This is a genomic window from Paenibacillus sp. 598K (genome assembly GCF_003851045.1).
Taxonomy (GTDB): Bacteria; Bacillota; Bacilli; order Paenibacillales; family Paenibacillaceae; genus Paenibacillus_D.
Genome location: NZ_BFBX01000076.1, coordinates 335 through 42773, shown reverse-complemented (window position 1 = coordinate 42773; position 42439 = coordinate 335). Strand labels below are relative to the sequence as shown.

At 55.0% G+C, this 42439-nt stretch carries 38 protein-coding genes; 3 read left to right on the top strand and 35 right to left on the bottom strand.

Annotated elements, in window-relative coordinates; all coding sequences use genetic code 11:
- Nucleotides 1-162 precede the first annotated feature (162 nt).
- From PA598K_RS21745 to PA598K_RS21720, 6 genes are all read right to left on the bottom strand, one after another.
- Nucleotides 163-1023, bottom strand: coding sequence for a YitT family protein (locus PA598K_RS21745; protein ID WP_128658985.1), 861 nt, complete (start codon nt 1021-1023; stop codon nt 163-165).
- A 390-nt stretch (nt 1024-1413) separates the two neighbouring features.
- Nucleotides 1414-1980: an FAD-dependent oxidoreductase gene (locus PA598K_RS21740; RefSeq protein ID WP_128658979.1), complete on the bottom strand. Its 567-nt coding sequence runs from the start codon at nt 1978-1980 to the stop codon at nt 1414-1416.
- Nucleotides 1981-2035: 55 nt separating this feature from the next.
- Nucleotides 2036-4387 carry a YcdB/YcdC domain-containing protein gene (locus PA598K_RS21735; protein WP_185602152.1) on the bottom strand — a complete coding sequence of 784 codons (2352 nt, stop codon included), beginning with the start codon at nt 4385-4387 and terminating at the stop codon, nt 2036-2038.
- Between the two features lie 218 nt (nt 4388-4605).
- Nucleotides 4606-5418 carry a polysaccharide deacetylase family protein gene (locus tag PA598K_RS21730; RefSeq protein WP_128658977.1) on the bottom strand — a complete coding sequence of 271 codons (813 nt, stop codon included), beginning with the start codon at nt 5416-5418 and terminating at the stop codon, nt 4606-4608.
- 2 nt (nt 5419-5420) lie between these two features.
- Nucleotides 5421-5603 carry an H-type small acid-soluble spore protein gene (locus tag PA598K_RS21725; protein WP_128658984.1) on the bottom strand — a complete coding sequence of 61 codons (183 nt, stop codon included), beginning with the start codon at nt 5601-5603 and terminating at the stop codon, nt 5421-5423.
- Between the two features lie 18 nt (nt 5604-5621).
- A complete protein-coding gene (locus PA598K_RS21720) occupies nt 5622-5828 on the bottom strand; it encodes a hypothetical protein (RefSeq protein WP_128658976.1) in 207 nt (68 codons plus the stop codon).
- Between the two features lie 113 nt (nt 5829-5941).
- Between PA598K_RS21720 and ku the strand changes: the two genes are divergently transcribed.
- On the top strand, nt 5942-6787 hold the full coding sequence (gene ku, locus PA598K_RS21715) for a non-homologous end joining protein Ku (protein ID WP_128658975.1): 846 nt from the start codon (nt 5942-5944) through the stop codon (nt 6785-6787).
- Between the two features lie 16 nt (nt 6788-6803).
- Nucleotides 6804-7718, top strand: coding sequence for a non-homologous end-joining DNA ligase (gene ligD, locus PA598K_RS21710; RefSeq protein ID WP_128658974.1), 915 nt, complete (start codon nt 6804-6806; stop codon nt 7716-7718).
- Between the two features lie 16 nt (nt 7719-7734).
- Here the strand turns inward: ligD and cls are convergent, their stop codons facing one another.
- A complete protein-coding gene (gene cls / locus PA598K_RS21705) occupies nt 7735-9162 on the bottom strand; it encodes a cardiolipin synthase (RefSeq protein WP_128658973.1) in 1428 nt (475 codons plus the stop codon).
- A gap of 209 nt (nt 9163-9371) precedes the next feature.
- On the opposite strand from cls, the gene PA598K_RS21700 reads away from it, so the two are divergent.
- The gene (locus PA598K_RS21700; protein ID WP_128658972.1) at nt 9372-9824 is read left to right on the top strand and encodes a bactofilin family protein; all 453 of its coding nucleotides are present in this window, start codon (nt 9372-9374) and stop codon (nt 9822-9824) included.
- 111 nt (nt 9825-9935) lie between these two features.
- On the opposite strand, the gene PA598K_RS21695 is transcribed toward PA598K_RS21700, so the two are convergent.
- The 28 genes from PA598K_RS21695 to PA598K_RS21565 form a co-directional block, all read right to left on the bottom strand.
- Nucleotides 9936-10715 carry an ABC transporter permease gene (locus PA598K_RS21695; RefSeq protein ID WP_128658971.1) on the bottom strand — a complete coding sequence of 260 codons (780 nt, stop codon included), beginning with the start codon at nt 10713-10715 and terminating at the stop codon, nt 9936-9938.
- Nucleotides 10708-11664 (bottom strand): ABC transporter ATP-binding protein, encoded by a 957-nt coding sequence (locus PA598K_RS21690; RefSeq protein WP_128658970.1) that lies wholly within the window; start codon nt 11662-11664, stop codon nt 10708-10710. Before PA598K_RS21690 ends, PA598K_RS21695 begins: the two co-directional genes overlap by 8 nt.
- A 215-nt stretch (nt 11665-11879) precedes the next feature.
- A complete protein-coding gene (locus PA598K_RS21685; RefSeq protein WP_128658969.1) occupies nt 11880-12089 on the bottom strand; it encodes a hypothetical protein in 210 nt (69 codons plus the stop codon).
- A 244-nt stretch (nt 12090-12333) separates the two neighbouring features.
- The gene (locus PA598K_RS21680; protein ID WP_128658968.1) at nt 12334-12849 is read right to left on the bottom strand and encodes a DUF1854 domain-containing protein; all 516 of its coding nucleotides are present in this window, start codon (nt 12847-12849) and stop codon (nt 12334-12336) included.
- Between the two features lie 78 nt (nt 12850-12927).
- Complete coding sequence (locus PA598K_RS21675) at nt 12928-13431, bottom strand: hypothetical protein (RefSeq protein ID WP_128658967.1); 504 nt, start codon at nt 13429-13431, stop codon at nt 12928-12930.
- Between the two features lie 62 nt (nt 13432-13493).
- Nucleotides 13494-14564 carry an acyltransferase family protein gene (locus PA598K_RS21670; protein WP_128658966.1) on the bottom strand — a complete coding sequence of 357 codons (1071 nt, stop codon included), beginning with the start codon at nt 14562-14564 and terminating at the stop codon, nt 13494-13496.
- A gap of 76 nt (nt 14565-14640) precedes the next feature.
- Nucleotides 14641-15552: a glycosyltransferase gene (locus PA598K_RS21665; protein WP_185602151.1), complete on the bottom strand. Its 912-nt coding sequence runs from the start codon at nt 15550-15552 to the stop codon at nt 14641-14643.
- A 20-nt stretch (nt 15553-15572) separates the two neighbouring features.
- On the bottom strand, nt 15573-17894 hold the full coding sequence (locus PA598K_RS21660) for a glycosyltransferase family 4 protein (protein WP_128658964.1): 2322 nt from the start codon (nt 17892-17894) through the stop codon (nt 15573-15575).
- Entirely contained in the window at nt 17891-19075 is a 1185-nt protein-coding gene (locus PA598K_RS21655; protein ID WP_128658963.1) for a glycosyltransferase family 4 protein, read from the bottom strand. The genes PA598K_RS21660 and PA598K_RS21655 overlap by 4 nt, the downstream gene beginning before the upstream one ends.
- Nucleotides 19072-20187, bottom strand: a complete 1116-nt coding sequence (locus tag PA598K_RS21650) for a glycosyltransferase (RefSeq protein WP_128658962.1) — start codon at nt 20185-20187, stop codon at nt 19072-19074. Before PA598K_RS21650 ends, PA598K_RS21655 begins: the two co-directional genes overlap by 4 nt.
- Nucleotides 20188-20215: 28 nt before the next feature.
- Nucleotides 20216-21589 (bottom strand): oligosaccharide flippase family protein, encoded by a 1374-nt coding sequence (locus PA598K_RS21645; protein ID WP_128658961.1) that lies wholly within the window; start codon nt 21587-21589, stop codon nt 20216-20218.
- 11 nt (nt 21590-21600) lie between these two features.
- Complete coding sequence (locus tag PA598K_RS21640; RefSeq protein WP_128658960.1) at nt 21601-22506, bottom strand: glycosyltransferase family 2 protein; 906 nt, start codon at nt 22504-22506, stop codon at nt 21601-21603.
- Nucleotides 22472-23395 carry a glycosyltransferase family 2 protein gene (locus PA598K_RS21635; protein WP_221414166.1) on the bottom strand — a complete coding sequence of 308 codons (924 nt, stop codon included), beginning with the start codon at nt 23393-23395 and terminating at the stop codon, nt 22472-22474. Before PA598K_RS21635 ends, PA598K_RS21640 begins: the two co-directional genes overlap by 35 nt.
- Nucleotides 23392-24837, bottom strand: coding sequence for an O-antigen ligase family protein (locus PA598K_RS21630; RefSeq protein WP_128658959.1), 1446 nt, complete (start codon nt 24835-24837; stop codon nt 23392-23394). The genes PA598K_RS21635 and PA598K_RS21630 overlap by 4 nt, the downstream gene beginning before the upstream one ends.
- Entirely contained in the window at nt 24812-26008 is a 1197-nt protein-coding gene (locus PA598K_RS21625) for a glycosyltransferase family 4 protein (RefSeq protein WP_128658958.1), read from the bottom strand. Before PA598K_RS21625 ends, PA598K_RS21630 begins: the two co-directional genes overlap by 26 nt.
- 30 nt (nt 26009-26038) lie before the next feature.
- The gene (locus tag PA598K_RS21620) at nt 26039-27163 is read right to left on the bottom strand and encodes a glycosyltransferase family 4 protein (RefSeq protein WP_260405536.1); all 1125 of its coding nucleotides are present in this window, start codon (nt 27161-27163) and stop codon (nt 26039-26041) included.
- 255 nt (nt 27164-27418) lie between these two features.
- A complete protein-coding gene (locus PA598K_RS21615; protein ID WP_128658956.1) occupies nt 27419-28087 on the bottom strand; it encodes a CpsD/CapB family tyrosine-protein kinase in 669 nt (222 codons plus the stop codon).
- Nucleotides 28068-28823, bottom strand: a complete 756-nt coding sequence (locus tag PA598K_RS21610; protein ID WP_128658955.1) for a YveK family protein — start codon at nt 28821-28823, stop codon at nt 28068-28070. Before PA598K_RS21610 ends, PA598K_RS21615 begins: the two co-directional genes overlap by 20 nt.
- A 166-nt stretch (nt 28824-28989) precedes the next feature.
- Entirely contained in the window at nt 28990-30750 is a 1761-nt protein-coding gene (locus PA598K_RS37395) for an ABC transporter ATP-binding protein (protein ID WP_221414165.1), read from the bottom strand.
- 73 nt (nt 30751-30823) lie between these two features.
- Nucleotides 30824-31276 (bottom strand): signal peptidase I, encoded by a 453-nt coding sequence (locus PA598K_RS21600; RefSeq protein WP_128658953.1) that lies wholly within the window; start codon nt 31274-31276, stop codon nt 30824-30826.
- The gene (locus PA598K_RS36385) at nt 31266-31535 is read right to left on the bottom strand and encodes a PqqD family protein (protein WP_185602149.1); all 270 of its coding nucleotides are present in this window, start codon (nt 31533-31535) and stop codon (nt 31266-31268) included. The genes PA598K_RS21600 and PA598K_RS36385 overlap by 11 nt, the downstream gene beginning before the upstream one ends.
- On the bottom strand, nt 31532-32317 hold the full coding sequence (locus PA598K_RS36380) for a hypothetical protein (protein WP_185602148.1): 786 nt from the start codon (nt 32315-32317) through the stop codon (nt 31532-31534). The genes PA598K_RS36385 and PA598K_RS36380 overlap by 4 nt, the downstream gene beginning before the upstream one ends.
- Nucleotides 32310-33332, bottom strand: a complete 1023-nt coding sequence (locus PA598K_RS21590) for a nucleotidyltransferase family protein (RefSeq protein WP_128658952.1) — start codon at nt 33330-33332, stop codon at nt 32310-32312. Before PA598K_RS21590 ends, PA598K_RS36380 begins: the two co-directional genes overlap by 8 nt.
- A 487-nt stretch (nt 33333-33819) precedes the next feature.
- Nucleotides 33820-36633 carry a PA14 domain-containing protein gene (locus PA598K_RS21585; protein ID WP_128658951.1) on the bottom strand — a complete coding sequence of 938 codons (2814 nt, stop codon included), beginning with the start codon at nt 36631-36633 and terminating at the stop codon, nt 33820-33822.
- A 73-nt stretch (nt 36634-36706) separates the two neighbouring features.
- Nucleotides 36707-39499, bottom strand: a complete 2793-nt coding sequence (locus PA598K_RS21580; protein ID WP_128658950.1) for a PA14 domain-containing protein — start codon at nt 39497-39499, stop codon at nt 36707-36709.
- 278 nt (nt 39500-39777) lie between these two features.
- The gene (locus tag PA598K_RS21575; RefSeq protein ID WP_128658949.1) at nt 39778-40719 is read right to left on the bottom strand and encodes an LCP family glycopolymer transferase; all 942 of its coding nucleotides are present in this window, start codon (nt 40717-40719) and stop codon (nt 39778-39780) included.
- Complete coding sequence (locus tag PA598K_RS21570; protein WP_128658948.1) at nt 40716-42062, bottom strand: UDP-glucose dehydrogenase family protein; 1347 nt, start codon at nt 42060-42062, stop codon at nt 40716-40718. Before PA598K_RS21570 ends, PA598K_RS21575 begins: the two co-directional genes overlap by 4 nt.
- An 11-nt stretch (nt 42063-42073) precedes the next feature.
- Nucleotides 42074-42439: phosphomannose isomerase type II C-terminal cupin domain (locus PA598K_RS21565; RefSeq protein WP_128658947.1), on the bottom strand; the 366-nt coding region annotated here is incomplete at its 5' end.

Below are 42439 nucleotides of genomic sequence, written 5' to 3'. Positions count from 1 at the left end.
GCTCGACGACTGCCGCATCGTCGCCGATGCCGACGATTACGCCGCGAGCAGCTTGCCACGCCGCTGCTTGTCTCTCGCCGGTCCAGTAGCGGATCCGGCCGAACTCTCCGAGCGTCATACGCCACCCTCGCTTCCTGCCCGCCGGAGCTTGTCCGAAGCGGGCTAGTGAATATCCCGTTTTTTGAACTGACCGCCCCGCACATCATGGATGCTGCCGATCGCCAGGAACGCCGAGGTATCGAGCTCTTGGACGATCGACTTCAGCTTGGCCTCCTCCAGCCGGTTGATGATGCAGAAGATGACCTGCTTGCTGTCTCCGGTGAATGCGCCCTCGCCATGCAGGTACGTGACGCCGCGACCCAGTCGGTCGATGATCGCTGCGCCGATCTCGCGCGCATCCTCGCTGATGATCCAGACCGATTTCGACTCGTCAAAGCCGGCCATGATGATGTCGATCGTCTTGAAGGCGATGAAGTACGCGATCAGCGAGTACATCGCGCGATCCCACCCGAAGACGAAGCCGGCGGTCGTCATGATGAACAGGTTGAAGAACATGACGATCTCGCCGACGGAGAAGGGCGATTTTTTGTTGATCAGGATCGCTACGATCTCCGTACCGTCGAGCGACCCGCCAAAGCGGATGACCAGGCCGACGCCGATGCCGAGGATAACGCCGCCGAACACCGCCGCCAGGAACGTGTCGATCGTGAGCGGATTCACATGATGGAGCACCAGTGTACCGACCGACATCAATGTGACGCCGAATAGCGTCGAGATGGCAAACGTCTTGCCGATCTGCTTGTAGCCGAGGAAGAGGAAGGGCACGTTCAGCGCGAACAGGAAAAGGCCCAGCGGCAAGGATAAGACATGCGCCAGCATAATCGAGATGCCGACAATCCCGCCGTCGATAATCTGATTGGGTACGAGGAAAATCTCCAGCGCCACTGAGACGAGCGTTGACCCGAGTACGATGAAGAAGATCCGCCGTGCCAGCTCCGCTTTGGTCAGACGATGATGTTTCATTGCAACCACGAAAGTTGCTCCCTTCTGCTTGTCTACGATTATTCAGACAGACCTCAAAAAGCCGAAGAGGCACGGAATCGAATCCGCAGAAGCGAAGCGTTCGCCTTTGTCCCCGGATTTCAACCGCTACCGCGGTTAAAACAAAGAAATCAGGGGACAACAGCGATCGGAGGATCGATACCGTGACCGCAGGCTTTGTTTTGAGGGCAGTCTGAATCAATGTTCTTATTTTAACTGAAACCCGCGCAGATTCAAAGCAGTTCCCCAGATGCGTCCTTCCATGCCAAAAAGCCCCTCGGGGTAAACGCGAGTCCGACGGTCCCGAAAAGCCGTGGATTGCAGGCTTCCGGGACTGCCGACTCGCCCCGAGAGGCCGTCGCAGCAGACGTTTTATTTTTTCAATACATCATGATCAACGTACCGCTCGCCGTTCAACTCGCTGATGACATTGATCGCGACCTTGGCGCCGTCGCCGGCGGTGATGATCGTATGGACGCTCATGCCGGCAGCCGTGCCAGCGGCCCAGACGCGCTCCATCGAGGTGCGTCCCTGCGGGTCGCAATCGATGACGGTCTTGATGCGCGGCTCGGTGCCCGGACGCGTCATGATGCCGCTCGTCTCCAGCACATCTTGGGCGATCCCGGTGGCGATGATGACCTGCTTCGCTTCGTAGTTCTCGCCGGTATCGGTGTGGATCAGGATGCCGTCTTCGATCAGCTCCAACCGGGTGACATGCTCCTCCATGATCTCTGCGCCGAATTTTGCAGCTTGCTTCTTGCCGATCTCTACCAGATCGGGTCCAGACGTTTCCATAACGCCATAGTGATTCTCGACCCAGGCTCGTTTGGTCATGCTCTGATTATTATCGAGCACCAAGGTCGATTTGCCGGCCTTGGCAGTGAACAATGCTGCGCTTGCTCCGGCAGGTCCGGCTCCGATGATTGCGATTTCGTACATGTCAGTCGCTCCTCTCATTCCATGACAGGTTGTGATACGTCCCTATTGTAGCATATCAGCGGAACAAAGGAGAATCGGTCTTGCCCTGCAGCTCGACCAGCCGCATGATGACGGTCGCTGCCTGCGCTTTGGTCACCGCCCGCTCGGGGTGGAAGCGTCCATCTGTCGTCTGCAGCAAGCCGAGGCTGGTGACGATCGCCACCGCTCCCTTGTTGCGGATCGCCGCGCTGTCTGCAAGCCCGTTCACAGTCACGTCCCGCTGCATGAAGCCGGCGAGCTTGTCGTAGTTGAGCAGATGGGCCAGCAACTCGGCGAGATGATCTCGCGTCAGCGCCTGATCCGGCTGCAGCTCCCCGGTCGGGTTGCGTTCGAGCCAGCCGTTGCCGACGAACAGGCTGACAGGAACCGCATATGGACTATCGGCGTCGATATCAGCGAACAGACCGCCCCTTTCATTATACATGCCCGCGTACATCTCATAGTCGCCGTAGATGGCTTTGGCGATCATCTGCAGCCATTCGCCGCGGGTCAGCTCGGCGTTCGGATGCACCAGGCCGTCCGCATCAGGCGTCAGCGCCCCTGCACCGATCAGCGTCTCGAGCTGCGCCTGCGCCCAGTGTCCTTCGATATCCTGTGCCTCGCCTGACGTCTCCGTCCCGTTCAGGTCGGGGTAGATCGCTTTCAGTTCGCCAGTTATCGCATCGACATAACTGCCGTAGCCTCTGTCACCAGCCGTCGGCACGTAAGCCAGCACCGCCTCTGGCTGCGACACAGGACCCTGGAGAGACATCCCGCCCTTGCTCACATAACGCAGCTCGACGGACAGCGCCTCCGCATACGTCGCTCGCGCTTCCTCGGCAGACACCTTCGGCTTCAGCGCCTCCAGCTTGGCAGCCAGCTCCGCATTGCTCTCGCCCGTATTGCTATAGCTGACGATCCGCCCATCGGCTCCGAGATTCAGCTGGATCGTGTGGTACTGGATCGGATGATCGCCATAGTAGCGAGGGAAGGCGTAGATGAACTGCCCATCCTGCTCGGCAGCCTCGCCATCCGTCGGAGCTGTCAGCCGGAGCTCGGACGCCGCATTCGGGTACAGCTGATGGATCAGACGGATCGCCTCGACGCGGGCCTCGGCTTCAGTAATCGAGGCAAGCTTGCGACCCTCCGCGCTCTGCCTGTTGAAGAGCTCGCCGTAGTTGCGTATCCCGAGGATCTTGCCCGTAGACGCATCGACGGTTGCCGAGATCTCATCGTAGTACAGGCTCGGACCCGAGTCTCCCCGAGACCAGGTGAGCTCCCACACCTTAAGCTTCGAGTCGCCCGACTGTTGATAGCCTTGGTCCGGCTCGTATCCCTCTGGTATGACGTTCAGTTGCGTCACTCTAGCCCGTGCCTGCTGCTCCGTGAGCGGAGCCCCTCGATGAGGCTGATACACTTGCGTGCTGGCAGGCAGCGGCTCCGGCGCGCCGAATGGCGCTTCCAGTTCGACGACCGCTTCGCCGGTCTTGGCATCCAGGGCCATCAAGCCCGTGACAGGGACATAACCGAGATTCCATTTGTCGGAGGGCCGTTCCATATAGTAGGAGAAGAGATTCTCATTTTGATAGGCCAGCTCGAGCTCCAGCATCGCTCTGGTTTTGGCCAGCGCTTCATCTGCCTTGAGCGCAGCGGTAGCCTTCGGATACTCGCCTTGATATCGGGTGTAGTGGAAGTTGCGCACCACGCCTTCGCCGTCGACCTCGATATTGAGCGCTTCCAGATTGCTCTGTACGCCGTTGATACGGATCTGATAGCCCAAGTTGTAGCTCACTGCGCCGAACAACCCCCTGCCAGGCTGTCGGAAGCTGCGGTCATCCAAGGGGACGAGCTCGACCCGCTCCAGCGACGGAGCTGCCTTCTTGACGAACGCCAGACCGATCTGCTCCGCCTCCGCGCGGTCCACAGACGGCGGGTACTCTACGCTCCCATTTGCCTCGAACCTTGGTAGCGAGTAAGACAGGACATCGCCCGATAGCGCATCGACCCAGATGCTATACCCCCAGGAGCTGCTCTCCTGCGCCATCTCCCAGTCCAGCGTCCAGATCGGCTCGTGTGAGGGCGGGTACTGGTTGGAGCTGCCTAGCTGGATGCCTCGCAGCGTAGCGTCCGCAAGCTCGGGGAACAAAGCCCTCACCCGGCGCTCCGCCTCCTCCTTCGTGATCTTCACCTGGCTCTCATCGAGCTGCGTCGCCGCGCTTTGCGCTGATGTCGAACTAGCCGTGCCGCTGGCCTGATGCTCGCTGGTCGAGACCGCAGTAGCCGGTGCTGCCGATGCCGGGAGGATCGACCCTTGCAGCAGTGCCAGACCAAGCGTGCCTGCCATCACCATTTTGTAAGCCTGAGTCGGTTTCTTATGTAGGTTGCTCATTTCATCCATCCTCTCTCTAGGACGTGTCTGCACACCCTAGTCCATTATGTATCGAATCGATAAGTACAGTTGTTATATACGAACAATAATGTAAATGGTTTCATTTGGAATTTCGCCACACGGAAAAAACGGCTCTCGATCAAAAGAGCCGTTTCCATGATCGTATTTATGTTCTGTGTCCATCCTATTCCTAGTCTATGTCCATTCGCTTAGCACGACTAGTGCTGCCCCAGCAAGCGCGGGATCGTCGCCATGCGGTAGCCTTGCTCGCGCAGCTTGGCGATGACGACGGGCAGCGCCTCCACCGTGCCTGTCAGCTCGGCTCCAACTCCGCCGCCGGAGTGCTGCAGGATGATCGCGCCAGGCTTGATATGGTCGAGGATATTGGCCGCCACCTCGTCCTTGCTCAGCCCCTTCCAGTCCAGCGAGTCAACGTTCCAATTGACGACCTTGCGCTGCTGCCCCGCAAACCATTTTAATTGCTCTTCATTAATATTGCCGTAGGGTGGACGAACATAACTGGGCACATATCCGGTATATTGGCGGATCAACTCGTCCGTCCTCGTAATCTGCGAGCGGAAGTCGGCATCGCTCAGCTTCGGCAGATTGGCGTGGCTGTACGAATGATTGCCGACAATATGTCCTTCCTGGACGATCCGGCGCATCACCTCCGGATACTTCTCGACCCGCTGACCGACGACAAAAAACGTCGCCTGCACGCCCGCCTCCTTGAGCGCATCGAGCACCAGCGGCGTAAAGGTATTGTCTGGCGCATCGTCAAAAGTGAGTGCAACCACCTTGGCATCCGTCGGTCCATTAAAAATAAAGGTCTCTGGAAACTTACGCCGCAGTTCGGCCAATGAGGGCGTCTCCGGCTCCTTCTCTGTCTCCGGCTGCTTGGTTTGCGGGCTGAACGCGACCGGAGCGGGCGACTGCTCTCCGATTGGCTCGCCCGCCTGCTGTCCCGTCGAAGCGCCGCAGCCGAGCACCAAGCTGAGCAGCAGCAAAACCGTCAACTTGCTTCGTCTCATGACTAGTCTCCTTCGGACAAAGCGTCCACTGCCACCGTCTGCACATCGGTCGGTCTGGAGCCGACCTGTACCGTCGCCATGCCATTCGCCTCATCCACGTGCTCGATCCATACCGGCTCGCCGTTCCACTGCACGCCGATCTGCTCCTTGCTATGGTAGATTTCCAATGCCCGCTTTGTATTCATCCTCATCGTCCTTTCGCCTTAGTCCAGATTTTCGCGCTCCAGCTCATCCTTCATCCGCTGCTCGCCGTCCATCGTAGTGACCGTTGTATCGTCGATCAGGCCATTGTCTTTCGTCACCTGTCCGCCGCCTAGTCCTTCATTGACCATCCGATCGATATCCATCTCATAGGCCTGGCGTCCTTCATGGTCGGCATCGACCGACTGCTTCGGGCGTTCGTGTGTCATCGGCTACCTCCTCCTCTCGCATACCGTCTCTTATGAAAATATGCCCTCTCTGGTTGATAATCATGCATTCGGGGAAACCTGAGCACTAGACTACCAAGCAGGAGGAGATGACGATGCATACGGTCTGGAAGGGTGCGATCAGCTTCGGTCTTGTGCATGTGCCGGTCAAGATGTTCTCTGCGACAGAGGATAAGGACATCTCGATGCGCCTCATCCACAAGCGATGCGGCTCGCCGATCGCTTATGTGCGCCAATGCAAAACATGTGAAGTCGACGTCGAATGGGAGGATATCGCCAAAGGCTATGAATACGAAAAAGGCCGGTTCGTGCTCTTCGAGAAGGAAGAGCTCGACCAACTTGGCAGCGATGGCAACAAGACGATCAAGATCGTCGATTTCGTCGACCTGCACGAGATCGACCCAATCTACTTTCAGAAAACTTACTATCTCTCGCCCGATCAAGCGGGCGGCAATGCGTACAATCTGCTGCTCGAAGCGATGAAGCAGTCGGGGCGCATCGGCATCGCCCATATCTCGATCCGCTCCAAAAGCTCGCTGGCGGCGATCCGTGTCATGGACAACTGTCTAGCGATGGAGACGATCTTCTACCCGGACGAGATCCGGCCGATCTCCCAGGTGCCCGGACTGCCGGACAAGGTCGAGGTCAATGACAAGGAGCTGTCGATGGCGGCGATGCTGATCGATCAGCTGACAACGCCGTTCGAGCCTGAGCAGTACAAGGACGATTATCGCGCCCGGCTGATGGACCTGATCGGCAAAAAAATCGCCGGCGAAGAGGTCCACGTCGCGCCTGAGCAGCAGCGGACCAATGTCGTCGATCTGATGGCTGCGCTGCAAGCGTCGCTCGAGGCGGTCAAGCCTGCCGGCGGCGATGAGGACAAGTCCGGCAAGGCCAAGCCAGCGGCAAAAAAGAAGACGGCTCGCAAAAAAGCCGAATGAAGCGAGGCGCTGAAGCATGACCCCATCGGTAAAAGGGACATTGATGATCGAAGGCTGCGAGCTCGAGATCTCCAACCCGGACAAGCTGCTCTGGCCGGAGCAGGGTATCACCAAGCTAATCTACCTGCAGCAGCTTGGCGAGCTGTCGCCCTATCTGATCAAGCATTGCAACGGCCGCTACCTGACGACCATTCGCTATCCGAACGGTATCCACGGCAAATCGTTTTACCAAAAAAACTGTCCGCAGCCCCAGCCGTCCTTCGTCCATCTGGCCGAGCAAAACGGCATCCAATATGTCCACCTCGACAGTCTGCCGACCCTGCTGTGGCTCGGCAACCTGGCGGCGCTGGAGTTCCACGCCTCCTTCGACCGGATCGGCGAGCCGCTCACGCCAACCGAGTGGGTGCTCGATCTCGACCCCTCCTTGGAGGAGGAGCCGCGGATCATGGAGGCCGCCAGCCTGGTCGGCCAGCTGCTGGACTCGCTCGGGATCGCCAGCGTGCCCAAAACCTCCGGCGCGACTGGCGTCCAGATTACGGTGCCGCTCGTCCCCGACCTCAGCTTCGACGAGCTGCGGCAGCTCGGTCAGTTCATCGGCGATTACCTGTCCTCGTCGCGGTCCGATCTGTTCACGATCGAACGGCTGAAGAAGAATCGCGGCACGCTCATCTACGTCGATTATCTCCAGCACTATCAAGGCAAGACGCTGTCTGCCCCGTATACGCCGCGAGCCCGGCCCGGCGCGCCGGTCTCCACCCCGCTCACCTGGGACGAGGTCGCGCGCGGACCGCAGGCGCGCGATTATCATCTGCTCAATATCGGCGAGCGGCTAGCGCAGGTCGGTGATCTGCTCACGCAGACGCCGCCGCAGCAGCTGCGGCCGATCCTCTCCTTTATCAAGGGCAAGAGCCCCTCGCCCGCCGGCCGCTAGGGTTTGCAAACATACCCTAGAGGAGCGGCGATAGCATGCGCGCCACGATCTCGCTGGCGCGCTGCATCCGCGGCCGCGCATGGAACTCCGCCAGATGCAGCTCCTTGCTGTCCTCCAGATCGCGCATGAAATCTTCGGTCAGCTGCCGGATCGGCGCTTCGTCGAACAGCATCGCATTGATCTCGAAGTTGCTGAAAAAGCTCCGCATATCCATATTCGCCGTGCCCACCGAAGCGACCAGATCGTCGATAATCGTCAGCTTGGAGTGGATGAACCCCTTCTGATACCGATAGAACCGGACGCCGGCCGTCATCAGATCCTCCACATAAGAGAGCGATGCGTACATGACGAGCCGCGAGTCCGCTCGCTGCGGGATCAGGATACGCACATCGACGCCTGCCAGCGCAGCTGTCCGCAGTCCCATCAGGATGCTCTGATCCGGGATAAAATAAGGCGTAGCCACGTAGATGCTGCGCTTGGCGACGCCGATCGCGCCCGACAGACATTCGAGGATCGTGTCGGCCGTACTGTCCGGTCCGCTGGAGATGATCTGCACATGCTGATCCGTCTCGCAGCCGTGCTCGGGCATATAGGCTTCGTCCTCCAGCTTCTCGCGCGTCGTGAACCACCAGTCTCGCATGAAGACGTCCTGCAGGAAATAGACGGCGTCGCCGCTAATCTGGAGATGCAGGTCGCGCCAGAAGCCCAGCTTCGGATTGCCGCCGACATATTCATCGCCGATGTTGATACCGCCGAGGAAGCCGACAGTGCCGTCAATGACAACGATCTTGCGATGGTTGCGATAGTTCATCCGCTTGTCGAAGAAAGCAAGACGCGGCGTCAAAAAGCAGTTCGTCCGCACGCCCGCCTCAGACAACTCGCGCAGGTAAGCGAGGCCCAGCTCATAGCTGCCGACGCCGTCATAGATCAGTCTGATCTCCACGCCTTCTCTCGCCTTGCGGAGCATCATCTCCTTGAAGCGCTGTCCGATCTCATCATCCCGCACCGTGTAATATTCGAGATGGATATGATGCTTAGCCTGGGCCATCGCTTGCAGGATGGCGTCAAAGGTCGCTTGACCGTCATTAAGGATCCGGACGGTATTGCAGCCGGTGATCGGCGATTGCGCCAGATTGTGAAGCAGACTGAACAAGCGCTCCTGATGGTCGAAGCGGCCCTCTCCGAGATCCGAGATGCGGTTGACGAGCTTGCAGCGGCGCAGCGCTTTGAGCCGATGCTCGCCGGCGATGACGCCTCGCTTGCGCACGGTCCGCCGACGCTGGAAGTCCTTGGCCATAAAGTAGTACATGACGAAGCCGATCAGGGGGAAGACGAATAGGATGAGCAGCCAGGCAACCGCTTTGGAGGGCCGGCGGAATTCGGCAATGAGAATAGTAGCCATCTGAAAAATAAAAATCACAAGCGCCAAGACAAGCCAGATCATGGATGACTCCTTTCGGGGGCGGCTCCGCTCGCCATAAACCGTTCCGGTTAGTGTTCGCTCGCGCTCCTTGCGTTATACCCTCCTATACCCCGCTACAGGGCGTGTTGCATCAGTTGCTGTACAAGATGTTGTCATGAATGAGCGACAAGTCGAATAAATAGCTAGAGAGGGATGGGACATCACCTTAACTTAGGAGGAGGTCTGCTCCAATGTTCAAGGAATCGAAGCGTTACTCATCGGCCGACACAAAAATCGGGCAAGGAACATCAAGCGAGGGCAAGCTCGTGTGCGAGGCCGATCTGCGGATTGAAGGGGAGTTTCGCGGGGACATCGAGTGCAAGGGCGAGATCATCGTCGGCGAATGCGGCATCGCCCACTCCACAGTCGTCACCCGCGACCTGACGGTGGCCGGCATCGTCTATGGCGAGGTCAGCACCTCAGGCAGACTCATCATCACAGCGTCCGGGCAGATCCACGGCACCGTGACGACGCCGCTGCTGCACATCCAGGAGGGCGGCCAGTTGAACGGCCATGTCGTCATGGTGCAGGCGCCTTCATCAGCATCTGGGAAGCTGGGCGCCGCCTCCCGCAAGGAGGAGAGTGCGTCCAAGGAGAGCAAGGATTCGAAGGAAGCCAAAGAGAAGTCTCGGGCTGCTGGATAAACTCGGATCTTGCAGCGATAACATGAAAAGAGCTGTCCTCCCTCTCGTCGCAATGACGGAGGGGAGAACAGCTCATTCTTTGTATAGCTCGCCGTATAGCTCGTCGGTAGATTAGGCGATATCCCGTTTGTTAAACACCCACCAGGTAATCGCAAGGAAGGCCACATAATACCCGCCCAACACAGCCAAGGTGAAGCCAATAGGCTTGCCGGTGATCGTCGAGACGTCGCTGTTCAGATAATCGGTCAGCGCCATATTGGCGAACAGCAGATAGTCTACCCACGCGTAGTCGAGCATCCGGATAATGCCCGTGACGATGCCACCTCCCAACAGGAGGAACAACGACAGGCCAATCGCCAGACCGCCGCTGCGGAATACCGTCGAGATCAGAAACGCCAGCGTCACCGTAATCGCAAGCGTCACGAACTCATAAAGGTAATACTGTATCCAGTAGCTGAGGGGGTTCATGCCGCTAGTCCCTAGCGCTTCATTGCTATAACCGAAGAACAGCATCGAGGTCAAGACGCTCCAGGCAAAGGTCACTGCGATGAAGAACAGACCAAACAGCAGGAGCGCTACATACTTCGACAGCAAAATCTTGGAGCGGCTCCATGGCCGGATCATCAGCAGCTTGATCGTGCCTGTGCTGAACTCGCCCGCTACCGTCTCGGCGGCGATGACCACTGCGAACACGGTAGCCAGCATAATGCCGATCGCACTCTGAACGATGAGAATGTCCCACATCGAGACGCTCGTACCGCCTCCGTACACATAGGTCATAAGCGGGATGACCAGCGACAGCAGCAGCAGGATCGCCAGCATAATCCAGGTCCGAAGGCGTCGGTATATTTTCATATTCTCGTTGTTGACGAGCTGCAGGAAATCAAACAATTCGTTCGCCCCCCGTCACTTCTAGGAACTGGTCTTCCAGCGTTTTGGTATGCTTGCGGATGCCGTATACCTTAAGCCCCGCCTGCACCAGTGTGCTATTGACGGCGGCGATTTGCTCGCGTTCGCCTTCGAAGGTGAGCATGCCGCCTTCGAGCACCGCTCCGAGCCCGGTCAGCAGCTCCAGCGCCGCTTGCGGCTGATCGACCTCAAAAAACACCTTGGTCAGCGCCAGCTCGCCCTGATGCTGGCCAATCTGCCGGACATCGATCAGCCTGCCATTCTGGATAATGGCAACACGGTCGCACATCAGCTCCATCTCCGAGAGCAGATGGCTCGAGACGAACACCGTGATACCCTCCTCGCGCGCCAGCTGGCGCAGGTAATCGCGCAGCTCGCGGATGCCCGCAGGGTCGAGGCCGTTGGTAGGCTCGTCCAGGATGAGCAGCGCCGGCTTGTGCATGATCGCTTGCGCAACGCCGAGACGCTGCCTCATGCCAAGCGAGTACGTCTTCACTTTATCGTGGATGCGAGCGCCCAGACCGACGAGCTGCACGACCTCGTCGATGCGTTGCTTCGTGATCCCCGGGATCATCCGGGCGAAATGCAGCAGGTTCTGATACCCGGTCAGATATTTGTACATTTCGGGATTTTCCACGATCGCGCCAACATAACGGATCGCCTGCTCATAGGCGCCGGTAATGCTATGCTCGCGGATGAAGATCTCGCCCTGGCTGAGCTTCATTAGGCCGACCATCATACGGATGGTCGTTGTTTTGCCCGAGCCGTTGGGGCCCAGGAAACCAAATACTTCGCCAGAGGGCACCTCTAGCGTCAGATTGTCGATAATGGTTCGTTTGCCGATACGTTTGGTCACGCCTTGCATCCGAACGACCGGCTGACGGTCGGACGGAGGGACTTGCGCTCCCGCAGGAGCCGAGCTGGGGGTCATGCCATCTCTCCTCTCATCAAGCTTCCATTATTATATCCGATCCGTGAGAGTCAAGGGTAGTTATTTAGCAAAAACTTAGCAAACCTTTACAGCTCGCGGCATGCTTGGCGTCACGCCAGTCACAAGCTCAAGAGGCAACCGTGTCCGAAGAGATGCAAAAAGCCGCCTGCGGCTCATCGCAGTGCGGCTTGATCTGTGCTTATCCTCGGGGAGGGTCAAAAAGCCCAAGCTAGTTCTTTGCGCTCTTTATATGGGTAAATAGGCGGGTGTTGACGGTCCTGCAGCGGGGCGCTATCGGCGAGCGGATTGGACAGATCCTGCATGCCGTTTTCCTGTTCGCCGCAAACGGCGCAACAGCCGAGTGGATGTATGATTTTGAAGAAGCCTGTGCGAAACAGCACCTGAGCCTCCTCCAGCTTCTCCATCCGTCCACAGCCGACACAGTAATAGTGGTCCGATCTTAACATCAACAATCTCTCCTCGGCTTCGAATATACATAACGTATCTAAAATGCATTTATGTTACAAAACGTATCTTCCCTCCTCTAAATTTATGACAAATATCGAACCTTGTCAAGCCAAAGATGTAAAACTTGTTGGCTTTTGTCATGAATGCGCTTTCTTTAGTGGGTACCAAAACATGCCTCCGCCCTGGCATAGGCTAATCGGATCATCCGTATTGGCGCAGCCATCCCTCCGCCTGGCGGCGACTGGCCACATCGAGCGCGCTCAAATCTTGCAGCTCGCAGCGATGATCATTGAAGTTTACGATAATCCAGCGGGATGGCGAGAGCTGATGCAGTTGCTCGTCTGCGGCGTGCAGCACGATCGTCTCATCCCCGCATGTCGTACGGACATGCCACATCCAGCCGTCCTGATCACTGACGATCGACTCGATCCGCTCGATCCTCGGTAGCAGATGGACTCGCTCCAACTCCCGCTGCACTTCCTGGCGGCTCTCCTCATCGAGGAGCTGCAGATGATGGATGAGCGCGATGCGCTCTCCGGTATGGCTCAGCACGGCGATATAGCCCTCGGGGATCGCTCGCGGCAGTCCATACGCGATCCTTATCTTGTCGTAACGGCCCCCCTCCATCTCCAGCACCAGCATGCCTTCGGGACTCCGGTACAGTCTGATCGGAGCCTGACTGCCCTGTTCGGGGCGGTAGTAGACCAGGTTGCTCATTCGGAACCTTCCTCTCTAGTCGAGATCTTTTATCCTTCTGGCATCGAACGTCGGCACCAGGCTTCCCGCCCGCGATATTCAGCCTTCTCCGCCATCGCGCCGATAGTCCCACAGGATTCGCCATTCGTCATTTTCTTGCGCGACATAATTCATTTGCTCCAGTTTGAATTGTCCGAAGATCGGACTGAGGAAGACGCTCTGCACGTTGACAGCATACACGTATTGCAGCTTGGAGGCGTTGGGCTCCATACGCCAATCGCCTACCAGCTCCGGCTTGCCAATCGCATACTGGAAGGTCTGTACGCCAAAATGATTTAGTAACACATGCGCGCGCGTCTCGATATAACTCTCCTTGGAGAAACGCTTGTGCATGTCCGAATGGAACAGCTCCCACGAGCTGCCAAAGTCGCCTTGCTGCTCTGCGGCATAAAAGGCGTCCACAACTCCCGCCACATCGCTCTCGCGGCTGGAGCTAAAGGACGATTGCAGCCATCCGTAGATTTGCCACCCGCCCCAGATCAGCAAAGCACCCAATATAAGGATCGGCACCAGCCGCAACGGACGGCGTCTTCTTCTCAGCATACGCTCCCTCCCCGTATAAACCTAGCTAGTACAGTCTATGATGGGGAGGGTAACACTATGCTCTAAGTTGTAGTTGCAATAGAATCAGACGTAGGCGACTTTTCGGAACGCTTGCTTCCAAGTCTTTTAATAAACTGAATTAATGGACGTTCAACAAATGAGAAAGCCATGCATCCTATAATTATGGCTAACAACATCATAATTATGGATGAAGCCAACGGACCAATATGCAAATGTAATTCCAACTTGTGGAACAGTTTCGACAGGACCGATATTGCAGGCTGGTTTATTAGATACAAGGAATATGAAGCCAGACCCAAATAGTTTAATAGCTTTGGAATCTTGATTTCCCGCTTCATATCAATACTGGAGAGTCCCAAAATGACCAAGCAAGAAAAAAGCGTGTAGCCAAGCGAAACATGTGTGTCTATAAATCCATTTACATGATTTATCCAAGTTAATGGAAATCCGATTATTCCGATTATAACCATCGTTTTTCCATATTGGATTCGGTAGTTTAACACTATAAACGCCAAAAAGCACCCGAGCACAAATTTAATCAGGGTATAGCTGAATAGATAATCTATCCATATGGAATCGTGCGGTATGAGAAACAGGGCATTTGCCACTACAACGATTAGCCAAATACTTACGATTACGCCCGATAGTCGGGGAGAAAAAAAGAGAAACGAGAAAATAAAATAAAAAAGAACGGTGTGACATAATGACCATGCGACCCCCAGCACAGGAGAATGAGGCTGATGAATAAGTAAATAGGATTTTACAATTACTAACGAATCTGTCTCCCACCCTTGACCAAAATCCGGGACAAAAAAATACACCGGCACAATTAGGGTTAGAATAACCCAATAGAAGGGATAGATTCTTATGAATCTTCCTATAAGAAATGATTTCAGTTTACTCCTGTTTCCGATATGCTTGTGAAACAAGTAAAAAATCATGAAGCCGCTGAGCACAAAAAAGAAGTCTACCCCTCCGGAATAAGGCAGACTGTTCATCCCCAAAAAGTTGTAGTCAAAATACTTTGAAGAAAAGTTTGAGGTATGCAGTAAAATGACTAATAGAGGGACTATCGCCCTTGAAACATGGATTAAGGATAAATGCTTTTTCATAGTTTCACTCCTATATGCTGAAAATCATCCATCTTGCGATCATATAGTTTATGTGAAGACAAAGAGGAGTAGACATTCATTTTAGTTTGGTTACCACGTTCCTTGTTAAAGGTACAATAACCAATGGGCAAGAGAAGAGGAGAGCCGGAATGGAAAGGAATTTCTTTTCTTTCACTCTTTGGTTGATTAAATACTCACTTAACTGAATGTCCTTTTTTCGTTGGTATCTTCTTAACGCTTCTCTCATCCCCTGGTCCTCACCATACTTTAACAGGAGCTCCGCAATCGAGTTAAGCTGCGATCTTAAGGCATGTTCCCGATGGTCCGAACTTGTCAGTGAGGCCGGCCTTATACGATAATAATATAGCGCCTCGCTGGTTACTGACATTTCCCCTCCAGCAATAATGCATTCCAGCAAAAATCTAAAATCCTCCCCGTGAAGCAATTTATCTGAATACAGCAATTCTTTTTCTCGGATAAGCGATGTCCTAATCACAGGCTGCAAATAGCCGTAATCCTCTCTTATCATTTGAATGGGGGACACTTGAAACTCAGCATCCTTTTTACCGATTATCGATTCTCGAGATTTCAAATAGTTGGCATGGCTTGTCTTTGCGCCATCATATATCAACAATATATTGTCGCTGACAATGCCAGCTTTACTGCGTGCAGCAAGCTCGATTAGCGTCTCAAGCCGCTTCTCAGCCCACCAATCATCAGCATCAAGGATGGCAACCCAAGCTCCTGCGGCTTTGGCAATTCCACGATTCCTTGAATAGGACGGGCCTTTGTTCTCTTCATTGCGTAAAAGTTTGATTCGCTTATCGCCGTAGGATTCAACAACAAAAGCCGTATCATCACTTGAACCGTCATCAATAATTAACAGTTCTACATTTTTGTAAGTTTGATTTAGAACGGATTCTATTGCTTGACCGATGTATCGCCCAACATTAAATGCAGGGATAATGACTGACACCAGCTCGCTCACAAGAGGGCCTCCTTCATTTTTCATGCCTGCGCCGGTTTGCTTTCTCGCTCATACACAACCGCTCGCTTTGATCCAGTGTGCAACTCACTAATAGCCAATCGCATCTGCTGCACAAAACGGGACTCGTCGAACTGTTCTGCATACTGCCGTACCCTCACAGGATCGAACATCAAGCTGTCAAATTGCGTTATACTACCGACAAGCGACTCCACTGTCTGCTCCATAAAGAACTGACCGTTTACGCCAGGCTTTACTGTATCCAAAGCGCCACCGCCGCGATAAGCGATGACAGGCCGGCCGCAAGCGTTGACCTCCAACGGAGTAATCCCGAAATCTTCGAGTCCAGGAAACAGGAAGGCTCGACAGCCTTGCATCCAACGAAGCACCTCTTCATCAGCGAGACGCCCCATGAATCGTACGCACGGCGCAGCCATTCCCTCCAGACGCGATCTGTCCGGTCCGTCGCCAATCACGACAAGCTGGACCCCCAATAGGGAACATGCCTCAACAGCCAGATCGATGCGCTTGTAGGATACCAATCTCGAGACGACGAGCATATAGTTCCCTGGAGAATTACCGCTTGGCTCATAGCGCGACAGATTAACTGGCGGATAGATAATCGGCGCCTCTCGTTCATAATTTCGCTGGATACGTTCCCTGACAATCGTGGAGTTGGCGATAATCAGATCTACACGTCGAGAGTTTGTCCGGTCCCATAGCCGCAACGGCCTGATGAGCAGTCGCGCTGCCAGTTTGAGTACAGGGGATATGCGCATCCCCGCCATATACGTATCGAAGTCCCAGGCGAATCGCATCGGCGTGTGGCAATAACATACATGTAATGCTCCCTTGCGAACACGAGCTGCCTTGCCGTAGGCGCTGCTAGAGCTAATCACCAAATCATAGTCGCTCAACTTCATCGAACGCATCGCCAGCGGATACAGCCAGAAAAAAAGCTTGAATCGCTTTTGTATCCCCGGAATTCGCTGCATCCAGGTCGTATGAATCTTTGCACCCTGTAGTTCTGGCAGCAACCGCTCCCGATCGGCAATCGTCGTATAGATCGGAGCCTCCGGAAACATCCGATGAAGTGTACCGACCACACGCTCGGCACCGCCCATCTGATTGAGATAGTCATGTACGATAGCTACGCGTTGTCCCGTAGGCGACGACTGACGACCACTCCCCCCGGATGTGCCCCAGGTCACACGATAGATCTCCTCGATGCGTGCAGTTGTGCGCTGGATTGTAAACGAATGACGTACACGCTCGGCCGCTTGCTTGCCCATTAGACGACGTACGTTCTGGTTCTGCATCAGATGGCTGACGCATTCGGCCAGCGCTTCGATATCGCCTGTTTCATACAGCATGCCGTCCTTCCCGGGACGTACGATCTCTGGCACGCCACCGGAGCGAGTCGCTATGACTGGCGTTCCCTGCGCCATCGCTTCAGTGATGACTCTTCCGAACGGCTCGTTATTTGAGCAGAGTACTAGCAGATCCGCAGCGCAGCAGATCTCTGTGACATCGTTGCGGAAGCCCGCAAAGCGGATTCGGTCCTGCAAGCCCGCTTTTATGACACGCTCTCTTAGGTCGCGGTAGTAGTCAATATTCTCCTGACGGAATTTGGGTGCACCGACGATCCATAGATAGATGTCCTGCCCTTCCCAGATCAGTCGCTCTGCAGCAGCGACCGCATCTTCTTGCCGTTTCCAAGGGGCGATTTGGCCTATGATGACCATTACCTTCGCCTCCGGCGGCGTCTGCCACTCCTTACGGATTCGGTGCCGGTACCTAGCTCGCTCTAGTTCACTCAGCTCAGCGACCTCGACGCCGTTATGGGCCAGATGCAGCCTGCTGCGCAGTGCCTGTGCGGGGAAACCCGCCAATACTGGGTTTGATATCCCGACGATTGCCGTTGTCGTCGGGATGGCTAACCATTGGATCATCCTGCCCATCCAGCCACTGGGCGGGATATCCCGAACATGCCATATGACTGGACGACGATGTACCCAGACGAACAAGGACGCCATGATGCCTGCTCGCAACGAATTAGCATGGACCGCCTCTACCTGCTCGCGATGCACGGCCCTAGCAAGGCGCCAGCCCGCCTTGCACATGCCCCACATATCTTTAAGCAACCGAAGCGGGTGCGACGATTTCCTCGCCCGATAGGATTCGATCGAAAAGGTAGCGATGCCCGCTTCTTGTGCCCGCTCGAGCAACTCTCCCGACGGAGCAAAAAGGACCGGCTCGATCTGCTGTAGATGTTTCATCGTCAACAGCAGACTGATCTCGGCCCCACTAATGTCACTTGTATGGTTATAAAATGCAATTTTCATCGAACCTTCAGCCTCCTCCGGTCCGCAATTGCCATTTCGAATAATTGGGTTACCGACTCAGAAACGCCACCCCATGTGTACCGTTCCAGCACATGTTCACGGCAAGCCGCTCTGCTTGGTATCCCGCATTCGCCTGACAACACAGCCGATATTCGCCCACTGATCGCCTCAGGACTATGATCGTGAAACATCAGTTGTGATTCGAATTGATCCAGTATCTCCTTAGTGCCACCATAGGGAGTGCCAAGAACTGGAGTACCGCAGGCTAGCGCCTCGACTGTAACCAGCCCAAAGCCTTCGAGCGTCACCGTCGGCACGATGCTCAGGTCAGCCGCCTGGTACCAGCTCACCAGCTTCTCATTGCTCACCTTACCTAAAAGGAACACCGAGCGCTGTAACTGCAGCTCTTGGATCTGGTCTGCCAATCGCCCGCGCAACGGTCCGTCGCCGACGATATAGAGTACCGTGTCCGGCAACTTGGCAATTACCTGCGGCATCGCGGCGATCAAGCCTTCGATGCCCATTCGCCGGACCAGGCGTCTGGCGCAGAACAGGACGGGCTGTCCCGGCAGCAAGCCCAGCTTGCTGCGCACAGCCTCTCGATCGTCCGCAGGCCGGAACCGATCCACATCGACCGCCCCGGGTACAATGTGAATGCGTGTATCCGGAATGCCGTATTGCTCCGCGAGAATATCACGGAAGTAGCGACTGAGCACGATGAAGTAGTCAGAGCGCCGATACGAGAGCTGCTCGACGTTTTTTTTCAATTGGTATCGCATCTTCTGCATCATCCGCCCACCCCGGTCTTCTACTTGCGACTCTTGGGCCCACGGACCATGAAAATGCGTCACAATCGGAATATCTTCCGGCACCAAATTACGTGTAATCATCGAGGCGTACAGCGCAAAATGCGGGTTGTACACATCTGGCCGCTCCTCTCTTATAACTTGCCGGAAACGGGAGGCAAATGCCTGGCTACGGGAGAGTGGGCTGACCTTGGCTTGCTTAGGCAGCACTTCCTGGATATAGGGCGGCGCGCTGGTCTGCTCGCCGTGGGCAGTCATCAGTCCCGTCACCTGATGCCCGCGGGCCTGCATCGCCGCCGTATAATCGGCAAAGTAGCGATTTAAGCCTCCATGCGTATGATCGATCCAGCCCATGCCGGAAGCGAGTATGTTCATCGTGAAATCCTCCCCTTCGATGCATTGGCACACAATATAATATCCTGCACAAACTCCGTCACCCGGGAGACCTGATCCTGTTTATTGAATTGAGGGATCAAGGAAGGAATGGTACGGGAACGCTCTTCAATTTCAGCTTTGGAGACGCTGTTTATCCAGCTTGCCAAGCCTGCAATATAGGAACCAGACCACGGACAGTCACCATAAATTTTGTAGAACCAGTTGCGCTCCAGATCGTAAGCCATCGGGATCGTGCCAGTAATAATCGGCAATCCAATAGACAGATACTCGCTGACCTTGGTTGTATAACGAAAGCTCCCTACCTGATCGATGCTTTGCGGCAAGCTGGCCGCATCCATCGCAGCCAAATAAGATGGAACCTCTTCTCTGGCGACTCGTCCAGTAAACAATACTTTGCGGCTTTTATTGAGCCTCTCCAGATGGGGCTTACCCGAGCCGTCACCGACGATTACGACAGTTACATCGTCCCGATCCACTGTCTCCATTGCCCGCACCAGCTCGTAACCGTAGCAATACCCAATCCGTTTGTTCCAGTTCAAGGACCCCACGAGGCCGATGACAACATGATCCTCCGGGATGCCCAACCGCGCCCTTTGAACTGATCTCGCCCGGATTCGCTCCTCCGAGCTCAGTTCAAAGGGCGCCCACCCCGGCGCGGTCATCGCATAAGTCGACCCAAACGTTAGGGCTCTTCCCGTCAAGTATGGCGTCCATCCGATAAAACCGATCGAACGTTTATACAGCAGCTTCTCATACGTGTGGAACAAAAGACCCAAGGCCGGATGCTTCTGCGCGATAAAAGGCCCTACCGAGTCCCCGCTGCTTACAATATAGGGCGTGCGGTACAAGGTTCGCCCAAGTATAACCGCCAAGCCGCCGACAATCCCAGTCCCTTCCATCACGACAAGTTGCGGTTGCTCCGTCCGGATGCGGGCAAGGATATTCCAAAGGTTGCGAACTTTATTCTTTTTTTCAAAAGGATAGTAGCTTACGGGAAGATTGCCCAGCAATGCCCTCAGTCGGTGCTCGTCATCACCCTTGCTGCCTTGCGTGGCGAAACCTATTATAGTATTGCCTGACTCCTGTTCCACAGCTGTTCAACCCTCCTAATATCATGTTCTAGCTGCTTTGTTCTCGCCGTTTCTTCAGTTTATCCATCAATTTACGCAGTTCCTGCATGATCAGTCGAATATCTGAGCCATTCAAAATTAACTGGACCTTGCCCGGGTATCGACGTCGCAGCATGATCGATACGAAGGCCAGGCGTACAAGTGCGGTGGCCAGCAAGGCGATGGCGACTCCTGGCAGGCCGTAGGCTGGGAGCAGCCATAGCATAAGCGGAACGTTCAGCGAGATGCCGATTGCCTCCATGATCGAGATGAAGCCCGGCTTACCGTTAGCCATAAAAAACTGGATCATAATGCCTACGCCGCTGGCTACAATCTCGCGTACCAGCAAAATTTGCACTGTAGTAACAGCGTTAAGAAATTCATGCCCATAGAGCCATTCAATAGCAAACGAGCTGAGAAAAATCGCTGCTATACAAAATAGTCCAGTGACGGCAACGCCGATCCGGAAAGAAACCAACGTCATTCTGAGAACGGTTTGCTCGTCATTCCCCGAAGCCTTCGGAAACAATACGGTGACAATGGTCGTTTGAATGATTTTGGGTAACTTGGAGAGAGCCAAGGCAACAGAGTAATACCCCATCTGCGTCGGCGTCAGCATGGCTACGACGAGAATCTGATCTAATTGCATCGAGATCGTGCCCAGCAAGTCTACTGCATAAGCACGAATACCATAACCAAATAACTCTTTGCTGCGTTGCTTAAGACTTCGGAAGGATAGCTTGATCTGCTTGTAAATCACATAGAATACAACAGCAGCAACAGGCAAACCGCTTGCCAAGTAAGCGGTCGCCGTTAACATCGGTGTTACTTGGCCCGTAGCAATCAAGACAATTATAAGAACAAGCGAGATAAAGGGTCCGCTGGTTTTGGATAAATTAAGCAGTCGGTAATTGTCATACGCTTGCAACGCTGAGCTCATGTAGGCCGAGAGTAAAACAATCGGACAAAGGATCATTGACAACTGAACGTATATAATAACGGCGGGGCTATACTCCGAGAGAAATTGTGGTACAAAGAAAACCCCAATTGCGGCTGCAATTAAACCTAACACAGCTGCAAATAGGATCGAAACCGTAAAATAATCAGAAGCAAATGCTTTATTCTTCTTATAGTAGTAAACTAAAGATGACGGAATGCCAAACGTTAAGGTGAAGGCAATAAATTGAGGCCACATAATCATGGCCGCTTGCTCACCTCTCCCCTCAGGCCCCAAAAACCGAGCAACCAAAATACCTGTCCCCATATTCAATGCCATTAAGCATACGGACGAGAACAATACTTTGCTTGCCGCCGAAACAAAGCTCGACGTTTTTTGTCCGCCGAAAGAGAGCAGGCTAGCCCGCCAGTTGGCAACGCTCCTCATTGAATACACTCCTAACTCGCATTCAATGGAACCTGATCCATGTGAACGTTTTTTTCATATGCGCGGATATAGCTAGCAGTGGTTTTCAGTGTAAATCCTGCTTGCTTGAAGCCAGACCAGCCGTTTTTTATAAGGCCATGCAGCACAACATGCAGAACTGCCGTCCCCAGGAAACAACTGCTTTTCCACAGGCTCTGCTCGCTGTACCGGTAGCGCTTATATGTGACATACAGCCTGGAGGCATCAATATAAGGCTTGTAATAATCACGATTAGCCTCGGCTGGGTAATGCTGATTGACCGCCCGTTCGCAAATATGAATCGTATAGCGCGCCCCGCTTGCACGTGTTGTCAGATCGACTTCGTCGTAACCGTAGCGCAATAGCTCATCAAAACGAAAGGTATCGAATAACCTTCTTGGAAATATGGTGCTATTGATAACGACCGTTTTTATCGGCTCGCCACTGCCGTACATTTTGGTTTGAAAGCCTAGAAAGCTTTGGTCATGAGGATGAATCAGATGCTGATTGCGATACTCAAGACCGGTCACAATATGCTCCCCATCAAGCAAGTCATGCTCCAAGAGATACGCGTAGATACTCTCTACAAAGGATTCGCCCAGCAACACATCATCATCAATAAACAACACATGAGTGCCGCTCACCCTTGATAACGCATGATTGCGGTTGGCGCAAAGGCCTTTCTTGGGCCCTTCCATCACGATGACTTCCGGAAAATGAACCTTGACCATCTCCATCGTTCGTAGATCCGTACTGTCATCGGAGACGATCGTCTCATGTATTGGATAAGAGGAGTTTTGGACGGATATCAAAGCCTTCGCCAGTTCATCGGGACGATTTCGTGTACAGATGCAGACCGACAGTTTAAATTCTCCCCTTGGTTGATATGCCGTTTGCATTCCATCGTCCCCTTTGCGTTGCAATAAATTTTTTCAACAGATGATCGTATTTTCCGGTGACAAACAATCTAAACACCTGCAACAGACCGGGAGCCGTTGAAGTGCCGATGAATACCGACCAGAGTAAAAAAACTTTACTTTTGAATGGTCCCAAATACTGTTGGATCGTTAAAGTTTCATTGTAGGCACTGTTGTACTGCGCGATGGAATTAAAACTGTTTCGCTTGTCCTCGTCGAATCGCTGAGCAGGGAAATGATCCACCGCAACCAGTGGGTCATATACCAGCTTCCAACCCGCCCGCTTGACCTCCAAACTAAAGGCCATATCATTGTGCACCTGAGCGCCGTTCCCTTTGAGCCGTTCGTCAAACCAAATTCCGGAGATCGCTTTCCGTCGATAGCTCATATTGGCCCCTTTCAATAAATCGACCTCCTGCACCTTCGTTCCCAAGTGGTGATTGCCTACGACCTTTCCAAACCAATGGATTCTGCCGATTCGTTCCTTCTCTCCATTCAGGACAACGCCTCCGCTATGCACCCAATCCCGGCCGCCGACACCGCCAACTTCGGGATCAGCGTTAAAATTACGCTGGATATGATAGAGCCACTCTTTTCGCGGTACGGTATCATCATCGGTAATTGCTATAATGTCTCCCTTGCTGCTTGCCAGTCCTTTATTCAAAGCAGCAACCGTCCCCGTAACCGTAATAATCGTTACTCTGACTGTCAATGGCGTAAACTTTTGACGCAAAGCGGCAATCGTTTCAAAATCCGTATCTCTAACGACTACAATAACCTCATCAGGCAACACCAATTGACGCTGCAGCCCTTTAAGACAAGCAAGCAAACTATTTGTCCGTTTGTATGTCGGTATAATAACCGTGATCACATCCGTCCCTCCTCTCTCGCCGCACTCGATTCTCTGGCAGACTGTCGGTCCAGGTATCCTATACATAGCCATACAATAGCTACCGTTGTGTAGTTGCCTCCAATCAACCATGTTCCTAGCGTCGCAAGCAAAATACCGAAAACGCACAGGTTCACACTATTGTGGCGGCAATGATGATATGCCAGTCTCATGACATGAAACACAATCATCATATAGAGTATCCCGCCAAACAACCCTGTTGACGTGAACATATTGCTAATATCGACCTCAGAATTGCTACTGCCATCCGAGAATTTCATCCCCGCTAACGTTGTGCTGCCCAATCCGCTTCCGATTGGATTGGTCAATCCGTTCCTCATCCCACTGGAAAAGTATTCCCAATGCAAGCCTAACGTCGAATGCTCTTCATCCATTGGATTGGCCAGACCATTTACCTGTCTGGCAATTAGTTCATTTTCGCCGGCGTCGATATTAATGATGTATTGGTATGCTATGACGACCGCAACAGCAACCAAGCCTGTGAGTAGAATACGGGTCTTGTTCGTTCTTGCATTGACTACTGTAATGATAGCCAGCGCCAAGATGAACATGATAACTGGCGTTCGGCTTCCTGTCATCATCAGAGCGTAGGAAAAAAGCGGCAGCAAAAGTGCCGCCACCACCTTCCACTGTGCTTTGGCCTTGAGCAAGGCTACCCAGCAAATCACACCACCTAGTAAAATATACTGCGCATATTCGGCAGCGCTGGTGAAAAACGAGAATCCTCGGGAGTTCTGACCTACCATTAATGCCGCGTAACCGGATATCTCAATCCACGCTTCTTCGAAGCTGAAGAACCCGAGATGGACTTGCTTCAAGGAGTACAAAAGACTAATAACGCCCATTATGACTATCGTTGCAAGAATCCGCTTGATCCATCGCTCATTGACATATAATCGGCCCATTAGCATCCAGGTGAGCGGCACGATGTAGAAAATCATCCCGCCCAGTCCAACCATAAGAGAGCCCTGGAGCGGATTAAACACTTGCAGGAAAGACAGCAACAATAAAATGCGAATCAGCTTGAAGATCCGAGTATCTGCTTCAATGGGCTCTCGTCCGACGTAGGTTTTGTACACCCAGTAAGAGCCTAGCAGCAAAACAACAGAAGGCGCCAGCACTACAAGCGGGTCAAAACCACTCCATCCCGCGTAGGGGATCAGCAAACGACGAAAAAATCCCATTAGCGGCAAATACAAAAGCAGGCTATATAATACAAAAATCGGGTTGCGCAAGCTAAGGGACATCGCAATAAGAAAGAACACTGTAAACAGCAACAATCGAGTCATACCTGGATTTAATGCAAAGCGACCAAGAATATAACTTGAGCCAATGATGGCGACAATCAACAGGAAGGAGCGCAATAGACCATTGTCTCTAAGTTTCACGGTTAACGTATTCAAATCGGCCCCCCCTGTTTTGTGTCGTCGTCAGCATCCTCTGGTATTGCCCCATCATTTCCCGATACGTATGTTCCCAAGTCAAAGGGCTAACGCGTTCCCTGGCCTGCGTTCCAAGCTGGCGATAGGCTTGGGGTTGTTCCAGTACCTGGGCCAAGGCTTCAGCCAGGCTTCTACTGTCTCGCTCTATATAAATGCCGTCTTGACCATCTCGGATCAAATCCTCAATACCGCCGACCTCAGTCGTAAAAATTGTCAGGCCGGCCGCTGCGGCTTCATGGACGACAAGCGAGAATGTCTCATAGCTGGAAGGGAAGACGAAAATGTCGCTTAAAGCCATCCATTCCTCGGGTCTAGGCTGCTTGCCGACAAATACTGCACGGTTGCGGTGACTCTCGCTTAATCGTTGAAGATAAGGTTGAGGATCGCCTTTGCCTACTACCAACAGTCCGACATCGGGGTATCGGTCCGCCAGAATCACGAAGGCCTCCACCAACAGATCCAAACCCTTCCTGGACCAGTCCCCCCCCATGAACAACAAGTATGTCGATGATTCAGCAAGTCCATACTGGCTGCGGAATGCTATTTTCTCTGCTTGCGTACAAGGCTTAAAGCGCCCAAGATCAACACCATTAGGTATAACAGCGATCTCTTGTTCTTGATAAGGAAAAGCTGCGAGCAGTTCTCTTTTGACACGCTTGGATACAGCAATCAATTGCTTCGTTCTCTCGGGCCGATAGACTAATTTTTCCATGCTGCGAGCAATGCCGCCGGCGATCCGACTATTCCACTTCTTCCAGATCGATTGATTCAGCTCGGATCGCGTATTGCCTACCGCCTGAAGGTAACCGTCGTGACAAAAATGCACGGTCGAAAACTCCGCTCGATTAAATACGATGGCTCCTGTTGTATGTAAAATATCTCGCTTGAGAAAGACGATACGCAACGACGCAAATATGGAAAACAGGATTAATCTTACCGGAACCGGTCTCGTGATGACAGGTATCCGAATGTGGCGAACACCCTCGGCGTTTTTGAGCTTCAGGGAGCTCGAGACAACGATCAACTCGCACTCATTTTTGAGACGTTGTATAACTTCTTCCAGGTGAAGCTCCATGCCGCCTGGTCCACCTACATCATGGGCGACATAGACAATGACAGGTTTCTTTCTCATCTCAAAACCACCTCGCAGATGAAGAATCGATTACGTGGAGACCGGTCGTGGTTCCAGAGTAACGGGCAGCTCATTCATCAAAGTTGCCATATCGAGCGCTAGCCGGATGGAGCTAAACTCCGCTGCGCGCAGCTGTGCATGCTGACCCAAAGTTTGCATTTCCTCGTCGGAATCAATCAGTCGCCCGATGGCTTCAGCGAGCGATACAGCATCGTTCGGCTTCACGAGCAAGCCATTGATGCCATCCTGAAGAATTTCTTCGGGCCCTCCGGATTTCGAGGCAACGACACCTTTGCCAAGCGCCATCCCTTCGATAATAACCATACCAAAGGGCTCAAAACTCGTAGAAGTATGGACAACAATATCAAAAGCCTGCATCCACAGGGTAGGATTGTCTTGATGTCCAGCGAACCTTATCCGACCGCCCAGACCTGCCTGGTTGGCTTGCTCTTGCAGCTCATCAAGGTATTGGGGCTCCGAGAAATGCTCTCCACCGATCACGACAAAATAGGCGTCCGGGTGCTGCGCATGTACATATTCAGCCGCTTGGACAAAGATATGAACCCCTTTCCACCTTTGCAACCGCGCCGCAATACCTACGATCGGACCGCTCGTGGGCAGCCCAAGTTGTCTTCGCGCATCCGTCGGCGTAACAGTCTGTGTGCGCGAGACCAGCTCGGCGTCGATTGCGGGATACACCACTTTCGTCGGCATATCGGGGAGCGCTTTGGATTGCAACCTTTCGACCGATTGCGAGCAGCAAACCACAGCTCTTGCAGGTAGGAGATCAATGATGCGTTGCAGTCCGCTCTTGCCACTTACCCCGTGCTGCCACCAGACCGCTGGCGTTTTTGTCATCCATGCAGCTGGCCCGGCATAGAGATGGGCCTTGGTCATCCAGGACATGACCGCTTCAAGCCCATGTCTTCTGATCCAGCGCTTCAGTTGGATAACCAGCGATACATACTTCAACACATTCCGTACTCTGCCCGCTTCCAATACCTCTGTCTCGTAACCAAGAGAAGCCACTGTTTCGACCATTGGTCCGTGCTCTAGAAACACTATCTTGTATTCGATTTGGCCTTCCTCCCGGTTGGCCTTCAGCAGATGCAGCAGCATCAGTTCAGCGCCTCCACGCTGACTGGCCAGTGGCATGACGACTCCCACCCTCATCTTATTCTCTCCCTCTACTTTATATATAGAAACCTTAACTAAGCCGTTTTGGCAGACTACCATCGCCGCAAAACGACCTACTTAAGGCTTCTATGTCTGTGTCTATAACCGGGCATCAAACCCGCCCTCACGCCATACCCTTGACGACAAGCGTCTAAGGCCGCCAGACCCACAGCATGGCCGAGTGTCTGCAGTGATAAAGGTACAGCAGACGTTACCTTGGCTTCGTATTATTATTTATTGATAGACATGAAGCCCCTTTCGTTTGACCTTGTTGAGGACGACACCAAGTAGCTTCGCATTGACCTGATTTAGATAGAAGCTCACCTTTTTCGCATTGGAACGGTTCACCTTGCCGTATTCGACGACAACGACAACTCCGTCCGACTTGGCCGCGACGATCTGTGCATCGGAGACAGAGAGTGCGGGCGGAGTATCGACGATGATAACGTCGTAGGCCTGCTTCAAATACTCCAGCAACTCATCCATGCGTGGCATCGTTAGCAGCTCGGCAGGATTAGGCGGCGTCAGCCCCGAAGGGATAAATGCGAGATTTTCGATATGCAGCGAGCGCACGACTTCCTGAGGTTCTACGGATAGATTAGCCAGAAAATTGGCGAGTCCGGTGTGATTGATCACGCCGAACATTTGATGCAGCGCCGGTCGCCGCAAATCAGCGTCGATCAGGACGACTCTTTTGCCAGTCTGGGCGATCGAGATAGCGACATTGGCCGCCGTGCTCGATTTGCCCTCGCCTTTTTTGGTGGAAGTAATCATGATGACCTTCAATTCTTTGCCGTCGGCGGGAAATGCGATGCGCGTCCGAATCGCTCGGTAAGCTTCGGCGATCGCTGATTCGGGATTAATATCCATAATCAGTGGTTGGCTACTTGGTGATGGCCGCATAGTTAGAGTCACCTGCTTTCGGATGGGAATACGACTGTCGTTTATGCTTTAGATCGCTCTTGCGGATGCGGACGACGCTCGCCAGCGTCGGCGCCCCGAATACTTGCGAAATGTCCTCCTCGGTCTTCAACGTATCGTCCAGATACTCCAGAAGGAAGCAAAGCGCGATGCCGAACAACAGCGAGATTGCAAAGCTCATGGCGACCGTCTGAGTCCGCTTGTCATTCACCGGGGGCGGGTTGCCATCCAGCGGCGCTTCGTTGAGAATCGTTATGTTGTCCACCTTCATGATGACAGGCACCTGCTCTTGGAAGACGCGAGAGACGGTATTGACGACCGTAGCTGCCCGCTCGTAGCTGGTATTGTATACCCGAAGCGTCATCACCTGCGAGGTATTGGTCGTTAACACCTGGACGCTCTGGATGAGTTGATTGGTTGTAAGCTGCAACTCCGGGTGACGCTCGACTACCTTCCCCATGATTGCTGGCGTATTAATTATTTCCCGATAGGTGTCAAGGAACATCCGTGTAAAGGTGAGTGTGCCGTAATCGATCTGTTCGCTACCGGATTGACCAATCGTATTGTTAATAATCAGTTTGGTTGACGCTTCGTATACTGGCTGAAACGTCGAGTAGGTGTAATAGGCCGTTGTGACTGTTGCAACGATAGCGCAGGCAACGACAATCCAGAGTCGTTTGAAAATTACCCGGGCGTATTCTTTAATCTCCAATGTCATTTCCCTCCGAGCCTCCTGAATTTATGCTACAAAACGTAGCATCCCTTACCGGTTACTATATGATACATTTTGTATCATGTCAAATCTTTTTTTCACGCCGTTTCATCGCAAAACTACGCGACGTCGCCTCGTCGACAGGCAGGGGGAGCCGTCGAAGAGGCGTCGATTAGGAGTTGGCCGTCAATCGCAAACCGTCCCCCCTGTCCTGCTGGCGGTATTGCATATTGTAGAGCCGATGATACATGCCTTTGGCTTCCATCAGTTGATGATGCGTGCCTTGCTCGACAATCTTACCTTCGTCGAGCACTACGATGACGTCGGCGTGCTTGATCGTCGACAGCCGGTGAGCGATGACGAGCGTCGTCCGCCCTTCCATCAGTCGCTCGAGCGCCTCGCGCACCTCCTGCTCGGTCTCGCTGTCGAGCGCCGAGGTCGCCTCGTCGAGCAGCAGGATCGGCGCGTCCTTGACGAGCGCCCGGGCGATCGCGACCCGTTGGCGCTGGCCGCCGGAGAGCTTGACGCCCCGTTCGCCGACCTCGCTCTCGTAGCCTTCCGGCAGCGAGGCGATGAAGCTGTGGATGCCCGCTGCGACGGCGGCCCGCTCGATCTCCTCCTGCGTCGCGCCGTCGCGGCCGCAGCCGATATTGTCGCCGATCGTGCCGGCGAACAGATACGTCTCCTGCGGTACATAAGCGATGCGGCTGCGCCACGCCTCCAGCGGCAGTGTCGCCGTATCATCGTCGTCCATCCGCACTCGCCCACGCTCCGGATGATAAAATCCGAGCGCGAGGCTGAGCAGCGTGCTCTTGCCCGCTCCACTCGGTCCGACCAAGGCCGTCACGCGACCTGCAGGGATGCTCAGATCGAACCGCTCAAGGACGCGTTGACCCTCCTCGTAGCCGAAGGCAACCTCCTCGAAGCGGAGCTCGGGCGCCTGCCGTGTCGGCGTAGTCGGCGCCGGCAGCGACTCCGTCTCCGGCGGTGTGCGAAGCAGGCCGACGAGTCGCTCCACGACGGCGAGCGAGCGCTGGAACGCGCCCCAAAGTCCCGCCATCCCCGTCATAGGCGAGATCAGGTAATTCATCAGGCTGACGAAGGCGAGCAGCGAGCCCACCGACATCCTTCCTTGCGCCACGTATATCGCTCCTAGGCCCATACTCATAAAAAAAGCGATCGTTCCGGCCGCGCCGGATCCGACCTGGAACCAGCCGCGCAGCTTCGCCATCCGCAGCTCCAGCTTCAGCAGCGATTCATTGTGCTCGTTATACCGCTCATGCGTCCTGCGCTCCATCTGGAAGGCGCGCAGCACCGTATGCGCAGCAAAGGTATCATTGAGGAACACCTGGATACGGCTGAGAAGACCTTGTATCTCGCGGCTGCGCCGACGCAACAGCTTGCCGAAGACAGCACCCGCCGCAGCGGCTAGCGGTCCGATGGCGATGCAGATGAGCGTCAGCTCCAGATTGATCGTCGCCAGGTACGCGAAGGCTGCGACCGCCATCAGCGGCAAACGGATCATCTCGAGCACATTGGTGCCGATCGCGCCATCCATCCCGCTTACGTCATTGGTCAGGTGCGACACCATCTGCCCCGAGTGATGCTTGTTGTAATAGCTTGCCGGCAGACGCAGCATATGGTGGAGCAGGTCGTTTTTTATATCTCGCTTCACCTGCTGGACGGCGGCGGCGCCAGAGACCATCACACGATAGTTGATGATGCCGTTGATCAGGATGAACAGGACGCCCATCAGGATCAGGTTCTTGACCGTGGCGACGTCGCCGAGCAACGCCGAATCGGTGATCTGCTTCAGGAACCAGGAGTAGGAGATGGTCAGGACGATGCCGACCAGCATGAGCAGGAACAGCTCGGCATAGAGCGACTTGTATCGCTTCATATAAGAGTAGATCAGTTGGACGGGTTGTTTCATCTCGCCGATCTCCAGCAGGCTTTTGATGCGAGCGTTGAGCTTGGAGAGGATCCTCATGGCGTTACCTCAGCCTTCACAGTATTTTGGCCTTCCAGCGCAGATACAGGGCGACATAGCGGGAGCACCCGGGGAACCGGGTGAAGGTGCGGCCCAGCAAGCGAGCGCGATAGTGGGTGGAGAGCGTCATGCGACGGGCCGATTTGATCCACAGCAGCTTGCCGATCACCTCGCGGTAAGGGATAGGCGCATCATGCCGCACATTGGAATCTCCCTTGCACACGAGCCACGACTCCTCCCCCTGCCGACTCGTATACAGATAGCGGTGACCGACGAGCCTCCCCTCGCGCGAGCGGAAGAGGATGATATCTCCCGGCGCGAGCTCCTGGCGCTCGCAGCGGACGAAGCGGCATAGATCGCCTTGCCGGATCAGCGGATACATGCTCTGACCGCTCGAGGGCAGATCGATGTATCCCCGATGATCGACACGATGCTTGACCATGCGGATCGCTTCGAGATCAGCCTGCATCTCGGATCAGCCCGATCTCCCGCATCTGGCTCAGGAAGGCTTCGACATCCGCCTGCGCTTCCTCCGCTGTGATCGCGTAGGACGACAGCAGCGCTGCCGTCAGCGTATCGGGACTGCTCGGCTCACGTAGCAGATTCCAGCACAGGCCGCCCGTTTCGTTGACCTTGGTTACCGTGAATTGTCCCGGATGCAGGATGACCCAGGCATCGTCCATCTCGACTGCTTCGCTGCAGTCCTCGCTCCATACGTATTGCGTCATAAGCTGATCGCCTCCCAGAATCGATCGTTTTTTTGAAATTGCAGCTCGTACACCGGCACATTCGTCGCCAGCTTGTGGCAAAGCCGCATCACTTGCTGTGTCTGCGCCACATCGGCTGCCCAGAAAAACACCTTGTCCATAATGCCCATCAAGCCATCCATCTGCGGTAGCCGCTGCCGATGGATATGCTGCGACTGGCGCAGCAGCTGGATCGCGGACAGCGGCACGCCCTCGCGGCGGCTCGGCGGGCCGCTGTCGCTGCGGAACGGCGAATCGTAAACGATCGTCTCCCCCTCGCCGATCTTGACGATGGTCGCCTCGTCCGACAGCACCGGCCGCGGCTGGGAGAGCAGCGCCACCGTCGACTTGCCCGCGCCAGACGGGCCGGCGAACAGATAAGCCTGCTCGCGCTCCATGATGCATGAGGAGTGAAGCAGCAAGCCCCAGCCGCGTTGGGCAGCGAAGGCGCTGTACAGATTCATCATCGCATGCTTGAGCGCGAACGTATCGTGCACCTGCACCGAGGCGCGGGTGAAGTCCTCATCGACATCGATCCGATAGTCGCTGCGGACGAACAGCAGGACGCCGTCGCTAGCGCTCGCTGCGACATCATACGTCTCGAACGGTCGCCCGTAGCCATCATGGATGACGAGCATCATATCCGGCGGCTGCTCCGACGGGTCTGCTGGCAGATAGTTAGCCGACAAGAAGTCGGCAAGCTCCGACGCATAGGTCGTCACCTCGAAGCGATGCTCTGCAATCTGCAGGTTTAGCTTAACCATAGGGCATCTCCTTTGCCTTCATGTCGGATGGTCGCTTGCCCAGCCGCTTGTAGACCGGCTGCTGCGATAGCAGCTGATGCTTCCACGTGTCGAAGATTCCGAAGCGGAAAAACATCCGGTTGCGGTAATCGTCCAGTCCGCGCTTGCCCAGCCTGCGGTCGCGGATCGCCTCGTACGTCCAGTACGTCTCGATGACGTCGAAGGGCAGCGGCTTGCGAGTATGTAACGAAGGGAATTCGCCGTAGACGATCGACAAGGCCGCCTGTACGCGGCGATAGGTGCGGTCGCGGCGAGCCCGGACGACCAGCTCCGACAGATCAAGCGTCTCGCCATGCTCGAGCAGCATATGCGCCAGATCGAGCAGATAGCGTGGCGACTCCATCCGATGACGCATCCCGTGCAGGAGCATAAAGTAGAATGTCGACAGCGCGTCCAGCTCGCGGATGCCGTCGAATCCGGCCATCGGCAGCGACGAGTCCCAGAATGGCTCATCCCGCAGCTCCGAGAGATGCGGCTTATCCATCGTCCAGTGCAGCTCCACCATGAGCGGGATATCCGGCGTAATCAGGCGATAGAGCACGGCGTGATTATGGATCTTCTTGTCGAGGATGAAGCCCATATCGCGCACGAGCGAGATCGCCTCCTCCAGTTGGCCCGGTCTTACGAGCAGATCGATATCAGAGGTTGCGCGGGCGGCCAGAGCGCCGAAGAACCGTTCCGCGAAGCGCGTGCCCTTAAGCGGCATCGCCGCGATCCTGTGGCTGTCGAATTGCTTCAAAATTTGCCGTTCGGTATGCTGCAGCATCAGATTTTGTATTCCGATCGTCTCGGATTCGCGCTTCAAGCGCTGGCGCAAATCCTGCGGCAGCGACTCTCTGACGCGTGGACAACGCTGGAGCAATTTATGGATCTGAGCATGCATGGCGAACAGCTCGATGTCCGCAGCCAGCTGGGGGCCAGCCGGCGGGACGTTCCCGCTATCGCTGTCATACAAGGCATTCAGTAAGGCAAACATCGCATCTTCCTCCGGTCTCAAGTTAGACTGTACACTAGAGAATTGTTACAATTTGTATCATATTTTTAATGTAGTCGATACCACAGATCGATGTCAAGTTTTATTTTCCTTTTCTTCCATAACATAAAAAAAAGAGATTAACCAGCCGAGGCCAGTTAATCTCCGGGAGAATATCTTGATTGCTAATGTCGAACTTTTTATGGGAGCGGAGTCCAGCTTCCATCTTCATGCACGCAAATGTTCCCGCCAGGGTACTGTCCAGGAAAGCTAGGCGGCACACAATTGGAAATCACGGTTTCGAACTTGACCTTGCTGTGTGTTAACACAGACGGCTTGACATATGGTTTCATTTTTCTCACCCTTTCTAGCTTTAATACGATACATTTTGTATCATAGCTGAATCATACTAAATTCAAATTCTACCGTCAAGTATTTTTAACAAACAAGCTGTCCTGTAACGATTTTGGGGCAAATATTGGCCCAACTATCACCAGCGTACGCCGCTCACGTCATAATCCCAATACGGAAAAACCGCTCGTATTCCCTCCTTGGACGTCAAACTGACCTTGACACCCTCCCCAACGCTCAGATTGACAATCCGTACCACGACGGTCTCGCCTGCCGTTACCTGCAAGCGCTGTTGCTGCCGCTCGTCCGCAGCCGGGGCCACAGACTCCCGCTGCTGGCTTTCGCTGGCCCAGTAGAGGCTGAGATGGTGCTCCTGTTCATATGGGCTGCTGTAGGTCGTCTTAATGTTGTAGCTGCGTCCTGCCACCAATGTCGCTCTTCCCTGCACTCCCGAGTAACAACCATCAATGATCTGACGATCATTAATCCATAACGTCACATTGCAAGAGGCTGCATCGACTATGAAGCTGTACTCTTCGCTGTAATCGGGCTGAATTACACCCGTCCATTCATACGAGCCCTTGCTCGACGGCAGTTCTCCACCAATCCCGGATGTCTGCTGCTCACCTGTGCGCTCGCGTAACAGATCATCCCCATACGTAATCTTGCGGAAGCTCCCACCGCTGCGCCACGGGTAAGGGCCCCAACTAATCTTCGCTTCCCCGGAGACCTCCGGTACGAACGTCAATATCGCATCGTCCCCATCCATGCGCAATTCTGCCCCGGCGATCAGCGGCTGGGGCTTATCTTCTTCGATCAGCAGCAGTCGCGGGGCGTCCGTCACTGGCAGTTGAACAGTCAGTGTCGTAGCCGTAGTAGCCGCCACACGCGGCTTTGTCCGGGTATCCGTCAACGGGTCGTATACCTCCACCTTTGCGCCAACGCCCGCTACGTTGGAAAGCGTCACCTCTATCATCCGTTCTGGCTTGTCATAGCGCTGCGGATCGAATACCCCCTTGTCTGGATTCCAGACAGCCGTCACATCGCGGGTGACGATATAGTAGGCGACCGCATAGCGATGGTTGCTTAACTGATACGGTAACACCGCCAGATCCTCGATTAGATATCGGTCAGGCGCAACTGAACGACCGTCTCCACGATAGACGAGCGTCCCGTCCTCGGAGGCTATACGCTCGACATCAACAAACCGCGGCTGTTCGACTCGCTCACCATTCTCCAACTGCCGCACCAAATTGCCGAGCGCCTGCAACTGCGGTCCTGCAGCTAGACGTACAGCAGGTGTCAGTCGGTACTTGGCGCGCTTCAATGTCTCGTAGTAGGCTTCGGGCAGTAGGGCAAATTCACTGTCCTTGCCCTTGGCTGCATAGAGATAGATGCGCTGCACACCTTTGTGGCTCTGGAAAATATAGTTGCGTAGCGTGCTTTTGGCAGCAATTCGATGCATCAGCGCCGACAGACGGCGATCTCCGATTGCCACACCGGTTTTTCTCGCCAGCTCCTTGGCGAATTGACCGCGATATAGATTGCTCTCAGTCATCCACACCTCGGCAGTTTTACCGTCCCCCGGCTGGCTATAGCGATAATGATTTTTCCATGGACCGGGAAATGGCTGAAGATCGCGACTGACATATTCCGTTTGGTACGCATAGTGCCAGCGCTCAGGGAAGGCGCTGACATGGGGCGGGATATAGCCCTTTGGATCTGGCTGTCCGAGTCGATCGATCATCGCATCCCGCTTGAGCGTTCGGTTAGCAGCGACTATCTGCGAGCTTACCGGGTCCCAGCCCGTATAGTAATGCCTGCTGAACCCCGTTTGCCCCGGCCAGCGGGTGGTCCCGTTATCCCAAGGCCGTTGATTGGCAAAGCCATTAATCACCTTCACGCCCGGCAGTTCACTGGACGGCTTGGCGATATATGCAGCCGTCAGTGGTAGGATAATCTGCGCTCCTTGCTCGCTAAGACTGCCATCGCTGTAACTGAGTTCTTGCGCATAGACCAGTGGTGGATCGTAGTAATCATTGATATCGAGGAAGTGATAACCAAACGACAGCTCATTCCATACCTCCACATCAAAGCCCGCATCGGCCTCATCGTCAGTCGCCATCACATTCTTGACGAAACCAGTTACTGTGCGCACATATCGCATCCAGCCGTCCACTGTTTCTTTAGAAGCGGCATTGGTCGTTCCGTCCGCGAGTCGCTCGCCAGAGAATGGCTGATAACGAAGCTCTGCCAGCTCCAGTTTGCCCGCTGGCAGGCTCTCTGACAGCGGCGCCGATAGTTCGGCGCGTCCATTAGATACATCATAGCTGGTAATAACGGGATACATGAACTGTGCAATCCCCTTCAACCCCGTATATTTAGGTCGGATCTTCTCGCCCGCACTCAGTTGCAGCACTCGATCTCCTGCCTTGGCCGGTTTTTGCAGCTCTGCTTCCCATGAGCGGCCCGGCGCCGGCAAGCCGGAGTGGCTGTTCAGCAAAATCAACGGTCGGATCCCGTGCTTTCGCAGCGCCCCCAGGACCATCCTCATCTCCCGTTCTTGCTGCGGACGCAAACGCCCGGTATCTTCATAGTCTAGCATCCCCCAGCCGATCTCCACCCGCGCCGTGACGATACCCGCCTCTGCGAGCAGCCTGGCGGTGGGATCGGCTTCCTCCGGGGCAACGTTGAATACAACACCCAGTGAACCGAGCAATTGCGAAGCGTCCCAGGTGTCCATGTACGCTCGCCATGGTGCGTGATAATACGAATGCGAGCCAAACGGCACCTCCTGCTGTGACCAGTCGACATATCGTCCAGGCAACTCTACAGGGTGGACTGGCCATGCTCCGTACCCTGGACTGCCGCTGGTCGCTAGCAATCCCCCCACTGCGAGCACGGCCAGAATACCTCGGCTTAGCCAAGTACGGACGTTTCGCCGAATTGACATCTTTGTAACCTCCTAACAAATATAAAAAAAGAGCCTTCCCCTAAAGGGAAAGCTCAGTACACAGCTAAATTCATTATTCGTTCCACAACACGCCCTGCACATCATAATTCCACTGGGGGTATGATGCAGTGATTCCCGAGTGATGCAACGTTAATTTGACACCCTCGCCTGTCGACAGTCCAGGAATATCCACATGGACGCGCTCACCGGCCGCAACAGAAATGCGGCGGCTCTGCAACTCGTCGGCCGCCGGAGCGACCACCTCCCTAGGCTGGCTGGCGCTTGCCCAATACAGAGAGATACGATGCACGTAGTTGTAGGGATTGTTGTATTCAACTAGCAACTCATAGCTTTGTCCAGCTTGTAGATCGATGCTGCCCATCTTCTGCTGAGCGCAGCCCTCGACGATAAGCTTGCCGTCGATATAGACCTTGTTATTACACGTATCCGAATCGATGATAAAGGTGTACTTCTCCGAATATGCGGGTTTAATTGTCCCTTTCCATCGATACGCAACTTTGCCATCAGGCAACTCACGCGTATCGATCTTGTCCGCTACCCCGACATCAATCCGCTCTCTGAACTGATCTCCTGCATAACGCTCCTCAACAAAGGCTCCTCCTGTACGGAATGGATACACCCCCCAGGTAAGCAACGCTTCGCCGTCCACGTTGGCGGTAAAGGCAAACTCTGCTCCGCCCTCGTATTTCTGTAATACCGGCTGTTCGATCAGCGGCATGGTATCAGCCTCGTCAACGATCAGGAAACGTGGGTAATCCGTAACTTCAAGCTGCACGGTCAAGGTGTCTTCTCCCGCATGCTTTATAGACACCGGCATCGACTTGTCGGTCATCGGATCGTAAGCACGCACTTGGGCAAGTTCACCCTTCACATTAGTCAGTGTCACATCATAACGTTGCATCGGCATATCATAGCGCTTTGGATCAAGCTGATTTTTCGTGTTGTCCCAAGCCTGTGTGAGATTACGGGTGACGATATAATATCCGATTGCATATTGATTGCTTCGAAGCTGGTAAGGCAGCACTGCCAGATCCTCGTCCTGGTAACGGTCTGGCTGGGCCTCCGTGCCATTCCCCTTGAATACTAACTGCGGCTGGTGAGCCTTGATCTCGCTGACGCCGATCGCCCGAGGCAGCTCAATCCGCTCGCCACTCTGCATCAGCCGCGTTACATTCGCCACGGCAACCAATTGCGGGCCGGCAGCGCGTCGTACGCTTTCGGTTAACTGGTAGTTTTGATTTTTAAGTTCAGTATAAAAAGCCTCCGGTAACACCGCAAACGTATGATCCTTTTCCTTGGCTGCATAGAGATGAAGCGTCTTTACCCCTTTATGCGATTGAAAAATATAATTGCGCAGCGTCGACTTGGCGCCGATATGGTGCATCAATTGGGCCATCCGCGGGTCGTTCAGCGGAACCTTGCTGCTATAGCTGAGGAACTCGGCGAACGGGCCGCGATAGAGATTCGTCTCGGTCATCCATACCTCGGCAGGTTGTCCGTTGCCCGGGTTGGCAAACCGGTGATGCAGGCTCCATGGCCCGGGGAACGGCTGCAGGTCGCGGACGATGAACTCGGTCTGATAGGCATAATACCAGCGCTCCGGGAAGGAGCTGGTATGCACCGGGATAAAGCTCGTCTGCTGCGGCTTGCCGAGCGCATTGAGCTGCGAATCCCGCTTCAGCTTATTATTGTTGGCGCTGATATTGGAACTGATGAAGTCGGTGCCTGTATAGTAATGGCGGCTGAAGCCGTCTTGTCCTTCCCATAGCTCGGTGCCGTTATCCCAAGGCCTCTGATTGGAGAAGCCGTTGATCACCCGCACGCCGGGCAGACCATGGGCAGGGTCCTTGACGTAATTGATCGTGAGCGGGAAGATGACCTGGGCGCCCTCTACCTTCAGCGCGCCCTCCGTATAGACGGGCTGTTTGGCGAACTCCAGCTTGGGATTGTAATAATTGTTAATATCGAGGAAGTGATAGCCAAAGGACAGCTCGTTCCACACTTCGATATCGAAGCCGACATCGGTCAACGATTCGCTCTGGAGCGTGTCCTTAACAAAGGCAGTGACGGTCGCGACATACTTCAGCCAGCCGTCGATCGTATCCTGCGCCGCCGGGTTAGGCTTGCCGTCCGCCCACTCGGTTCCCGAGAACGGCTGATACTTCAGCTTGGCCAGTTTTAGCGCGCCCTTGTTGAGCGCTTTGGGGAGCGGGGCCGACAAGGTCGCTTTGCCCGTGGCCGCGTCATATGCGGTAATGACCGGATACATCATCTGGGAGAGACCGCTCAAGCCGGTATAATACGGCACGATCGGCTCGGACGACGTCAGATAGATTTCGCGGGAGCCGCTAGCCGCCGCCTGCGTTAGTGTTCCGTCCCATACCTTGCTGGGGCCGGGATCTCCCGAATGCGAGTTGAGCAGGATAAGCGGGCGGATGCCATGGCGCGCCAGCGCCTGCAGCTTCGTCCGATTATCTTGCTCCACATTGCTGCGCAGCAGGCTATCATCCTCATAGCGGAGCCCATTCCAGCCGATCTCGACCCGCGCCGAGACGATGCCGGCCTCGGCCAGCATTTGCGCCGCCGCATCGGCTTCTCGCGGCTGGACGTTAAAGGCGATGCCAAGGGCATCAAGGTATTTATTTTTGTCCCAGGTGTCCATATACGAACGCCAGGGCGTCAGATAATAAGAGTGCTGACCAAACGGCACTTCCTGTTGACGCCAATCCTCGTAAGGCTTCCCAGCGGCAGCAGGCTCCGACAAAGCGCCGACGAGCGGCGTGACCGAGCACCCCGTCATGAGAGCCAGCACAGAGATGAGCAGGACAAGCCAATATTTTCTCATTTCGCATCAAGCCTCTCTTGGTTGTCTATTCTTGAAGCGTATCATGCCATCAAGCGCACACTCGCTTCTTCGTCACATGGTGTAGAGGCTATACCGCGTGCATAGACTACCAATTAGTAGAAATTACTAGTCTATGATACCGGATGTAGCATATTGTTAGATATAGGCATAATTTCCCGCTTTTTGTCGAGAAACAGAGGCCTGTGGCCGCACTCCCTTCGTCCTATGTCGCTTATAATCGCTCTACCCCTTTGTGACGTGACGCTAGTAAAGCTTGGCTACAGTTGACTTTTCAGCAGCTCATGGATTCGCTTGCGCTCCCGCTCGTCCACGATATAATACCAGACGCCGTCAATCTTCCTGCCCTCGCCCTTGATCTCCTCGGTCCGGCTGGCGCGCAGCGCGCTGCGATAGCCTGTGGCAAACGACTTCAGCTCCCGGAAGCTGGCGTTGGTGCGCACATGCTCGCCCGCCGCCTCCAGCAGTCCATCAAGCTTCGTCACGGTGGAGAGCTGCAGCGCGTCCGCCAGTAGTCCCTGGATAACCTGGCGCTGCCGGGCATTGCGCCCCAGATCGCCTCTCGGATCATCCATCCGCATCCGCGAGTATGCCAACGCACCTTCGCCATTCAGCTTGAGTGGCCCTGCCGCAAAGGCCTGCCCGTCCAATTGAAACGCAAATTCGTTGTTCACTTCGACGCCGCCGAACAGATCGACCAGTCGGGCGAAGCCCTCCATATTCACCTTGACGTAATAATCGATGGGGAAATCGAGGAACTGCTCAACCGTCGCCTTCGCCATCTGAATGCCGCCGAACGCATACGCGTGATTGATCTTGTCGACTGTGCCCCGACCAACGATCTCGGTCCGTGTGTCGCGCGGGATATTAAACATCAGCATCCGCTCTTCCTCGGGATGGATCGAGATGACCATCATCGTATCCGAGCGCCCCCGGTCCCCCGCCCGCTCGTCCACGCCGAGCGCAAGGATCGTCACGGACGCCCGCTTCTTCAGACGCTCCGGCGCAGGCGCGCTCTTCGCTTGCTTCACCTCCGGATCCTTGCTCACATAGAGCGGTACCTCCTCCTCGACCTGCTCGTACATCTGCAAGGCAGTATCTTCTACAGCATTGTACATGCGCCAGCCATAAGCCAGTCCGCCGAGCATCAACAGGAGCAGCGCGATACCGCTGCCGATGGCGAATTTGCGTCGTTTGCTCATCGCGTCAGCTGCCTCGCCGATAAGTCAGCACCCGCGAGTTGTCCATCCGGGTCCGACCGGCCGACGCTCCGGTAGACGAACCCCGCGGCAGCCATTTCGGCGGCCGAGTACAGATTGCGACCATCGATCAGCACCGGCTGTCGCATCAGAGCTCGCATCGCTGGCCAGTCGCATGCTGCGAATTCCCGCCATTCGGTCAACAGGCAGAGCGCGTCGGCTCCCTCGACCGCCTGCATGGCTTCGTCGCACCATACAATTGCTGTATCCTTTACTATATGCATCGCATTCGACATCGCAATCGGATCATAGGCCCGAATCACCGCCCCTTTTTGGCGCAGCTCGGCGATGATGTCGAGCGCCGGCGCATCCCGCATATCGTCGGTGTCCGGCTTGAAGGCCAGCCCCCAGAGCGCCACGACGCGGCCCGATAGCTCGCCGATCGCCGACTCCAGCTTGCGGATAATGTTGAGCCGCTGATCCTTGTTCACCTCGACGACCGACTTGAGCAGCTTGAACTCGTAATCGACATTGCCGGCGATCTGGATGAGCGCCTGCGTATCCTTCGGGAAGCAGGAGCCCCCGTAGCCGATGCCCGCCTTCAGGAAGGCCGGTCCGATCCGTCGGTCGTACCCCATGCCATGCGCCACCTTGGTCACATCCGCGCCGACCTTCTCGCAGATGTTGGCGATCTCGTTAATAAAGGAGATCTTCGTCGCGAGGAAGGCGTTGGACGCATACTTGATCATCTCGGCGCTCCGGATATCGGTGACGAAGATCGACTCCGTGAGCGGCCGATGCAGCTCCAGCAGCTGCGCTACCGGCCGCTCGCGGCTCGTACCGATGACGATACGGTCCGGATGGAAGGTATCCTGCACCGCCGAGCCCTCGCGCAGAAACTCCGGCACAGAGACGACGTCAAAGGGGTGCTCGGTCAGCTCGCCGATCAGCTCGGCGATCCGCTCATTGGTCCCGACCGGCACCGTGCTCTTGGTGGCGACGATCGTGTACCCTCGCAGCGCCAGCGCGATCTCTCTGGCCGCCTGCTCGATGTAGGCGAGGTTGGCTTCGCCGCTCGGCAGCGGCGGCGTGCCGACAGCGATGACGACCAGCTCGGCTTCCTCTACCGCCTCGGCGAGCTGTGTCGTGAAGCGCAGACGCCCCTCCGCCATCCCCCGCTGCATGATCTCTTGGAGACCCGGCTCATGGATCGGCACCTCGCCCTGCCGCAGTGTGGCGATCTTGCGCTCGTCGAGATCGACAGCGACGACCTGATGCCCCAGCTCCGCATAACATACGCCCGACACCAATCCGACATACCCTGTTCCGATTACCGCGATTCTCATCGTTCCACTCCTCACAACCGACTCACTTGCATGATGGCTTCCCACTCCATATGGAGCCGGATGATATCCTCCTCGATCAGCTCGGGTCCCGACTGGACCTCGATGATCTCCAGCTGCGTGACCGCGCGGATACTATGACAGCTGCCCGGCAGGATCCGCACGACGTCGCCGGCGCCGACCCGCCGCAGCTCGCCGTCCTGCACCAGCTCGCCCTCGCCAGAGATGATCGTCCAGATCTCGCTGCGCCGCAGATGATACTGATAGCTGAGATTGCAGCCGCTGCGGATCGCGATCCGCTTGGTTAGCACTTCGTCCCCGCTCTCGGAGACGAGATGATCGATGATCCGGTAGTGTCCCCAGCGCCGCTCCTCGTACAT

Excerpts from the sequence above, each read along its gene's own strand:
- PA598K_RS37395 (WP_221414165.1), bottom strand. The coding sequence starts at position 30,750 with ATGAAACAACCCGTCCAACTGATCTACTCTTATATGAAGCGATACAAG.
- PA598K_RS21675 (WP_128658967.1), bottom strand. The coding sequence starts at position 13,431 with ATGCTGAGAAGAAGACGCCGTCCGTTGCGGCTGGTGCCGATCCTTATA.
- PA598K_RS21725 (WP_128658984.1), bottom strand. The coding sequence starts at position 5,603 with ATGAATACAAAGCGGGCATTGGAAATCTACCATAGCAAGGAGCAGATC.
- PA598K_RS21745 (WP_128658985.1), bottom strand. The coding sequence starts at position 1,023 with ATGAAACATCATCGTCTGACCAAAGCGGAGCTGGCACGGCGGATCTTC.
- PA598K_RS36380 (WP_185602148.1), bottom strand. The coding sequence starts at position 32,317 with ATGGTTAAGCTAAACCTGCAGATTGCAGAGCATCGCTTCGAGGTGACG.
- PA598K_RS21670 (WP_128658966.1), bottom strand. The coding sequence starts at position 14,564 with ATGAAAAAGCATTTATCCTTAATCCATGTTTCAAGGGCGATAGTCCCT.
- PA598K_RS21700 (WP_128658972.1), top strand. The coding sequence starts at position 9,372 with ATGTTCAAGGAATCGAAGCGTTACTCATCGGCCGACACAAAAATCGGG.
- PA598K_RS21585 (WP_128658951.1), bottom strand. The coding sequence starts at position 36,633 with ATGTCAATTCGGCGAAACGTCCGTACTTGGCTAAGCCGAGGTATTCTG.
- PA598K_RS21730 (WP_128658977.1), bottom strand. The coding sequence starts at position 5,418 with ATGAGACGAAGCAAGTTGACGGTTTTGCTGCTGCTCAGCTTGGTGCTC.
- ku (WP_128658975.1), top strand. The coding sequence starts at position 5,942 with ATGCATACGGTCTGGAAGGGTGCGATCAGCTTCGGTCTTGTGCATGTG.
- PA598K_RS21660 (WP_128658964.1), bottom strand. The coding sequence starts at position 17,894 with ATGAAAATTGCATTTTATAACCATACAAGTGACATTAGTGGGGCCGAG.
- PA598K_RS21690 (WP_128658970.1), bottom strand. The coding sequence starts at position 11,664 with ATGACCCCCAGCTCGGCTCCTGCGGGAGCGCAAGTCCCTCCGTCCGAC.
- PA598K_RS21575 (WP_128658949.1), bottom strand. The coding sequence starts at position 40,719 with ATGAGCAAACGACGCAAATTCGCCATCGGCAGCGGTATCGCGCTGCTC.
- PA598K_RS21735 (WP_185602152.1), bottom strand. The coding sequence starts at position 4,387 with ATGAGCAACCTACATAAGAAACCGACTCAGGCTTACAAAATGGTGATG.
- PA598K_RS21620 (WP_260405536.1), bottom strand. The coding sequence starts at position 27,163 with ATGCCACTGGCCAGTCAGCGTGGAGGCGCTGAACTGATGCTGCTGCAT.
- PA598K_RS21610 (WP_128658955.1), bottom strand. The coding sequence starts at position 28,823 with ATGACATTGGAGATTAAAGAATACGCCCGGGTAATTTTCAAACGACTC.
- ligD (WP_128658974.1), top strand. The coding sequence starts at position 6,804 with ATGACCCCATCGGTAAAAGGGACATTGATGATCGAAGGCTGCGAGCTC.
- PA598K_RS21720 (WP_128658976.1), bottom strand. The coding sequence starts at position 5,828 with ATGACACACGAACGCCCGAAGCAGTCGGTCGATGCCGACCATGAAGGA.
- PA598K_RS21615 (WP_128658956.1), bottom strand. The coding sequence starts at position 28,087 with ATGCGGCCATCACCAAGTAGCCAACCACTGATTATGGATATTAATCCC.
- PA598K_RS21640 (WP_128658960.1), bottom strand. The coding sequence starts at position 22,506 with ATGCAAACGGCATATCAACCAAGGGGAGAATTTAAACTGTCGGTCTGC.
- cls (WP_128658973.1), bottom strand. The coding sequence starts at position 9,162 with ATGATCTGGCTTGTCTTGGCGCTTGTGATTTTTATTTTTCAGATGGCT.
- PA598K_RS21625 (WP_128658958.1), bottom strand. The coding sequence starts at position 26,008 with ATGAGAAAGAAACCTGTCATTGTCTATGTCGCCCATGATGTAGGTGGA.
- PA598K_RS36385 (WP_185602149.1), bottom strand. The coding sequence starts at position 31,535 with ATGACGCAATACGTATGGAGCGAGGACTGCAGCGAAGCAGTCGAGATG.
- PA598K_RS21570 (WP_128658948.1), bottom strand. The coding sequence starts at position 42,062 with ATGAGAATCGCGGTAATCGGAACAGGGTATGTCGGATTGGTGTCGGGC.
- PA598K_RS21740 (WP_128658979.1), bottom strand. The coding sequence starts at position 1,980 with ATGTACGAAATCGCAATCATCGGAGCCGGACCTGCCGGAGCAAGCGCA.
- PA598K_RS21600 (WP_128658953.1), bottom strand. The coding sequence starts at position 31,276 with ATGCAGGCTGATCTCGAAGCGATCCGCATGGTCAAGCATCGTGTCGAT.
- PA598K_RS21655 (WP_128658963.1), bottom strand. The coding sequence starts at position 19,075 with ATGAACATACTCGCTTCCGGCATGGGCTGGATCGATCATACGCATGGA.
- PA598K_RS21680 (WP_128658968.1), bottom strand. The coding sequence starts at position 12,849 with ATGAGCAACCTGGTCTACTACCGCCCCGAACAGGGCAGTCAGGCTCCG.
- PA598K_RS21580 (WP_128658950.1), bottom strand. The coding sequence starts at position 39,499 with ATGAGAAAATATTGGCTTGTCCTGCTCATCTCTGTGCTGGCTCTCATG.
- PA598K_RS21590 (WP_128658952.1), bottom strand. The coding sequence starts at position 33,332 with ATGTTTGCCTTACTGAATGCCTTGTATGACAGCGATAGCGGGAACGTC.
- PA598K_RS21685 (WP_128658969.1), bottom strand. The coding sequence starts at position 12,089 with ATGGAGAAGCTGGAGGAGGCTCAGGTGCTGTTTCGCACAGGCTTCTTC.
- PA598K_RS21645 (WP_128658961.1), bottom strand. The coding sequence starts at position 21,589 with ATGAGGAGCGTTGCCAACTGGCGGGCTAGCCTGCTCTCTTTCGGCGGA.